Here is a 48,022-nt window from a genome sequence, read left to right on the forward strand (position 1 = left end):
AGGCTATCGTCAGTTTAGGTTTGCTGGCGAACATATGTTTTATAATAATTTGGAGTTACGCGCTAAACTTGGCGATTTAGTAAGTTATGTTTTACCCGGACAAGTTGGCTTACTGGGTTTTTATGATGTAGGCAGGGTGTGGAAAAGAGATGAAGCCTCTACATTATGGCACCATGGCATAGGAGGTGGTGTTTACTTCGCTCCAGCATCACTTACAGTTGTGCGATTTGTGATGGGGCACTCGGCTGATGGCTGGTATCCATATGTATCGCTTAATTTTAGGTACTAAATTTGTGTAACTTATTTATAGCTATAATATCCAAGTATTACGTTTAGCAGACTAACATTGCCTTAACGAGTATGTACCTTTGCAATGAATTAGTAATTAAATAGATAACTATAAAATTTACACTATAGCAAACTTATACAATGAATACCAATGTCATACAGATACATAAAAACGAATGTATACATTGCCAGGTAGAATCATCTCTGTCTTTCCGCCCCCTTGTGGAGTATTTAAAGGGCAGATTGAAAACAGAAAAATCGGTAAAATCTGAGTTTTACAGGTTTTTACTTCAAAAAATTGAAAAAGACGATGTGCTGCTTGACAACATCAGTGCCGAAGATTTATCCCAATATAAAGATACATTAGAATTAATTTTTACAATTCTAACTCCTTTAATGGATAATGAAGATGATTTGTTTTGGGCCTTAAGTACCCCAATTCCAGATCAGATTTTCTTTAGTACCAATGCATTCTATAAATTTTTTAAGGATCATGATCCTAAAAATAAGGTAACAAAAGACAACGAACCTGTTGAGAAAAAACAGCTCAAGTTTATTTACAATGTTATTTTAGGCCGTTTTTACAATTTTACTTCGGTACTGAAAAATGAGATCATTTATGCACACATTAATCAGGAAACAAAACTGACACAATACTATAATATCCAAACAGATACCAAGTTTGTAGATATTATGCATAAAGGCGACTTACCTGAACTTAATTTTGAAGAACTGGGCAAGCATTTTCAAGATGAAACTGAATTGGAGTACCTGGTAGCCCATTTGCCATTACAAAATTTCCATTTCGAAGGATTTAGTATTATTTCAATAACAGATGTAACCTTACAGCATGCCATTGATGGTATCCGTGATGCATTGGTTAACCACAATTATCAAACTGAAGCCTATACGCATGTCATTCATGCTTTAAAAACGCTTAGCGGAAATGGAAAACTCGAATTTGGTTTAATGCCTTTTTTAACGGTTAACAATAAACTCGTTTTTGATAATCAGGAATTTTCTCAAAGTATGCTGATTAATTCGGCAAAATCATCCAATCTCGAAGAGGAGGTTTTTTATTCGCTGGTTGATAAGTATAAAGAAAACCCACGATCAATTTTTGTAAGCGCTATCAATGACGATCAGATTGATAAAGATCCTTTTTTGAGGGTTTTAAAAGCTGCTGGTGTTTGTTCTTATTCTGTACTCCCTGTTTATTATAATACGCAGCTGGCTGGTGTTTTAGAAGTTTATTCGAATGAGGAAGTAGTGGTTGACGATAAACTATTGTCGAGGTTACGTCCAGCAATGCCCTTAATTGGTCAGCTTTTCCAATACAGTATTGAAGAATTTGATGCTAAAATGGATGAAGTGCTGATGGATAAATTTACCGCCTTACAGCCATCAGTACAATGGAAATTTAATGAAGCCGTTTGGCACTTTCTTCAACAAAATAACAGTTACCATAAATTAAAGGAAATCGAAACGATTACCTTTAAGCATATGTATCCGCTTTTTGGCGCAATTGATATCCGTAATTCTACCATAGAGCGGAATAAAGCGTTAAAAGATGATATGGAGGTACAGTTAAATAGTTTAATTGATACCTTAAAAGCTATCCGTAAACATGTTTCTTTAGAACTTACCGATAAACTATTGTTTAATTGTAAAGATTGGATTAAACACATCGGCGACTTTGCTTCATCAAACGAAGAAAACAAACTGAACGAGTTTTTAGAAATAGAAGTTTATCCTTTCCTATCGATTATAAAAGGCAACTATCCGGTAACAGCTGAGTTTGTAGACCGTTATTTCGAAGTGATTGTTCCAGAAACGGGTGCTGGTTTTGCAAACCGCAGGCAACTGGAAGTTTCGATGCAGCTGATCAATACCGAAGTGAGCCAATACCTGGAGAAATCGCAAGCCAATTTACAGGCTTCTTATCCTTGTTATTTTGCCAAGTTCAGAACAGATGGAGTAGAGTACGATATTTACATCGGACAGGAAATTGCCCCAGATAGGCCATTTGATTTGTTGTACCTGAAAAATATCCGCCTATGGCAGTTAACCTCCATGGTCGATATTGCGCGTTTGTCTAAAGGATTAATTGCCGAAATGCCTCGGGCATTAGAAACAACGCAGTTGATCTTTATCCACTCTAATGCGATCGATATCAGCTTTAGGAATGATGAACGCCGTTTTGATGTAGAAGGGGCTTACAATATCCGTTACGAAGTTGTTAAAAAACGTATTGATAAAGTATTGGTTAAAGGTACAACTGAACGTTTAACGCAGCCCCATAAAATTGCGATGGTTTATTTCAATCCTGAAGAAGCCAAAGAATATATGGAGTACATTAAATACATGCAGGTTCAAGGTTATTTAAACGACGATTTAGAGCAACTGGAACTAGATGAACTTCAGGGTGTTTCTGGGTTAAAAGCTTTAAGGGTAGGTGTAAAATACCTGGAAAGTAAGGTAGCTGGCAAAACAGATGCTGCTAAAAAACTTAAACCTAAGGAGATCAAATCCATTGAGAAGGAAATTGCGAAAGTACTACAGCACTAAGCAGTTGTAACTATAAAAAACCTCTGGTATCATACCAGAGGTTTTTTTATGAAGATCCTTCACTGTTATTTCTAAAGAAGTTAATAGCATATCACATTTAAAAACAAAAGGCCTCCTGATCTGATCAGAAAGCCTCATTTCATTTGTGTGTTTTATAATTATTTGATTGCGGCAATTTCTTTTTCAACGGCAACAGTTTCTATAGAACTGATGTTGGTTTTTAAAGCTGCAAATCTATCGATGGTTAACTTTTGCGATTTACCCATTACTAAAGTATGGCTATCAGTAGAACCGCTTAATTTTAAGTCTGCCTGATCAGAAATTACGCTATATAAACCTTCTGAACTGGTATTGATCTCAGCATGGGCATTTCCTTTTAAAAAGATCTGAAGATATTTAGTTATTAGTTTTCCTTCCGTTTTAACAATTGCATTTTCTGAAGCCTCAATTCTGTAAAAATCGTTTACATAAACGGTTAATTTTGTTTTTTCGGTGCTGGTTGAAGTGATTTTTAAATTATCACCATCTTGTATAACTTTTGCCGTTCCGGTGTTATCATCGGTATAAGAAATACCAGAATTACTGCGCTGGATAATGGTTACTTCTACATTTCCTTTAACAGAAATTCTTTTAAAAGCCGATATTTTTAAAATTGCATCAGGCTCTTTTTCCATTGCAGAAACGCTTGCAGTAAATACAGCTGATGATAAAACGATTGCTGTTAATGAAGTTGTGATTAGGGTTTTGATTGAGGTTTTCATAATATTTTTATTTAATAATTAAATGTTAATTAATTGTTATTTAAATGTTTAAGTCTTTTTGTTGTGGTTTTGTTGATAAGACGCAGTGAAATGAAAAACGTTGCAGGCAGTGTTACATTTTTATACAACCGATAGGTAATACTCGACGAACAGGCATTAATTCAAGACGAAAACTTGAAACTTTTACCAAGCATTTGTAAAATATTTTAAGATCTATTATTGGATTAGTCTTTTTCTTTATCTTTAGTGAGAATTTTAGTCTGTTTATTTATGAAGAAAAAGGTTGTACTTGTTCAGGATAATAAAGATATCCTCGATATAATGGACCAGGTATTGGAAGAGGAGGGGTTTGATGTTACGGCATCGTTAACAACCGAACCTATAGATAAAATAGATGAAATTGAACCAGATGTGGTGATTGTGGATGATCACATTAAAGGTGAAAAGAAGGGATCGCAGGTAATTAAAGAACTTAAATCTGACCCTGAAACGGAAGATGTATCGGCTGTATTAACCTCAACCTCAAATAACTTACCTCAACAGGCAGAAGATTGCAAAGCTGATGATTATATTGAAAAACCGTTTGATCTCGATCACATGGTTGAGGTGGTAAAGAAAAATTCCTGATTGAATCCGATGTCTGATGTTAAAGGCTCGGCTTAGGATTATCCATCATCCGATAGCTATCGGATGACAACAATTTCAGAAGATTTATCTCCTTGAAATTTCATGTCATTTATATTGATTTTAATAAAGGTATCTCTCCAAACAGCAATCCTTAGGGCTGGTAAAAGCCTTAATGCCCTTAATTTCTTAATGGTTGGCAATAATACAAACAGTAAATTTCTATTAGTACCCTATTATTCACAGATTCTATTGGTGTTGCCGTCATCGTGCATGCGCGAATCTCAAAGCTTATTGTGCTCTAAATGTTAACATTCGGCTTAAATGTATCTGTTTTGACCATCGCCCCCAGCTCATGTAAAATCGTATATAGCCCAAAATTAGTCCGGTTAACGTAAATAAAATGTTTTACGCCACGTGCCTGTTTAAATTCTGGCATTTTCGAAATCTTTTCACCATAGGCGTACAACTGCTCAAAAAAATCAGGTTTACTAAAATCAAAAGTTTTACTGGTATAGGGTTTGGCAAACAGGCTGATCATCTCTTTGTACGATTTATAATAAAACTCAATCTGCTCTGGAGAATCGTCTGCATGGATCATGTCAAGCTTTCTAAAAGCTTCTATCGTTTTATTTTTATCATTTATTACATCGGTAGAAATTAAGGAGAAAAACGGATAATAAAAATCATCTGGCATCTCTTTAATACAGCCAAAATCAATTACACCTAAATTTTCGTCGGGCGTAATCATAAAATTTCCAGGATGTGGATCGGCATGTACGGCCCTGAGTTCGTGCTGTTGAAAGTTGTAGAAATCCCACAGCGCCTGACCGATTTTATTTCGCAGCGCTTGAGAAGGATTGGTTTGTAAAAACTCTTTTAAATGTAAGCCATCAATCCAATCCATGGTTATGATCCGCTTTCCAGATAATTCGGGATAATATTTCGGAAAAACCACATGAGAGAGGTTTTTACAGGCTTCAGAAAATTCTATTGAACGCCTAACTTCCAGTTCGTAATCTGTTTCTTCGAGCAAACGTTCTTCCACTTCTTTAATATAGATATTCAATTCCCTTTCCGACATGCCCAATAAACGGAAAGCGAAAGGTTTTACCAGTTTCAGATCAGAAGAAATACTGTCGCCCACACCAGGATATTGGATTTTAATGGCGAGTTTTTTCCCATTAAGCATCGCTTGGTGTACCTGGCCAATAGAAGCCGCATTGCTAGAGCTTAAGTTAAAACTATCGAAAATGTTTTCAGGTGTTTTACCGAAATTCTTGGTGAAAGTCCTGACAATTAACGGACCCGAAAGAGGCGGGGCATTGTATTGCGACTGGGTAAATTTATCTACATATGATTTAGGCAGGATATTTTTATCCATGCTCAGCATTTGTGCAATTTTTAAGGCGCTTCCCTTTAATTCGCTCAGCGATTTATAGATGTCGGTGGCATTATCTTCGTTCAGCTGTTCACGGTCCATTTCAGGGTTAAACAGTTTTTTGGAGTAATGTTTAATATAGTTGCCCCCGATCTGAATACCTGTTTTAACAAACTTTGCCGAACGCTCTACTTTGGTAGTTGGAATACTTTTTTGTGTTTTCATCTGGTGTTTAAAACCTCATCTTTTCTGCAAACTTTCCATTTCTGGATAAAAATTTCCCATATTCCAATAAATTATCAATTGGCGAATGCTGAAAAAGATCGAAGGTTACATTGATGCCTTTTTCTATGGCTTCGTCGCTTTTTTCGAAACCTTCACTATCATCATTGATCCAGAAATTAACAATAAAAGCAAACTGAATCCATAAGGCATCTTTGTAACGCTTGCTTAGAAAACGACGTTCGGCAAGTTCTCCACTATCTAATCCCTCATCAATAATTTCTTGTGCAAAGTTCTCGAAAATAGGTTTTACGCCAGCCAGTACATCAGGAGTAGAAAATTTACCCTGGTGATTCTTTAGGCTGTAAATCACAAAACTGCGTTCGTTCTTCAGGTTTTCCAGGTAACTGTAAAAGAAAGAAAGCATTTTTTCCCTGGAAGTATACTGGGGCCAAACTTCCTGCTCTTTGATTTTGTTAATGGTTTCGAAAGTAAGTTCGAACCAGATTGTTTTTTCTATGCTATCAAAAGAAGAGAAAAACTGATAAAAATCAGCCTCGGTAATTTTAAGCTTCTTTACGAAAATGTAAACCGATTTTGGTTTTTCGTTGTTCGTTAAAACATAATCTAAGTATGCTTTTCTAATTTGTTGAGCAGTTGCCATATTAGCTGTTTTTATAAATATAACGTTTAATTTATGGGCTTGTTTTTACTATTGTTTTTTTGTTGATCATGAAATTGTAATAATAGCTTTCAAAATATTTGAATTTGGTTTTTAGGCTATTTTTTTTAGTTTAAATGTTGATAATTTTTTAATATAAAACTAAAATATTTAGTATTTTTGTTATTGATTATTCTTTAACTAAAGCACAGCAATATGATCCAGGTGAACGATTTTTTATACGGCAAAATGGAACTGCCAAGGGTATTTTCTGATCTGTTAAATACTGATGCTTTAAAAAGGTTAGGCGGAATACATCAAAGCGGGGCTATATTTTTGGTCAATCCAGACATCTGCCATTCACGATTGGAGCATGCTATTGGCGTTACCATGTTGATTAGGATGCTTGGTGGTTCAGAACTGGAGCAAATTGCAGGCTTGCTACACGATATTTCACATACCGCTTTTTCTCATGTGGGCGATTATGTTTTCGACAATACAGACGAAGATTATCATGAAAAGGTTTTTGCCGAAGTTTTATGCAAATCGGAAGTGCCTGATGTGCTGTTAAATTATGGATATAATGTTAACCAGATTCTGTATGGTACCTTTGATATTTTAGAGCAACCTTTGCCAGCGCTTTGTGCTGATCGTTTGGATTACACTTTGCGTGATGGTATTCATGGTGGGGTAATTTCTCGTCAGCGTGCCCGCGAATTTTTGACTTCTATTGTTTTGAAAGATGGAAAAATAGCGGTGAATGCAGAAACTGAGGTAGCCTGGATTAATGAAGCTTTCGAGAAGCTGAATAATGATGTGTTTAAATTACCGCTTCATTTATATGCCAATGGCAAAATGGCCGAATTAATTAAAAAATTTCTGAATAAAGGAATATTGGTTGAAAGTGACCTGTTTAAAACAGATACCATGCTGCTAAACAAAATTAGAACATCATATGAAGGGTATGAGGCCATTAAATCGATCAAACAGTTAAAAGGTTTTGCCGAATTTATGCGTTATGGCGCGGTACCTAAAATCAAAACAAGGACATTGAATGCTTTGTTGGTTTAGTTATTGGCAAAGATTCTTGTTTTTGCTATGAAAAATAAGCTGCGGTTTATTCCTCTTGTTCCATTATCCCGAGCTTGTTTCAGAATCTTTCAATGCACAGTCAAACTAAAATGATCAAACAATCTGATTCAAAAGAATTCACGTATATTGTGAAAAATATAAAGATATGTCTGCAATAGAAATTATTTTAATCGGTGTGGTAATCCTGCTTATTTTTGGTGGTAAAAAGTTGCCAGAATTAATGAGGGGGATAGGGAAGAGCGTAAAAGAATTTAAAGACGCCAAGAATGAACCGCCTGTTAAATAATTGCGGCAAATAAAACTTTATGTTAATGGCTTTGTTTTAATTAAAATAAACGCCAATAATGGAAAATAGAAAAGAAGATCTGATCAAATCAAAATCTGATTTTATAGCAGAAAATGCAAAACACCCTAACCAGGGACTGAACGATTGGAACGACCGTTTAGATGAAAATCTGGAGCCTGAAGATCATAACGATAGTGCTGCAGATGAAAAAGCCAAAAATTTCTCTGCAAAATACGGTAGCGGCGATCAGTCCGATCAAGGTAATGATTGAATATTTGTCGTATAGCCACTTTTATAAGGTGGCTTTTTTGTTTTGCCTGATAATATACTTATGGCTCTTAATTCTGTTTTTCGAAAGACAATAAATTTGTATGTGAAACTTTTTTACACAACTCTCTCAGTTTATTACACGAAAGGTGATTTTTCTACTTAAAAATTGTTAAAATTCTAATAATTGATTTTTCTTGTGGTTTGATTAATAGTATATTGCATATCTAATCAAACAAACATGTATAACGTTTTCAAACTAAACCGATAGGTGATGAGCAGGCATTGGTTATTGGTTTTGTTTTTCTTACTTTTTATAAGGTTTTTGTCTTTTGCTCAAAATACATCAAATAAAGGAAAAGATTTTTATGTTCCTTATGCAGGGCATATAGATGGAGATAGGTCAAGGCTAACCTTGTTTTTATCTGCAGACCAAGCTACAGACTATAAAGTTTATATTGGAGGCGTTTTGGTATCTCCGGTCGGCGCCACCATTTCAGCAAATACCTGCATACCATTTGTTATTGATCCAAATGCATACGCCGTATTAATGGGTAGTTCTAATACAATAGAATCCAATAAAGCCATTAACGTAGTTACAACCAAAGCGATATCATTGTATAGCATTATTTCTAATAATGCCCGTACAGGTGGTACTTTAGTGCTGCCAACAAACACACTTGGACAAGAATATTATGCATTTAGCTATGAAAACCATGGAAATCAGCAGGGATTTTCACAATTTACAATTGTAGCAACAGTTGATAATACAGATATAGAAATTACGCCTAAACAAAACGAAAGATACGGAGGAAGAACTGCTAACACGACTTTTACCATTAAATTAAATAAAGGTGACATCTATCAATATCAATCAGTTGGCGATTTAACAGGAAGCCACATTAAAGCCTTAAATTGCAATCCTGTAGCCGTATTTACAGGTAACACCTGGGCAGCATTTTGTAATGAAGGCAATAGCCGTAATCCAAGTGGGGGCGATAACCTATATCAACAGGTTTTTCCGGTTTCTGCTTGGGGGAAAAATTTCGTAACTGCACCATTTTATAATACACTTCATGGTAATACCGATATTATGAGGATAATTGTAGGTGAAGATAATACTGTATTAACCGTTAATGGGAGTACTACAATCGCCAACGGAAGCCCTCTTTCTAATCCTTACAGTAAAGGCGCAGTTGTTACCTTTTTTTCTACTTCAGCAAACGTAATTTCTGGTTCCAAGCCAATTGCTGTGGCACAATACCAAACTTCGCAAACCTGTAATCAAAACAATGGCAGCAATACCAATCAATATCAATTTCCTGGCGATCCTGAAATAACAGTGCTTAATCCTGTAGAACAAACACTAAATAATATTACGGTTTTTTCTGATTTAAGATCGGTGGGAGTTCCTACTCAAATTTTGAAATACTATCTGAATGTAATTATTAAAACCGTGGATATTGCCTCTTTTAGGCTGGATGGGAATCCCGTAAGTAACTTTACGCCCATTGATAATGTATTTAGTTATGCTGTGATTGATGTTACAAATACACAGCCTCAACACAGGTTATCTGCAGCAGGTGGTTTTTCGGCGATTTCGTATGGATATGGACCAGTAGAGTCTTACGCATACTTGGCCGGTGCAAATATTCAGAACTTTACTTTTCAACCCACAAGCGTTGTTACCGGACAACCTATAACCAGTGGCTGCTTGGGCGAAGCCATTAGTTTAACCATCAATTTGCCTTACCAGGCCGTTAAATTAGATTGGGAGATACAGGGAGCTGCAAGTTTTACAGACAATAACCCGGTAGCAACAAGTACCATTACCAGACCAAATGACAATAATACTTATTATACTTATAAGTATCCTAACGAATTAAATTATCCTACTCCGGGTGATTATCAGTTTAAAGTAATTGCTACTAAACCCAATGCTGATAATTGTGGTAACACTGAAGAATTAATTATCGATTTTTCTGTTGATAAGCAGCCTACCGCTGCATTCGAATTACCTGCTACTGGTTGTCAGTCTAGTGGTATTCAATTTACTGATATAAGTGCACCCAATTCAAATTCGAGGAGTATTACACAGTGGTTATGGGATTTTGGTGATGAAAAAACATCTACTGAGCAGAACCCTGTTCATGTTTATGATCGTTCAGGTACTTATAATGTCGTTTTAAGCGTTACAACGGATTCGAAATGTTCAGAAACGTCTTCGGCATTTCCAATTGTGATTAATCCTCAGCCTTTATCCGATTTTGATGTGAAAGGTTTATGTGTAGGCAAACCGATTATTTTAACTGAGAAATCGACAATAGAAAATCCTGGAGTTATTGTAAAGTGGACTTGGGATTTTGGCGATGGAAGCACTCCTGCTAATGAACAGCACCCTGTTCATCAATACAGTGCCACTGGTTCTTATACCATTACGCTAACTACTGAAAGTGATAAAGGATGTGTGAGTGTGGTGAAAAGTAAAATTGTAACTGTAATTGATCCACAATCTGCTGATTTCGAACTTCCTGGTTTTTGTTTGGCTGATGGCGTGGCCAGATTTAAAAATACCTCAAAAAATGCAGACGGAAGTACGACGGGCTTGACTGCTCAGTGGACCTTTACTTTTAATAATGATATAGTAGCAACCTCAACTGATTTTGATGGTTCTTTTACACCTACAGTTACAGGTGAATATATAGCGGCTTTAATTGTTAAAAATGGAGCTGGTTGTGAAATGTCAAAAGCACTCACCTTCACTGTTAACGGTGATGTTAAAACGGCTGATTTTGAGATTATCAATGACCATAGCTGCGTGAGCGAGGATATCATGATTAAAAATAAATCTACCGTATTTACGGGCAAAATCACAAAGATTGAAATTTACAGGGATTTTGGTAAAGAAACTTCCATTTATAAAACAATTCCTTATCCAGATAATAACGAAATTTTTATACTTAACTACGATACTTTTGGAGGCACTGCCGACCGAACCTTTAACATCAGGTTGGTTGCCTATTCTGGAGAAAATTGCTTTAAATATTCAGAAACGCAAACACTTACTTTAAAACCAGTTCCGCAACTGGTGTTTGATGATATGGCCCCAGTTTGCGAGGCAGATGGAACAGTTTTAATTACACAAGCCAAACAGAAGGCTGGTGAAGAAATGAATGGGCCACCAGGTGTATTTAGTGGCGATGGCATAAGGGCTGATGGCACCTTTAATCCTAAAATTGCCGGGCTTGGGCCACATACCATCACTTATACATTTACAGGAGATAATGGTTGTCCTAATTCCATTTCCAATACCATTACAGTGTATAAATCCCCTTTGGCAGATGCGGGGACATTGGTTTATCTTTTAGCGGGTGGGCAGATCGAAATTCCGGCAACTGCCGAGGGAGCCAATTTAAAATACGAATGGTCGCCAGCAATTGGCTTGAACAAAACCAATGTCTTAAACCCAGTTGCTTCTCCAAGTGAGGACACAGAATATACCCTAACGGTTACTACACAGCCAGAAGGTTGCGTAACAACTTCAAAAGTATTGGTTAAGGTATTGCAAGCTATAAACCCACCTAATACCTTTACTCCGAATGGTGATAATGTGAATGATACCTGGATTATTAAATATTTAGAATCTTATCCAAATGCTACTGTCGAAATTTTTAACAGAAATGGGAATAGGGTATTTTTTAGCAATGGATATAAAATTCCTTTTGATGGTAATTACCAAAATGAACCACTTCCGGTAGGTGTTTATTATTATATCATCAACCCTCGTAACGGACGAAAAACAATAACAGGACCGCTCACCATAATCAGATAAATTGAAGAAGCTCATCATCATATTTGCACTTTTGGCAACATTTAAGGTTTTTGCGCAACAAAAGCCACAGTATACCCAATATATTTTTAATCAGTACCTGCTAAATCCGGCGCTCTCCGGAATTGAAAATTACCTCGATTTTAAAGCTGGCTACCGTAAACAATGGTCGGGTATTACCGATGCGCCTCAAACTTCGTTTGTATCGGCACATTGGGCGCTGGGCGATAATCAGTTATGGAGTAATGCGCTAACCGCTTTTCCTGAGCAAACAGGTAAACCGATGGACCGTAATTATATGCAAAACTATATGTCGTCTCCATCTCACCATGGAATGGGGCTAACTGCTGTTTTAGATAAAACTGGTCCGATAAAAAGATTGGATGCGAATGTTACTTATGCTTATCATCTGCAATTGAGCAATGATTTTAATTTATCGGCGGGGGTTGCAGTAGGGGTTTCGAGCATTTCTTTAGATTTAAATGCACTAACCTTTGATACACCAATAGATCCGATTATGAACAGGGCATTAATTAACCAGGTAAAGCCCGATTTGAGTATTGGTTTATGGTTATATGGAGCCAGGATGTTTGCAGGTTTATCTGTACAGCAAATTTTGCCGCAGAAATTAAGTTTCACAGGTGATAACAGCTATAATTTGGGTAAAGAAGCGCCACATTATTTTGCCACTGCAGGATATAAATTTTTCGTTGATGATGAAATTGCTGCAGTGCCATCGGTAATGGTAAAGTATGTTTCGCCCGCACCTGTTTCGGTTGATATAAACATGAAAGTGGCTTTTAAAGATAAAATCTGGTTGGGTGGAAGCTATCGTAAAGATGATTCTTTTGCAGCGATGGCGGGTTTCAATATCGGAAAGATGGTTAATTTAACCTACTCGTATGATTTTACCACTTCGCAACTAAATCAGGTAAGTAATGGTAGTCATGAAATTGTATTGGGTTTATTGTTGAACAATATCTACAAGGTGCCATCGTACATTAAAATGTGGTAGTTTTTAGTGGGCGATAGGCTGAAAACTTATTCATCGTTCTTGTTTGTAATAAGGATGGAGAAAGGCGATTTTATCGCTGTATTCACAGCTTATATTTTGGAGCGCAGTGCCTGTGCAAATCAATAAATGTCCTCCCGTTTTACGCTTTTACGCTTCGCTTCGTCATACCTCCTCGCAGCAGGGTAACGCTGCAACCGGGGCTAAATGGCTGGTGCAGTTTTTCATTTCTGAGCTTGCAGGGTGTACAAAAAATTGTGCTTAAACCTGATTGGAAAGCGGGACTGAAGCTCCAAGCGTAGTGAAATTTCATTTTTCAGTCACAACAATAGAAAATTTCTGTTTCGCAATTGCTAATTTAAGGCTAACTGAAAACTGATAACCGATAATTGCAAACTGATAACTGCCAACTGCTAACTGCCAACTGATCTAAAGTTCTTTCCTAAGCCTTGCTACCGGAATATTCATCTGCTCGCGGTATTTCGCAACCGTTCTTCTGGCAATGTTATAACCTCGTTCTTTTAAAATTTCGGTTAATTTTTCATCTGCTAAGGGTTTGCGTTTATCTTCATTTCCGATACAGTCTTCCAATATTTTTTTTACCTCTTTATTCGAAACTTCTTCACCGTTTTCGGTCTGTATCGCTTCTGAGAAGAAAGATTTTAACAGGAAGGTGCCAAATTCGGTTTGTACATATTTAGAGTTTGCAACCCTCGATACGGTTGAGATATCCATATCGATTTTATCAGCAATATCTTTTAATATCATCGGACGCATTTTCCGCTCGTCGGCCGTTAAAAAATATTCATATTGATAGTGCATAATGGCATTCATGGTTTTTAACAAAGTTTGTTGTCTTTGTTTAATCGCATCTATAAACCATCTGGCAGAATCTAATTTTTGTTTAACAAACTGAACAGCCTCTTTCAGCTTTTTATCTTTGGATGATGCTTTGTCGTAATGCTCAAACATCTCCTGGTAAGATCTGCTTACTTTTAGTTCAGGAGCATTTTTCGAATTTAACGTCAAAATCAATACGCCATCATTATTGCTGATGTGGAAATCAGGAATAATCTGCATTTGTTTGGTTGTAACCTGATTGGCATCACCTGGTTTCGGGTTTAAACGCAAAATTTCGTTTACTACCTCTTTCAGTTCTTCACTATCTAAGCCTAAACTTTTTTCTAATTTATCGTAATGTTTACGTGTAAACTCATCCAGATAGTTTTCTACAACATTCATTGCTTTAACTATAATCGGATTGTTTGGATCTTTTCTTTTTAACTGGATCAATAAACATTCTTTCAGATCTCTTGCACCAATACCAGGAGGATCGAAGCCTTGGATCAGTTTTAACATTTCCAATACATCATCTTCCTCCACCATAACATTCTGAGAAAAAGCAAGATCATCGATCATAGAGCCTAATGGACGGCGTAAATAACCATCATCATCTAAACTGCCGATAATCTGTTTGCCAATAATAAAATCCTGATCGGATAGCGGAATAAGGTCTAATTGCTCTTGCAAGCTTTCAAAAAAAGTACTTTCAATGGCAATTGGTGTTTCTTTTTTCTCCTCATCGTCGTCGCCATTATTGTAGTTGGTGCTGTAATCGTTGGCAGAATCATCCTGTAAATAATCATCTACATTAAATTCATCCATGCTGGTATCTTCTGATGATTGTTCGTAATCTTCAGGTCCGTCATTTAAATCGTCATATTCGCTTTTTGGCTCATCCTGAGTCATTAAACTTGGATCTTCAAGTGCAGGGTTTTCTTCGAGTTCTTCTTTTACACGGGTATCTAAAGCAACGGTTGGCACCTGCAACAGTTTAATAAACTGTATTTGTTGTGGTGATAACTTTTGTAATAATTTTTGTTGTAAGTGTTGCTTTAGCATAGTAAATATAAAAGAATAGGGCAAAAATAAACAATAGATTTCAGATATTCTGCTGATTTGATTTAAATGCTATCGATATGTTTGGTTTTAAAATTATTTCATAAACATTTGTATTAAGTTTAATGTTTGCTACTTTAGTGAATAAATAAACTAAAACTTAAATAAAACATGGGCTTTGTAAAAGAATTTAAAGAATTTGCCATTAAAGGAAATGCTTTCGATTTGGCAGTCGGAGTAATTATAGGTGGCGCTTTTGGTAAAATTGTTACCAGCGTAATCGACGATTTAGTGATGCCTATTGTAGCTGCAATGGTTGGTAAACCAGATTTTAGCAGCATTTATTTTGCAATGGGTAAAGGCGCCGAACTGATTCCGAAGGGCGCTTCACTGGCTGATGCTAAAAAAGCGGCACCTGATGCAGCTATATTTGCTTATGGTAATTTTATTACAGTAGCCATTAATTTCCTATTGTTGGCTTTGATTGTTTTTATAATGGTTAAAGCAATTAATAGAATGAAAAAGAAAGAAGAAGAAGTAGCAGTTGCTGCACCAGTAGTGCCAACAGCGGAAGAAACGCTTCTAACAGAAATCAGAGATTTGTTAAAAACAAAGGCATAACAACCCATATCCGTCCTGATTTTACATCAGGACGGATTTTCATTTTAATAACTTCTTGTTAATGTAGGATCTGTTATTATGATGTAATCGCCAAGATTTTTAAATTTTTCCCAATTGGGATTCGTAAAGCTTTCATCCGAAAATGAAGAAATGTTGAGGATTTTTAATTTTGGATTCGCATGAGCCAGTTTCGCTAAAGTTCCCAGCTTTTCATCGCTGTGGAAACGTCCATTAAGCTGAAAAACCTTAAAGCCTCTATTTGCCTTAATAAACTTATTTATAGACCATGCCATGGTTGCATCCCATAAATTTTGGGTCTGGTAAATCTTCATCGATCCCATACTGTGACCGCCTAAAGTTTCTGTGAATTTTTCATAATATCTACCCTGGGCTGTATCAATAGGTAAGGGGGGCAAAAAATTCAATGATGCTTTCGGGAAATTTTTTAAAACTTTAAGCCCTCCCATGGTAACGGCATTGCTGTAACGCGTAGCCGCATTTGCAGCAATAACTTTTAACTTGTTTTGTTTGGCATATTCTATTAAAGCTTTGTAGTCTTTATAGTTTCCCCAGGCTCTGCCTTCTTTAATAAAGTTCTTTTCTGATATTAATCCAGCTAAGTATTCATCTACTTCAGGTTGTACATCGGTATGGAACATTTCTAAAGATAGCGCAGTTTTTAATGGATATTTTGAATGGAGTTTTTTAAAAAGTTCTGCTTCCAGGTAGTGCCCTATAGAATCGTTGTGGTCTTCGCCAAAGAATAAAACATCTGCCTGGTCCATATCGCTAACAATGTCGTCTATCGATATGGATTTCTGTTTTTTAACATCATAAATTTTGTAATGGCTACTTATTTCCTGTGCAAACAAGCCAGTAGAAATAGTAAGAACAAACATTAATAGGGAAAATTTCATGTTATCAAAATAACAAAATTATTTTCACCGATAAAATAAGGGTGCTTACCGCCTTTTGCCAAGCTTTAGCAAGTCACATCTATTACGATCGGGTGCTTATCAATACTTTTGGGTATTAAATATGAACACAAATGGAAAATTTTAATAATAACGATAACAACCAGCTTAAAAACTCAGGAAGGGTGTGGAGCGGTTTCATCATAGCCATCATCGGATTTGCATTTCTATTGAACAATATGGGGTTAAATATTCCGAGATGGATATTCAGTTGGTCTAATTTTTTGATTGTACTGGGGGTATTTATCGGTCTTCGTCGTAACTTTAAAGGAATAGCCTGGCTGATCTTAATTTTGATTGGCGCCTATAATACCTTAGAAAATATACCTGGGTTAGATCTTGACTTATCTAAATACGCTTTAGGTGTTGGCTTGGTTATAGTAGGCGGCTTTTTAATCTTCAGACCAAAGGATACTCCCGCTTTTGGAAAAAGATGTAAGAATAAGAACAAAGTTGATTTTGATTTTGACGAAGCTACCGATAAAAAGACCGTAAATAATAATGATGTTATTGAAGTAATGGCCGTTTTTGGAGGAAGTAACCAAACTGTTTACTCTAAAAACTTTCAGGGGGGCGATATTACAGCTGTATTCGGCGGAGCAGATATTGTAATGACCCAGGCCGATTTTCCTGAAACAGTATCGCTTGATGTAACAGCAGTTTTTGGAGGAATTAAACTGATTGTACCCCAAAACTGGGCAATAAAATCGAACGTAACGGCATTATTTGGTAGTGTTGAAGATAAAAGATCGCATGTAATGCCGGTGGCAGAGATGAAAAAAACATTGATTTTAGATGGGACAGCATTATTTGGAGGGATCGAAATTAAAAGTTTCTAAAACATTTATTATAAAACATCGCCTATGAAATGGTTTGCAGTAAATTGTATCTATCAGGTAATTTGTGGTGAAGGAAAACATACGCCCCAGTTTAATGAACAAACGCGTTTAATCCAAGCAGACGGGATTGCGCAGGCTTTAGACAAAGCTAAATTGAATGCCATACATTTTAACCCTTCTTTTAATAATTGTAACGGCGATAAAGTAGTATGGAAGTTTATAGGTGTAGGCGGAATATCGGCAATAGAAGAACTTGCAGATGGTGTAGAGGTAAGTTCCAGGATTGTTGAACCCAAATCGGTTACACAATACCTGGAAAAGCTAGCGCACCGCAATAAATCATTAACTAATCAAAACTATTTTGACAACTAGACCTTTATCCGTTCCGCAGATACAGAAAATATCGCTTACCATTGCAATAGTATGGACTATATTGTGTGCTGCTGGACTGCATTATGTAGTTAATTTTTCTTGGTGGGTATCGATAACCGATAGCTTAACCAATAACTTTTTGCTGGCATTGGCCTGCATTGGGATCAGTAATATGCTTGGATATTACCAGCCAAAAAATGAGCGGATACTATATATGCTGATCATTAGCCTTGCGCTTACATTTGTGATTATTTTTGCTTCAAAATATGTGGTGCTCTATATTTTTTCTGATTATAAAGAGTACAAAGATTTTTACAATTTTTCTTTCGCTTTTAGAGGTTTAATTTCTTTTATGTGCTTGGCATGGTGTGCATTAGCTAATATTTTATGGTACAGGTTAGAAGAACAATCAGAAACACACGAAAGATTATCGGCAGCGAAAAGTTTAGCGAAAGAGGCTGAGTTAAATAAGTTAAGGCACCAATTACAACCGCATTTTCTTTTTAATAGTTTAAATTCGGTTTTTGCGCTTACCATGGTTAACCCCAAAGAGGCGGGAGTAATGATTACAAAATTAGCTTCTTTTCTCCGTGGCACCCTAAAACGCGATGATGAATTATGGGTTTCGGTTGAGGAAGAAATGGAGTACATCCAATTGTACCTCGATATTGAAAAGGTGAGGTTTAGCCATAGGTTAAACATTGAGGTTAATGTTGCCGAAGATACCTTAAATCTTTGTTTGCCAGGTACGTTATTGCAGCCCATTGTAGAAAATGCCATTAAATTCGGACTTTATAATACTTCAGCAGGCATTACCATCAAGATAGATGTTACTGTTGAATATAATATTTTACAATTGCGGGTACAAAACCCTTTCGACCCAGAAATGAAGGCCGCTGGAGGAACTGGATTTGGTTTAAGCGCCATTAAACGCAGGTTATATTTGTTATTTGCGAATACACATCTGTTACAAACCGATATTGAGGCAAATAATTTATATATTACCACCCTAAAAATTCCACAAAAAAATGATCAGAACAATACTAATTGATGATGAGCCTTTAGCGAGAGATATTGTAAAATATTACCTTTCAGATCATACAGAAATAGAGATTGTAGCAGAATGTGGTGATGGGTTCGAAGGTTTGAAAGCCATTACCTTGCATAAGCCTGATTTAATTTTTCTGGATATCCAAATGCCTAAAATAAGCGGTTTCGAAATGCTCGAACTGGTTGAAGATAAACCTGCCGTAATTTTTACCACAGCTTTTGATGAATATGCCATTAAAGCTTTTGAGGTGAATGCAGTAGATTATCTGCTTAAACCCATCGATAAATCGCGCTTTGATGCGGCTATTAAAAAACTGCCTAACAAATTAAATCAAACCGAAAATACGGAAGCCGTTTTGGATGCAGCAGCTTTAAGTCCGGCCCAAAATAATAGGGTAGTGGTTAAAAAAGACGGTGTAATTAAGATTATTCCTGTGGCTGATATCAACTATTTAGAGGCCGATGATGATTATGTAAAATTAAGTACCGTTGATGGTGCTTTCTATAAGAACAAAACCATGGCTTATTTCGAACAAACACTCGATGTGAGCCAGTTTATCCGCATACATAGGTCTTACATCATTAATCTGGCTCAGGTAACCAAAATAGAGCTAAAAGAGAAAGATAGCTATGTGGTGTTGTTAAAGTCTGATATCTGGTTGCCTGTAAGTAAAACGGGTTATGTAAAATTGAAGGCCGCTTTGGGCTTGTAAAAAAGTAATATTTTATAACTGGCGTTACCCTGAACTTATTTCAGGGGCTCCTTTGCAAGAAAGATGCTGACCACGAAGTAGCTACAAGGCAATTGAAAATACTATTCCTACTTGTAAAATAAATTCAGAATGACGTTCGCAGGTAATAGTTTATCTCGTCCCATCGCTATGGATCATTGGTAGAGGTGTTTAGTAAAACATATAAATAGATATTTATAAATGGCCACAGGGCCTCTTTTTCAAAAGAATTATTACATTTGCATTTGAATAGAAAAAATAATAATTAATCACTCTTGCATTTGTAGAGAAATCGCTTTATATTTGCACCTCTTAATTTTACAATAGATAATATACAGTCATGAAAAGAACATACCAACCTTCGCAAAGAAAGAGAAGAAACAAACACGGCTTCCGCGAAAGAATGGCAACAGCTAACGGCAGACGAGTATTAGCATCACGTCGTGCTAAAGGAAGAAAAAGATTAACAGTTTCTGACGAACGCAAGCATAAAGCATAATTTTTGATTGCTTTTCCGTTCATTCGGGATCGGCAGATCAAAATCTGCAGTTATCAATCAAAAATATATGTACACATTCAGGAAAGAAGAACGGTTATGCAGCAGGAAATATTTAGACCTGTTGTTTAAGAACGGTTCTTCTTTTTTATTATATCCCTTTCGGATTTCTTATCTTTTTGTTGATGCACCAGTTCATGTACAAGCACAGGTGGTTATCAATGTTCCTAAAAAAAGATATAAACGGGCAGTAGATCGCAATCTGCTTAAGCGTCGCATACGCGAAGCTTATCGCCTAAATAAACAAGATAAATTATATATACCTTTACCTACTGATAGGGGATTGCTTTTGTTTTCCATCCAGTTTGTAGGAAAGGATAAGTATGAATTTGCTTTTATCGAGAAAAAACTGATTGCCAGTTTTAAGCGCTTTCAAAATTTAATCCGACCAAATGAAATTCATCAATAAAATTTTCGGATGGTTTTTTTTAGGTTTAATCAGGGTGTATCAATACGCCATTTCGCCAATGCTGGGTGCAAATTGTAGGTTTACGCCAACTTGTTCGCAGTATGGGATAGAGGCGATTAAAAAGCACGGACCATTTAAAGGTGGCTGGCTGGCGCTGAAACGTATAGGCCGTTGTCACCCCTGGGGCAAACATGGGCATGATCCGGTTCCGTAAGATGTTTATGGGGTCACTAGCCATTAGTTTATTTGTTAATTGACGCTAAGATCCAAGTAAAGGCCCATCGATTACGCTCAGATGACACTACGAGCTGACACATGCTGTGTGGTAATTTGACTCCAAACCTCAAATGCTAAACTGAATTAATTTCAGGCTAAAAACTATATCTTTGCGCAATGGCTAAAATACTTCAAATAGAAACAGCTACTGCAATTTGTTCTGTAGCACTATCTATAAACGGCAAAACATTTTCATTTAAGGAAGAGAAAGGGCAGAACCTGCACGCAGCAAATTTAACTTTGTTTATAGATGAAGTGCTTAAAATTGCAGAACTGAGTTACCGAGAGTTAGATGCTATTGCAGTAAGTAAAGGGCCAGGGTCTTATACCGGATTAAGAATTGGCGTTTCTACAGCTAAGGGCCTCTGTTATGCATTAGATAAGCCTTTAATTGCGATTGAAACCTTAGCAATGATGGCAGCTGGTTATTTGACAGAAAATCCTGGTTATTCAGGTTTAATCTGCCCGATGATCGATGCCCGCAGAATGGAAGTTTATACCACAATTTTCGATTGCTCGTTAAATGTAGTGATGCCAACCGAAGCAAAAATTATTGATGAAACAAGTTTTACAGATTATCTCTCACAACAAACTGTTGCTTTTTTAGGCGATGGGGCAGCTAAGTGTGCTGAAGTTTTAATACATCAAAATGCAAAATTCGATGTGACCAATTTCAATGCTGCAACATACATGTCGCGATTAGCAAACGAAGCTTTCAGCAACAATAAATTTGAAGATGTAGCCTATTTCGAACCTTTTTACCTGAAAGATTTTGTAGTTACCCAATCTAAAAAGCAACAAGCGCAGGGTTAAACCGGTTATCTTCTTTTAAAGATGGAAAACAAACTTTTAAAGAAACTCCCACCTTCGTTATCATTAATGCCTGGTATTACATCTGCAAACTGTGGATGATTAACCACGTTACCGAATTTAATGCCTACACCCATATAAAAAGAAGCACCATTTGGCCCGCTGCCTACAGTAGCATCATTTTTAATCATTCCATAAGTTTGAAAACTGGTAGCCACTAAATTATCTGTACCCATAAACAATTCGAAATTTGGAGTCTGGTATTTCCCTTGCAATCCAACCATAAAAACACCATTTAAGTTATATAAGGGGGTAATACTTCCCGAAAAATCGTTGGCAATAAAAGTGTTTACCAAAGCAATATCGCCGCCTTTATAAAACAAGTTTTTCGAAACAGCCAGGCCCGGTTTGTAAAAGCCGTATCGTTTAGATAGGTAAACATCAAGTTTAGCATTGGTAGGAGCTAAAAACTTTTTGCTCTGCTCCGAAAGGAGGAAAATGTCTTTTATTTCCTGATTGGTATTAGATTGGTTATTTTCTATGTTCTCAATAATTTTCGATTGATCTACCATGGTGCGTTGCGTATTGCTTCGCCACCAGATAAAACCTAGATCTTTTATATTGGCCATTAAGAACAGGCCTTTTTTAGTGGTATAATTGCTCCCAAAGCTTAATGAAAGTCCTGGGTTTTTAAAGTTTGGAATGAAGTTTTTCTTATTTACCTCATCAAAATTGGAGAAATTGCTGGAATAAGTTCCTTTCAAGCCAATTAGCAGGGCATCAGACTCGGGATCTATATATAAATAAGAGTCAGAAACATTTAGTTTGTTATAAAGTATCCCGCTCAGTATACTTGCTTTTAAACCAAATGCGAGCCTTTTATTCCAGTTTTCGCGATAGGTAAAGCTAAATTGATGGTAACTTTGTTCGTAACCTTTGGTATCGAAAATTCCCGTATATTGCTGGTTGGCATTAAACCTTTCGAACGAATCAAAAATAGCCAATGTTTCGTTGGTGTAATCGATATGTGCATCAGACCTGATCTGCCACGAAAACCCCATTTCTTTTTGGTACTTATAAGATTTGAAAAGCCTGAATGCTGCTACATAGATATTACTGTTTTCGAAAAAATGATTCAATTCTCCGGTGCCGATCGGTAAACTTCTTGTATCGAAAACACCTTCCTGTGTTAATCTTCTTATGGCAAACTTAGAGCTTCCCTGATTAATGGCATTTGTTCCAAAATAAGGCAGGAAGAAATTGGAGGAAAATCTTCGTGATGAATCTAGGGTGAAAGATTTTTGAGATGGATTTTCGAATGCATCAAACATGGTTTTAGTGCCAAAAAGCGCATATTGTTGTGCATTTGCAACCCCGAAGCTAGCTATTGCCAGTAACGCAAGTAAAAGTTTCTTCATGTAAAATAGTTTGTTGGGATAGTTTCCTTATTAACGGTTACTTAATGAATCTGGTATTTCTGGTTGTAAATATTTGTTTAAAAGCAAGTTAGTGATGAATTTGTTTTTGTCTGCACTCATTTGGTAACAAAAAGTATCGAAACTTTTTAAACCACTGTCTGCCCGTAAATGTTTATAGAAATTTAGTTGGACATTGTGCCTGAAAATATCTGCAGAATTTTTGGTGTTGATGTAATAACTTACGTTCGAGGTGGTCGAAATCTGGTTCACTGCATCTAAATATTGCGGCGTTTGTATTAAAAGCCTGTTGTTTTTATAATCGTTTAAAAATGACTGTACTGTGCTCGCATTATTGGCTACAATTAAATTATTATCTACAATGGCATAATAGGGCCGCGCAAATTTTTTAAAGGGCTCCCCAAAATAACTGTACAAGATATCGGCCGATTTAAAAAGCTTAATGTCTTCGCTATAATCTGCACTTACATCAAGCAGCAACTGTTTTGTTTTTTCGCCATCTGATAATGAAATTGCCCCTAATTTTTCGCTGGTGCTTAACTGAAAAAGAATAAACTGATTCTTGGTATAAGTGGTAAATATCAAATCTAAATCTGTTCTGTAATCATTCTTTATTCTTTTTATCACTGCACTGGTTTTTGAAAGTATTTTCGTTTGTTCCTGCCAATTATTCAGTTTTTTAAGCCATTTACTGTAATCATCATAAGCATAAAGTGCATAGTTTGCTGTATTATCTGGTAAGATATTTTGTATTGATGTATTTTGTGCAGCAGTGTTTTCGAACAATTTAAGGTAATTGTGCTGATCTTTTAATTCGGTACTTCCGCTGAAAAGAATTTTCTCTTTACTGAAATTGTAATTGAGTACAGCGAAACTGTTTTGTTGGTTAAATAAGGCAATTTCGCCATTAAGGTTACCTGCAACAATATTTTTGAGCAGTAATGGAGCCTGGTTAAAATTGATGTAAATATTGGCCAGTACATTTTTGATCTGGTGGTTGTTCTCTTTAATGTACTCGGTAAAAGGATTCTCAGTTAAACGAACATTGGCATCATTAATGAGTTTTAATGACGTTGAAACCGTTAATACCTGGTTATGGATGCCTAAATAAACCGGTAAACTGTCATTTATCTTCACAGTATAAAGCGCCTTCGAATTTTCGGTGATTACTTTTTTTAGTTTTAACTGTTCGTAGAATTTTTTGATGTCGCTATCAGACTGAATTTGTAAGGTGATTAGGAAGTTGAGGCTTTTATTCGAGTCAGGTAATACGCTAATATAAACCTGCTGATCCTTTAAATACCTGTTGATCAGATTATCGTCGATAATGCTTGCTTTCAGCTGTTTTAAAAGGCTCATTTTATCTTTTCCTAAAACCTGCTGGATAAGTTGCTGCCCTTCAATGATATCGTAAAAACCTTTATCGTTCTGGAAAGAAAATACTAAAGCTGCATTATTAGTTGCCGATTGCAGCGCCAGATCTTTCGCATCATTATCTGTGCCCAATTTCGAAAAATAAAGGTAAGCCATAAAGGCCACGCCTAAAAATAATGCACCTGTTAGAATTACGATTTTTTTCATCTGCTGTGCAACAAATTTAATTTATTACATTGATTAGTGAGAAGTTCTTTATCAATTTATTAATTTAGCGATTGCTACTTGCAAATAATTATGAATAAACGAATAATCCTTACTGCTTCTTTTTTTGGTGCTGTTGCTGTTTTGCTGGGTGCATTTGGTGCACATGGCCTAAAGGCGCTAATTGATGGACCATCATTAGAAATTTGGCAAAAAGGTGTTGATTATCAGTTCTATCATACATTTGCGCTATTATACCTTTCTACCTTTGCCCGCTATCGGAACAAGCTTATTAATATCGCTTATTTCTGCTTCACATTTGGAATTGTCCTTTTTTCAGGATCGTTATATTTATTGGCAACCCGAAGTATATCGCACTTAGGATTTACTGAATTTATTGGCCCAATAACGCCAATTGGCGGGCTTTTATTTGTATTGGGATGGATAATGCTCTTTTTTGCGGCATTTAAAGATAAATAATGAATACTTTCGAAAACGATATTTTTGCAGAAAGAGAAACACTTTTTGTGGAAGTTATTTTGCCGTTATCTTTGGCGAAAAACTATACTTATCGGGTACCTTTTGATTTAAATGACCAGATTGCCATTGGAAAACGGGTGGTGGTGCAATTTGGAAAGCATAAAATTTATACGGCTTTAATTAGCGGAATCAGCACCGTACCACCAACAGTTTATGAGGCAAAATACATTATTGATGTAGTTGATAATGAGCCTGTAATTACCCCCATGCAGCTTAAATTCTGGGCATGGATGACCAATTATTACATGTGCAATGAAGGTGATGTTATGGCGGCGGCCTTGCCTGCAAGTTTAAAGTTGGCCAGCGAAACCATATTGATTCTTCGTGAAGATTACAATGAAGATACTGCGCTTACCGATAAGGAAGAAATCATTATTAATGCACTTAAACAGCAACAGAAACTTACTGTTAATGATGTTTCTAAGCTTCTTGGGCAGAAAACCGTGTATCCGATCATCAATCATTTGCTGGATAAAGAACTGGTGCTGGTGGCAGAAGAGGTCGTGCAGAAATATAAACCTTTGCTTAAGTCGTTCATTATTTTAAATGATTTTTATAGCGATGAAGAAAATCTGAAACAGCTTTTTAATGTTTTGGATCGGGCACCTAAACAATTAGACGCTTTACTGGCTTACCTTAAATTACAAAAATCAAATCTGCCGATTGCTAAAGAGCAGCTTTTGGAAGAAAGTAATTGCGGACCAGCAGCGCTCAAAGCTTTAACCGACAAAGATATTTTTGTGGTGATGAAAAGGCCTGTTAGCCGTTTGGCCGTTCATGATGAAGCATTCAGTGTGAATTTCGAGCTGAACGAAGGTCAGCAGAAAGCATTAAACCAGATTAACCAGCATTTTGAGGAGAAAGAGGTGGTTTTGTTGCATGGTGTTACCGCATCAGGAAAAACACAGGTTTATATCAAGCTGATTGAGAAAATTATACAAGATACAGATGGACAGGTATTGTTCCTGTTGCCAGAAATTGCTTTAACAACCCAGATTGTAGAACGTATTAAACGTTATTTTGGTAATGCAATAGGGGTATACCACTCCAAATTTAACAATAGCGAACGCGTAGAAATCTGGAATAAAGTACGCACAGGTACTTATAAAGTGATTCTTGGTGCCCGCTCAGCTGTTTTTCTTCCATTTCAGGATTTAAAATTAATTGTGGTTGATGAAGAACATGAACCGTCTTACAAGCAATATGATCCGGCACCACGTTACCAGGCGAGAGATGCTGCCATTTATCTTGGTTATCTGCACCAGGCAAAGGTTGTTTTAGGTTCAGCTACGCCATCTTTAGAGAGTTATTATAATGCTTTACAGGGTAAATACGGTCTTGTAGAGATGAAAGAGCGTTTTGGCGGGGTTCAGCTTCCTAATCAGCAGGTGGTAAGTATTTCGGAAGAAACGAAGAAAAAAACAATGAGTTCGTATTTTTCGAGCGTGTTGATCAAAGATATCGATCTGGCACTTTCTAAAAAAGAGCAGATCGTATTGTTTCAGAACAGGAGGGGTTATGCTACCATTCTAATATGTGCAACCTGTGGTTATACCCCTAAATGTGTAAACTGCGATGTAAGTTTAACCTATCATAAAAGCAGCGGTAAATTACATTGTCACTACTGCGGTTATCAGCAGAGCAGTGTAAATATCTGTCCGGCCTGTGGTTCGGTGCATGTAGAGCAAAAAGGATTTGGTACGGAGCGCATTGAAGAAGAACTCAGGTTGCTTTATCCGGAAGTTACCATTGCTCGATTGGATATGGACAGTACAAGAACAAAAAATGGACTGCAACAGATCTTAAACGACTTTCAAGAGAAGAAAACCGATATTTTAATCGGTACACAGATGGTGGCCAAAGGGCTTGATTTTGATAACCTAAACCTGATTGGGGTAATTAATGCCGATACACTTTTAGGTTACCCCGATTTTCGTGCTTACGAAAGGAGTTTCCAGCTGCTGGCACAGGTGGCAGGTAGGGCAGGTAGAAGGGCCGATCAGGGGAATGTCTGTATCCAGACTTACGATGCCGAAAACCGTATTATCAAGCAGGTGGTGAACAACGATTATGAGGGGATGTACAACGACGAAATTGTAGAACGGGAGAAATTTCTTTATCCCCCTTTTTCCAGAATGATATTCCTGTATGTAAAACATAAAGATTCTCATGTTCTAGATCACGCGGCATTCACGCTGGCCAATATCCTTAAAGGAAAATTTGGTAAACGCGTTTTAGGTCCCGAACAACCTCTGGTAAGCCGTGTACGGAATCTTTATATCAAACAGATCATTATCAAGGCTGATAAACATACTGCCATTCAAAAAGTTAAAGATGCATTAAGAGAAACACTGACCCAATTTAATGCCACCAAAGAATTTAAAGGTGTTTTTACTCAAATAGATGTAGATCCGTATTAATTACTAATTTAAGTTTTGATTTAGTGTTACTTACGGTAATGTGGATTTCTTTATCTTGTATCACCGTTAAAAAAAGCTAATTTTGAAGCTCATGGCGTATAAATTTGTTGATAATTACCGGGAACGTGGAGCGAGAAAAAAACTGGTTGAGTTGTTAAAATCTCGTGGAATTGAAGATAAAAATGTGTTAACAGCCATAGGTAAAGTTCCACGGCATTTCTTTTTTGATGAAACTTTTTGGAACCAAGCCTACAAAGATATTGCTTTTCCAATAGGTGATGGGCAAACTATATCCCAGCCTTACACCGTTGCTTACCAAAGTGAGCTGTTGCACATTAAAAAAGGAGATAAGGTACTCGAGATCGGAACAGGCTCAGGCTATCAAACCTGTATTTTAATGGAACTGGGTGCAAATGTTTTTACCATCGAAAGACAGGAAAATATCTACAATAGAACCATTCAGGTTTTACCTGGAATGGGCTATAGGCCTACTTTTTATTGTGGCGATGGCTCGAAAGGAATTGCTGCCCATGCACCGTACGACAAAATAATTGTTACCGCTGGCGCTCCCATGGTTCCGGAGATCTTATTAAAGCAATTAAAAATAGGGGGTATTCTGGTTATTCCCGTGGGAGATGAGAAAACCCAGAAAATGGTTACTGTTATCCGCGTAAGCGAAACAGACTACGAAAAAATTGTGCTGGATACCTTTAGGTTTGTGCCCTTAGTTGGCGACCAAGCATGGTAGGAGTTGAGTCCTCAGCCCGTAATCAATTCGACTTAGGACTAAAGACTCACGACTGTGGACTAAACTACCGTTTCATCGCTCTATCCAACTCCCGCTTGTTATCTCTATCCTTAATGCTATCGCGTTTGTCGAATTCTTTTTTACCCTGGGCCAGTGCAATTTCCATTTTAGCGAAACCTCTTTCGTTAATGAAAATACGCAAAGGAACAATGGTATAGCCTTTTTCTTCGCCTTTAAGTTTTAATTTTCTAATTTCTTTTTTCTGTAATAGTAATGCACGGTCGCGTTTTATATCGTGGTGATAAAAAGAACTGTGGCTATATTCAGAAATATGAAGGTTACGTACGAAAAGGTTACCGCCAATAAACATGCAAAATGCATCAGTCATGTTGGCTTTACCTTGTCTAATTGCTTTTATTTCAGTTCCTAAAAGCGCAATCCCTGCTACGTATTTATCTAAAAGATTGTAGTCGAAATATGCTCTTTTATTCTTTATGTTGATGTCGTTTTTCAAAATTGTAATAAAGTATATGTTGTTGTAATATTCAGCAATGGTATAAAATATACATGCTGGGTTGCAAATATCCTAAAAATTGATGTGATAATTTAGTTTTAATCATATTAAGTTAAGACTTGTAGCAGTCACAGTTTATTTTTATGCAGAGTTCAATATTTTTTAGTGTTTTATAATTTGGAAATGTGCGAACAGTTCTTTTGGCAGCCATAGTCCCGCTTTTTGCTGCAACAAAAGCAGAAAAAGCTTTTGGTTTTCGCGGCAATCGGGTTTATTTAACATAGGCCGGTGCAAGGAAACAAACCTTTCATCAGCTTACAAGCCCCTTGTTCCTTAAACCTGGCAGGAGCGAACACGCAGTGCAACGGAGTAAAGCGTATGGCAGGACAACAGTACCCGTGAAAAACTGACATTCGTTTTCTAATGAAAATATGTTTGAATCGGGAAAGAAGTCAAGTTAAACCGGCAAAACACTTGTAAAACCTGAATCTCTCGCATATAAAAATGTTCATCTGTTTGTAAAAGCTAAGGATATATTATTAAGTTCGTATTTATTCAATTAAGTTTGGACATAAAATACCTAAAATGAAGTTCAGAAACCTATTTTTAATCTTATTATTAGCTCTTACTTTTCAGGTAGAAGCACAGCAACCTACATTGTTGCCGCAGTTTACCTTTTATAAATTGGATGGAAAACCATTTTCAAACAATGATATTAAACAAGGAAAAAAGAACCTCTTTGTATTGTTCGATTGTACCTGTGAGCACTGCCAGCGGGAAAGCAAAATCCTGAATACCAATTACGCCAAGTTTAAGGATGTTAATATTTATATGATTACTATGGATGAAGCTTATATTATTCCACAGTTTTTCAATTCGTATGCCAAAGGTTTAAATGACAAGCCTAATGTAATGGTATTACAGGATAAAAAACGCATATTTATTCCAACCTTTTTGCCAAAGCAATATCCATCCATGTACTTATATTCTTCAACCGGTAAATTGCTGATGTACCAATCGGGAGATGGTGGTGTAAAAAAACTAATGACGGTAATGAATAAATAATCTAATAATATTGAGCTAGGTTAACCTATCTGATAATCAAAACCGGAATATTTACTTTATGCCGTACAGAATCGACGGTGGTACCGAAAATAAGGTCTTTTAAGCCTTTATGGCCATGGGCTCCCATTACCAATAGCTCCATTTCGTTTTTATTGCTGATATCGGCTATAGCCTTACCTGTACTTCCAAAGCCGATAAAAGGTGTAGAATCGTAACCAAGATCTTCAAGATTGGCCCGGTATTTCTCCAGGTTGGCCGCATCGCTCTGTGTTTCATGGTCCATTACGTCTTTACCAAGATAACGGGCTGCAGCAGTTTCTACAACATGGATCAGGTAGTAGTGTGCGCCCTTACCACCTTGAATTAAAGCATGCCGGATGGTGTTTCGATCGTTTTTAGAGAAATCTACTGCAATTCCGATCCGTTTATAACTGACCTTGTCTATTTTGCCAATGTCCAAAGCATCTCCATGGGGCACAAGTTGTTTGGATGCATTCTTTTTCTTTTCTAATAATGGATGGAAGAAAACATAAAGTAATAGTAATACGATAAGGATTAATGCTGGTAATACAATCACATAAATCCACCAATTGTTGGCTTCTTTTGCCCAGCCGCTTATTTCTTCGATTACCAGTTTTACATTTAATGCAATAATGGCAGATGCGCTAGCCCATGCCAATACTTTAACCCAGGGTTTAATTGCAAAATCTTTCATCAGTTTTTTATCTGATGTAAAATGAATTAATGGAATAATAGCGAAACCTAATTGCAAGCTTAATACTACCTGACTTAGCACTAATAAGCCACCTAGTGCATTTTCGCCATAATGTAATATAGTAAAAAACGCAGGAATAATAGCCAGAAGGCGAGTAATTAAACGGCGTAACCAAGGTTGAATCCTTAAGTTAATATGGCCTTCCATAATAATCTGTCCGGCTAAAGTTCCGGTAACGGTAGAGCTTTGTCCGGCGGCAATTAGTGCTATAGCAAATAGGGTTGGGGCTACATTGCCAAAAATGTTCGAAAGTAGTTTATGTGCATCTTGAATTTCGGCTACCTCATGTAATCCATTTTTATAAAAGGCCGCTGCGGCAAGAATCAATATGGCTGCGTTGACAAAAAAAGCAAGGTTTAATGCCACTGTGGTATCAATGAGGTTGAATTTTAAGGCCTCTTTAATTCCTTTGTTGCTACGTTCAATCTTTCTGGTTTGTACTAAAGATGAATGTAAATACAGGTTATGCGGCATTACTGTTGCACCAATAATCCCAATGGCAATATAAAGCGCATCGCCATTTAGTATAGAAGGCTCAAAACCTTTGGCTACTTCTTTAAGTGAGGGTTCTACAATAAACATTTCAACCAGAAAGGAAATCCCGACAATAAAAACCATCGAAACGATAAAGCCTTCCATGGCTCTCATGCCTTTATTAAGTAAAAAGAGCAATAAAATGGTATCGAAGATAGTGATGGAAATACCCCAGATTAGTGGTAATCCAAAAAGCAACTGTAAACCAATGGCCATCCCAATAATTTCAGCAAGGTCGCATGCAATAATTGCCGTTTGCGCCAAGGCAAATAACGGAATATTGGCCCAACGCGGATAAGCTTGTTTAGATGCCTGTGCTAAATCCAGCCCTCTTACTATCCCCAAACGGGCACTTAACGATTGTAACAGTAGCGCGATGAGGTTAGACATTAGTAAAACCCAAATTAATTGGTAACCAAATTTACTACCGCCAGCTAAATCGGTTGCCCAGTTGCCCGGGTCCATGTAGCCAACACTAATTAAATAAGCAGGACCAATGAAAGCTAAAATTCTTCTCCAGCCTTTTCTTTTATCTGTATTTACACTTTGATGTACTTCACTTAACGATTCAGTTTTTGCCATTACTGCTGATTAAAATATGTTTTGCAACTTCTCTACTAATATTAACTTGTTTATCGGATAACAGGATTTCTACTGAACCATCGAAATCGGTCACATCGCTGATCTGTATTTTTTTGCCTAAGGTTAAGCCTAGTTTTTCTAAATGTTTTAAAAATGCCGAGCTATGCTGGGTAACACCAGTAATGGTGCCCTGATCGCCTATTTTTAGTTCGATTAATTTAATAAACTGGGTTTTGGCAAATCTTCCGTTTTTATCTGGAATGGGGTCGCCGTGAGGGTCGGCTTTCGGAAAGCCTAAAAACTCGTCTAGTCTTTCAATCAGCTCAATTGATTTAATATGCTCTAACTCTTCAGCAACATCATGTACCTCATCCCACTTAAAGTTTAATTTGTCTACCAAAAAAACTTCCCATAAGCGATGTTTACGTACAATATCTATCGCTGTATTTTTACCTATTTCGGTTAAGGTAACGCCTTGGTATTTAATATAATCAACTAAGCCTTTGTCTGCTAATTTCTTAATCATGTCGGTAACTGATGCTGGTTTAGTTTGCATTTGCTCTGCAATAGCATTAGTTTGAACGTTTATTGTTTTCTCTGCCAGATGATAAATAGTCTTTAGATAGTTCTCTTCCGTGTAACTTTGCATTTATATTTATCTAATTTTATTTTTAGGTAAATCTAAAAATTATTATTTAAAATATATATGATAAATTATGTTAAAATTTAGAATATAATTTGGTTATGTTTGTATTCTCAAATACCTTTAACACCATATGGCATCTGAATTAGATAAAATTGACTTTAAAATTTTAAGAATTCTTCAAGAGAACGGAAGAATTACCAACTTGCTTTTATCACAGGAAATTGGTTTATCACCTGCACCAACTTTAGAACGTGTGCGCAAGCTTGAAATGGCAGGATATATTAAAAGTTATCATGCGCTGGTAGATGAAGAAAAACTAGGTTTAGGTATAAAAACCTTTATTCAGATTCAACTCGATTTTCATAAAAATAACACTATTCAGATCTTTTTGGATGAAGTAAATCAAATCAAGGAAATCACCGAGTGCCACCACGTTACTGGTCAGGCTGATTTTCTGTTAAAGGTTTATGTGAAAGACATTAAAGCTTACGAACGTTTAATTATGGATAAAATCAGTAAAATTTCTGTAGTGAAAACCTTCCAGACAATGATGATCATGTCTACGACTAAGAAAGAGCCGATTGTGCCGTTGGAGTATTAACCCTAACACCTGAAGAGGCTATTAGGTACGATCATCATCGCGAATTCTGATTTTTCATGGGAATGGGATAATTTTAATTTATAGATGCGTCATGCTGAATTTATTTTATTAGCAGTTTATGTTGTTTTTAAAGGTCTAACAGCTACTTCGTGGTCAGCATCTTTCTTGCTATTAAGACCCTGAAATAAATTCAGAGTGACGTATGGGGGAAGGTTAACCAATTTCGCTATTCAATACTATGCTATCAATAATTCCTGAAATTTGCTGCGCATTTTGATAAACCATAAAATGCGTTCCGTTTTCGATTACAAAATCGGGTTGGGCAGTTCTACTATATAAAATTTTATCCTTTGTGCCATGAATGTGATAAATCCGTTCGGGCCTGGTTTTGTTTTTCCAGTTGAGTATACTGCCAATGGCCCATTTTAGAAAATGTGGGTCTGTGTCTTTTATAATCCTGCCGAGTAGTACTTTTTCGCTGCTCGAGCGTGTGCCGAAATAATAGTTTTGGGTAAGTTTATTTGACGATTTTAAAAGCTTGGCAGGAATAAGTTTTAACAACCCAAGTTTCCCCGCAAAACGGTAAAGCATTGGTAACTGTGCTGCCAACATGGTACTCGAAATGATAATCGTTACTGTAGGTTTTAATATTTTGGCAATTTCTACTGCAACCATCCCACCAAAAGAAACGCCTACCAAGGTAAAAGGTTGGGTTAAGTCTATTGTACTACTTAATCGTTGAGCATATGATGCTAATGATTCATTTTTGTTTGGACTAAGCCAATCTACATGGATGATATTGATTTTTTCATTGAGCTTTAGTTTCGAAAAAATTCTTCTATCGGCACCTAAACCACTAATAAAATAGGTATTCATTATGCTGGTAAATTCCAGTCGATAGGTGTTAGGTTATTTTGTATTAAGAGCTGATTTGCTTTGGAAAAATGTTTAGATCCGAAGAAGCCATTATAGGCAGAAAATGGCGATGGGTGGGCAGCAGTAAGCACATAATGTTTTTTTTGGTCTATTAACGCCGCCTTTTGCTGCGCATATTTACCCCACAACAGAAATACGATATGCTCGCGTTTCTGAGATAAAGCTTTAATAATCTCATCTGTAAAAATTTCCCAGCCACGGTTTTGATGCGAACCTGCTTCTGAAGCACGAACGGTTAGCGTGGCATTTAACAACAAAACGCCTTGTTCTGCCCAGTGCGTTAAGTGGCCATGGTTTGGTGTTTTAAAACCTTCAATATCAGTTTCCAGTTCTTTGTATATATTTTTTAACGAGGGTGGAATTGCTACACCACGTTGTACGGAAAAAGAGAGGCCGTGTGCCTGGCCAATACCGTGATAAGGGTCTTGACCTAAAATGACAACCTTTACCTGATTAAATGGTGTTGTGTTTAACGCATTGAAAATGTCAGCGCCTTTTGGGTAAACCGTAGCACCACTCTGTTTTTCCTCCTGTAAAAAAGACTTAAGGATTTTCATGTAGTCTTTTTCAAATTCTTCTTCTAAAACGGCTAACCAACCTGGTTCTAATGCTGCAGACATAATATTGATGTATGATGTATAATGTAACTCGAGTAAGGTTTGTAAATAAAATTTTAATCAATGGTTTTATAGATCATGGTAATGGCTTAGGCTATCAACCATGAACCATTAGACCATGGACCATGTACCAAAAAACGCTCAAAAAGGTTAAGATTTTTTCTTGTAAATCGCTAATAAATCCCCTTCAAGTGTTGTTTTAGGTCCCTCTATAATCCGCCCCAGTTCTTTTCCTTTTTTATCAAAAACAATAAAAGTTGGTACTCTTACAATATCCAGGCCGTCTATAATGCCGTTTTCAGCTTTTTTATTACCGTCAACCGCAATAATTTCTACGTTTTTCTCTTTAAAGTGCAGGGCGTCTAATATTTTAAAGAAGTTGGGTACGTTTGCTTTGCTGTCGCCACACCAGGTACCTAAAATAACTTTGATTTTTTCGTTCTTAACCAATTTTTTTAATTCGATCAGCGTTGCTGCATCCGGTACATATGCCGCGTAAAGTGGATCGTACATTTCTTTAAATTCAGGAAAAGTGGTAATACCCTCGCGTGTACAGGCATTAATTAATATATCCTTATTGTGAACTTGATCATGTATTTTTTTATTCACTTCTTGTGCAGAAACGTTCATTGCAAGTATAATTAGGGTTATAGATAAGAGGATTTTCATATTTACCAGATGTTTTTTTTGAGCTTTTAAATTTTTAATGAAATTATTGTTTTAAAATCTAATTTCTGCCATTTAAACACGATATTTGCAAAAAAAAATAATTAGGATAAAATTTATGCCAAATATCATCAGATTAATTGCGGGGTTTGCTTTACTGGGTGGCGCAGTAGCTTTATTTATTTTCGGCTTTTGGCCATGGGGTATTGTTGCCATTTTATTGGGAATAATTGTACTGGTAACCTATTTCTTTAATGAGAACATGCTTTTAGCACAATGGTTTCTTAGAAAAGATAACATGCCTAAAGCAAAAATGTTTTTAGACCGGATTACCAATTATGAAACGCAGTTGATTAAAGTTCAACATGGTTATTATAACTTATTGATCGGATTAATTGAAAGTAGAACAGCACCGATGCAGAGTGAGAAGTATTTTAAAAAATCACTTGCATTGGGCATGCAGATGGACCATAATATTGCTTTAGCTAAACTAAGTTTAGCAGGTATTGCAATGGCTAAGCGAAACAAACGTGAGGCAACCATGTATCTTGCCGAAGCTAAAAAAGCAGATAAAAATAAATTATTGGCCGATCAGATTAAACAAATGAAAGATCAGATGGGCATGATGGACAAACAGCAGCAAGTTCGTTATAGATAACATTGATTGCATCATATGTAGAGCCATTTCAGGATTGAGATGGCTTTTTTTGTTTCAGCTCAGTTTGTTTATTGTGAATTGCAGCTTATAAATTACTATTTTTATGGATAATCTAACTTTTAATATTCATGAAAAAAGTATCTTATTTACCCATGCTGGCTTTTTTAGCTATTCTAGGTGCTTGCAATAACAAAAAAGATGCTGAAGAAAGTGAAAGCTTTTCATCAGCCAATCCTTTTTTTAAAGCAAGCGAACTTGCCTTTCAGGCTCCTGCCTTCGACAAAATTAAAAACGGCGATTTTAAACCGGCATTGGAAGAAGGGATGAAACAGCAAATGGATGAAATCCGGAAAATTGCTGAGCAAACTGAGGCACCAAGCTTTGAAAACACCATTTTGGCCATTGAAAAAAGCGGACAATTACTAAGCCGTACAGCTATGGTTTTTAACCTGCTTACTGGAGCCAATACAAACCCTGAATTGCAAAAGGTTAAAGAAGAGGAAGCGCCTAAATTAACGGCAAATTCCGATGCCATTTATCTAAATACCAAACTTTTTAATCGGGTGCAAATCCTTTATAAACAAAAGGATCAGCTGAAACTGGGTGCCGAATCGTTACGTTTACTGGAGTATTATTACCAAAAATTTGAATTGGCAGGAGCAAAGCTATCTGATGCTGACAAAGAGAAGCTTAAAGAACTGAATAAAGAAGAAGCTACCTTGAGTGCAAAATTTACCGCACAGCTACAGGCAGCAGGTAAAGGTTTAAAAAATACTACTCAGCAACCCGAATTGCAGTCAATGACCGATCGTGCCAAAAGAGAAGAACTTTTTAACAAGTCATGGAACAGGGCAGAAAAAGGTGATGCAAATGATACCCGTAAAATCATTTCAAGAATTGCACAGATCCGTTCTGCTCAGGCGGCATTGCTTGGCTTTAAAAATTACGCAGCCTGGAAATTGCAAAATCAGATGGCTAAAACACCCGAAGCAGTAGAAGATTTTTTTAGCAAAGTTATTCCTGCAGCTACCGCGAAGGCAAAAAGTGAAGCGGCAGACATACAGGCCGTAATCGACCGGCAAAAAGGTGGCTTTAAACTGGAGCCTTGGGATTGGGACTTTTATGCCGAGCAGGTGCGTAAGGCAAAATACGATCTGGATGAAAACGAGGTTAAACCCTATTTTGAGCTCAATAAAGTACTTGTTAACGGTGTTTTTTATGCCGCAACACAACTTTATGGTATTACCTTTAAAGAACGCAAAGATTTGCCTGTATACCAGGAAGATGTACGTGTTTTTGATGTAAAGGATAAAGACGGTAAGCAGCTAGGCTTGTTTTATTGTGATTATTATAAACGTGATAATAAAGATGGCGGTGCCTGGATGGATAACCTTGTTCCCCAATCTAAGCTATTTGGCACGATACCAGTAATTTATAATGTCTGCAATTTTGCAAAACCCGAAGCCGGAAAACCTGCGTTAATTAGTTTTGATGACGTTACAACCATGTTCCATGAGTTTGGGCATGGCTTACATGGTTTATTTGCCAATCAGCAATATCCAAGCCTTTCAGGTACCAATGTGGCCCGTGATTATGTTGAATTTCCTTCACAGTTTAATGAACATTGGGCTTCTGATCCAAAAATATTAAAGAATTATGCGCTTCATTATCAAACAGGAGCACAAATGCCGCAAGCTTTATTGGATAAGATTAAAAAGGCGAGTTCGTTTAATCAGGGTTATATTTTTACGGAAGCTTTGGCAGCGGCCGATCTGGATATGCAATGGCATACAATTTCACCAGGTTCACCTTTGCAGGATGTAGATAAGTTTGAAGCCGAGGCTTTAAAGAAAACCAATTTAAATTTATCTTATGTGCCACCGCGTTACCGCTCCAGCTATTTTCTACATATTTGGAGTAATGGTTATGCTGCAGGTTATTACGCTTATAGCTGGACATCTATGCTTGAAAATGATGCCTTTTCATGGTTTCAGGAGAATGGAGGTTTAACCAGGGCAAATGGTCAGCGTTTTAGAGATATGATTCTGTCAAAAGGAAACACGGAAGATCTGGGTAAAATGTTTTTCAATTTCAGGGGACATAATCCTGATATTAAGCCCATGCTTAAAAAACGTGGCTTGTTATAATGTAATATGATAGTACAAGCGTCAGCTAGTCATTGGCGTTTGTACTACTTTTAATACCTTCTCGCCCAATAAATCTCTCTTTTCCTAAAAGAAATTGAATGGCTTTTTTTACGTTCCGGTCAATCGATTCTTCCGTTTTTAAATGATTAATATATCTGATGATTTCGAGCTGAAGATAAGGAGGCTGTTGGTCGAAAATGGCCTTTGCCACAATGTTTTTTGTCAAAGCCTCTAAAAATTTGGGGTGTACAGTAATGGTGCGGTCTTCGTTGTCAAGTTCAATTTCAAAAAGGGCTTTAGCTCCAACCTCTTTTCCTGCCGTTTTTCGCATAGGCGTATTAAGGTATAAACGCCAAGCACCAGCATACTTAACAAGAGTTTGTTTAAACTCATGCCCGTCTATTTTTATTCGTACCGGGATTTTTCCCTTTTCTTTTCCTGCTTGTTCAAAAAGATAGCTTAAATATGCTTCTGGGACAAATACAAAAGGATTGATGCCAATAATTTTAATTTCAGCAGTAAATGACAGGGGGTTCTTATTATCCATTGATTAAAGATATTGTCTTTGATTAAAGCTCCATAATTTTGGTCAATAAATCAAACACCATAATTTCTCTCTTTGCTTTACGCCGCCTGCGCTCCACAAAAACTCAAAACCAAACTCCATTTTTCATTGTAGTTTATATAAAACTTAATACTATGGCAACATCACAAGACGGGAGTACAAATAATACTCAGGAAGAAAATAATATTAAAGATTTAGGTGGTAAAGCAGCTATTGAAAAACTGAGAACACTAGCAGAAAAGTCCGAAAGCTGTTTTTTCTGTACCAATATTAAAACTGGTGTACCTTTATCGGTAAGGCCAATGGCCATTCAGCAAATTGATGACGAGGGAAATATTTGGTTCATGAGCATGAAAGACAGTCATAAAAATGAAGAGATTACAACCGATCCTTTTACACATCTGTTGTTTCAGGCCGGAGCGCACGCAGGTTTTGTAAATATTTATGGAATTTCGGAAATCAGTAGAGATCAGGCTAAAATCGACGAGCTGTGGAGTCCCTTTATCAAAACCTGGTTTCAGGGAGGGAAAGACGACCCAAACATTACCTTAATCAAGGTAATTCCATCGGAAGGATATTATTGGGATACGAAACATGGTACAGCTGTAGCCTTCTTAAAAATGGCAGCATCTGTAATTACAGGGAAAACCATGGACGACTCGGTGGAGGGGAGCCTGGAGATTGATTAGGCTGACCGTCATGCTATATTCGTACAGCATCTATCTAATAGACCCTGACCTGTAGCGAAGCGGAAGCTATACAGTAAAATAAATTCAGGGCGACGTATGGTTATTTATCACCTAAATAATCAAAACCTTCAAAATCTTCTCTTTGAGCCCTTTTGCTTAAGATATCTTCTTCTTCGGCTTGTACTCTTGAGAAGAACAAAGCTTCGGCCTGGATTCTTTTAATTAATTGACGTACGAGCGTTAAATCAAAAGCATCTTTGCTTAATTTAATGCAGTATTCTCTTTCGTTGATTTCTAAACTTGACGTATTCATATCGCAATGATTTTATTTATCGATTGCCGTAAATATAGAAAAGGCTTGCTAAACAATTGTTAGCAAGCCTTTTAAGTTTATGTTATGTTTGTGTTAAAATCAAATTCCTAATCCTCTTTTCAGGCCTCTGATTTAACTATTTATGCTATTTATGCGATAGGAATAAGCCATCATCCGTTTTGGCAACTTTTAAGATTCCCTTACCGGTTAATGCTTTCAGCGTAGTGTCCCATTTTTTATTACTCCAATCGGCCAGTTTTGCTTTCACATCTGTTAGCAGGTATTGTTCGCCTTCCGAAACCAATGCATACAGTTCTGTTTCTTCCGGAGTCATTTCTATTTTCTTTTTCTCTGGGCGCATCTGCGGGAAGAACAAAACTTCCTGGATGGTACTTTGGTTGGTCATTAACATCACCAAACGGTCAATACCAATCCCCAAACCTGAAGTAGGCGGCATGCCATATTCCAATGCACGTACAAAATCATCATCCATGGCCATGGCCTCATCATCTCCACGGGCAGCTAACTTTAACTGATCTTCTAAGCGCTCTTTTTGGTCAATAGGATCGTTTAATTCTGAATAAGCATTTGCAATCTCTTTACCATTAACAAACAGCTCAAAACGCTCTACTAATCCTTCTGCAGTACGGTGCTTTTTAGCAAGCGGTGTCATTTCGATAGGGTAGTCGGTAATGTAGGTTGGTTGGATTAAATTCGCTTCAACTTTAGCGCCGAAAATTTCATCGATCAATTTACCGCGGCCCATGGTATCATCTATTTCGATACCTAAATCTTTACAGGTTTGTGCAATTTCTTCTTCTGTCATTGCCGAAACATCAATTCCTGTATATTTTTGGATCGACTCGTACATGGTTAATTTTTCATACGGTCCTTCAAAATTAATTTCATTGGCACCAACTTTAACTATACTTGCACCAGTTGTGGCAATTGCTACTTTTTCCAAACATTCTTCAACCATTGCCATCATCCAGATATAATCTTTGTAGGCAACATAAATTTCCATTGAAGTAAATTCGGGATTATGTGTACGGTCCATTCCCTCATTACGGAACATTTTTCCAAACTCATATACACCATCGAAGCCTGCAACAATTAATCTTTTTAAATACAGTTCATTTGCAATACGCAAATAAAGCGGCATATCTAAAGTATTGTGATGTGTGGCAAAAGGACGTGCAGCAGCACCACCATGGATAGGCTGCAGGATAGGGGTTTCCACTTCCATCCAGCCCTGGTTATCAAAGTAATTGCGCATGGTGTTAATCACCTTGCTGCGTTTGATGAAAATCTGTTTAAAATCAGGGTTTACTGTTAAATCTACATAACGCATACGGTAACGCAGTTCAGGATTGGTAAATCCATCGTATACGTTTCCTTCATCATCACGTTTAACAATTGGTAGCGGACGTAGTGACTTAGAAAGTACCTTAAATTCGGTAACATGTACAGAAATTTCTCCTGTCTGCGTCGTAAATACGTATCCTTTAACCCCAATGAAATCGCCGATATCTAAAAGTTTTTTAAATACCGTGTTGTATAGGGTTTTATCATCACCAGGGCAAAGTTCATCGCGCTTTAAGTAGATCTGAATTCTGCCGGTAGAATCCTGTAACTCCGTAAAAGAAGCAGCGCCCATAATATTGCGGCTCATAATTCTACCTGCTAATACTACTGTCTTGTATGCTGTCTTATCTACTTCATAATTAGCTAATATATCTGCTGCATAAGTATTTACTTCATAAGCTTCTGCAGGATATGGCTCAATGCCTAATGCACGTAATTGTTTTAGCGACTCACGTCGTAATATTTCTTGTTCAGATAATCCTATACTCATTTCAGGTATTTTTTGCAAAAGTAATAATTTTGCATTTTTTGTTATTGTTAAATTTTAGTGCTTTAATGAAAAAGGAATAATTTGGTTATAAAATTTTTGAATTAATATTAGAAAAAATTCAATTTTCAGTACCCAATTAGCTATCCATTTAAAACAGGTGGTTGCAAAGATAAGAAAGCTATTGTAATTACTAAATGCTTTGTTTGATTTAAAACCGCATTTTAGCATGTTAAAACCGAATGAGATAAAAAATGAAAGACAGAATTTTACCTAGGTATTTATTCCATATCAATTAACGGATCCCAGAATACTTTTTTAAGGTTTTGAACTTTCAGGTTTTTAATTTCAACGCCTTCGCGTTCGAGGAGTTCCTGTCTTTTAGCTGTAGATGATGGATCGCCACTGAGCAATCCATTGCTACTGATTACCCTATAGTAAGGGACAGGAGGCTGAGCTGTTCCGCAAGCGCCAATGGCCCTGGCGACCATTCTAGATAGGTTAGGTGTACCAACGGCTTTGGCAATTGCGCCGTACGAAGTTACCCTACCTTTGGGTATTTCCCGGGTTAAATCCCAAACCTGCTCAAAAAATAAATCGTGTTTCATCGTTTCTGGCAAAAGATACGTAAAGCTATTAAATATATCAGATACTAGTATATAGATGGAATTTTTGCGCAGTATTAAGCCATTTATGGTTCACAAAGATAAACCATTGCAATTTTATGAATAAGCAATATGAATTTAGTGTTTTACAGGTGTTATATTTGTTTAGAGTGATTTACCATTAAAAAAACGATGTCCGATATTAAGCAAATACCACCTTCTAGTTTTGAGTTTTTAAGATTATTGAAAAATAACAATGATCGTGAATGGTTTAATGACCATAAAGCAGTCTATCAGAAAGAACTAACATACATAGAATCTTTTGCACAGCATTTATTAGATCTTATGAATACCCATGATGTAATTGAAACACCATCTGGGAAAAAAAGTTTATACCGGATTTACCGGGATACTCGTTTTTCGAATGATAAAACGCCTTATAAAACGCATTGGAGCGGAAGTTTTAAACGAGCTGGCAAACAAAGAAGAGGTGGCTATTATTTCCACATCGAACCAGGCAATAGTTTTGTGGCAGGTGGCTTTTTCGGGCCTTCTCCTCAAGATTTGAAATTAATAAGGGAAAATATAAGTTTTGATGCTGCACCTTTAAGAGAAATATTAAGTAATAAAACTTTTATCTCTTCTTTCGAGACATTAAAAGGCGAACAATTGAAAACAGCTCCAAAGGGCTTTGATGGGGATCATCAGGATATAGATTTGCTGCGCTATAAACAATTTTTGTTAATCCATCGATTTACTGATCAGGAAGTTTTAAGTAAAGAATTCCTGGAATACTGTAATCAGGAATTTAAAAATATGCGTCCATTCTTTGATTATATGAGCGAAATATTAACAACCGATGCAAATGGAATGGATCTGTAATTGATTTTTACGATTGTTGCAAAAAATTAAAAGGGGGTGTCATTACAAAATTAATATGATACCCCTTTTTTAACTATGATTCAGCTTCTATACCTTCCGCATACATTTCGTTAATCGCTTCGGCATATTTCTTTTCTACAATACGGCGTTTAACTTTCATGGTAGGGGTGATTTCTCCTTCATCTATACTAAAAGGATTGCGCTTGATCTTAAAATTTTTAATGCGCTCAAATTTTGCCAGTTCGTTAGATATTTTCTTGATGTCCTGTTCCATCCATTCAATAATTTCAGGGTTGCGGATAAAAGGATCAGCTTCCTCAAAAAAAGAAGGTTTAAGTTTAAAGGTTTCTTCTAAGGTTTCTCTATTCGGGATAATGATCGCCGTAATAAATTCTCTTTTATCTCCAATTAAAAACAATTGGTCAATTTTAGGGCTTTTCAGGTAAATATTTTCTACCGGGGTAGGATAAACGTTCTTGCCGTACGCATTTACGATCATATTTTTTAAGCGATCGGTGATCTGGAGATTACCTTTATAAAAACGGCCAATGTCTCCGGTGTGGAACCACATATCTTTGTCGATGGCTTCGGCAGTTTCTGCAGGTTTGTTAAAATAACCCTTCATTACGCAATGGCCTCGAACAATTACTTCTCCTTCGGCACATTCAAATTCCTCGTTAAAAGTATTATGTGTTTGGATGCTCAGCATTTCTTTGCTTTCTACCTCTTGTATGCCTACTTCAATACCCGGAATTACGCGGCCAACCGTGCCATATACCTGTCTGTGATACTCTGTAACTGACATTACCGGTGAGGTTTCTGTTAAACCAAAACCTTCTAATATTTTAATGCCCAGATCGCCAAAAAACTCACCCACATTTTTAGGCAGTGCAGCTCCACCCGAAATCATAAATTTTAAGCGGCCACCTGTTTTTTCTTTGATTTTACTAAAAACCAATTTCTCTGCAATCCCTTTTTTTGCCGATAAAATAAGCCCCGGATTTTTGCCAGCCTCTTTTGCTACACGGTATTTGTTGCCTGTTTCCAGCGCCCAGGTAAATATTTTTGCTTTTGCACCTCCGCCCGCAGTTCCTCCTTTTATGGCTTTATCATGTATGCGTTCTAAAAGGCGTGGAACGCAGCTCATCACGGTAGGACGAACTTCTCCCATATTTTTGGCCAATAACTCTAAACTTTGTGCAAAAGCAATTTTACAGCCTTGTGCGCAGCAAACATGGTAAGTGGCCGTACGCTCGAATACGTGCGATAGTGGCAGAAAGGAAAGGAAAGTTTCAGTTTGGTCAATCACAGGGATCTGCTGTAAACAAACCTCCACATTTTTAACAAAGTTATGATGAGTGAGCATTACACCTTTTGGGGTGCCTGTTGTTCCCGAAGTATAAATTAAAGAGGAAACATCCTCTGGTAAAACCAAGCTTCTGCATTGGTCAATATCAGCTCTTTCGGCAGCAGTAATTTGATGTTTAAGTGCCAGTATATCAGAAAAGGCAATAACTTCTACATGTACATCCTCAGGAATTACGACTTTTTCAAAATCTTTAAAAGCAGGAATAATATATTTTAACTGTTTGCAATTGGCTGCTACCTTTAACACTTTACGGTATAGAAAGTTGTTCCCAACAAGAATAGCTTTTATGCCAGAGTCGTTAATAATATAGGCTACCTCCTGTTCAGAAAGTGTTGGGTAAATGGATACATTAATTACACCAATTTGTTGTATTCCTTGATCATAATATACATATTCAGGCGAATTCTCGATCATTAAGCCTAAACGATCGCCTTTTTTTATTCCTTTTTCCAAGAAAAATGCAGAAACGGCATCAGCTCTTTTTAAGGTATCTTCATAAGAAATTTCAGCCCATTCTGCACCCTGTTTATGGATTAAAAAGGTTTCCTGAGGTTTGTGAATATTTTTGACAACATTCCGCAATAAGGTAGGAACAGTTGAAAATTCGTTTATTAATGGCATGCTCGTAATTTGGTCCGCTAATTATAATTAACAATAATAAGGCTTTTTGGTTTAAAAATACAAAAGGGCCCCGAAAATTTCGGGGCCCTTAAATAATATGTTTTATAAGATTTTAAACAGAGAAACTTTCGCCACAACCGCAGCTACGGCTGGCATTTGGATTTATAAAGTTGAAACCTTTTCCGTTTAAACCGTCTGTAAAATCTAATTCCGTTCCAGCTAGGTAAAGAAAAGATTTCATATCCAAAGCAATTTTAATTCCTTTGTCTTCAAAAAACTGATCGCCTTTTTGCTCTTCGTTATCAAAATCCAGATTGTATGATAAACCCGAGCAGCCACCACCTTTTACAGAAACGCGTAAAAAGTAATCAGAACCCATTTCCGAATCCTGCATTAAGTGGTCTATTTTGTCTTTTGCTTTATCTGTTATCGTTATCATAGTATCGAGTATTTATTATCAAGTATTAATACGCTTATCAAGCCGAAATTTACATCTCGACACTTGATCCCCTAATACTTGCTACTGGTATTAATGGTGCGATTTTTCCAATACAATTGCCTCTAAGCCATTTTTAACTCGGTAGTCGTTAATAGCTGATTTAATTGCATCTTCTGCCAAAACTGAGCAGTGAATTTTTACCGGAGGTAAAGCCAATTCTTCAACAATATCCATGTTATCGATAGATAAAGCCTCATCAATTGTTTTTCCTTTTAACCATTCTGTAGCTAAAGAAGAAGAAGCAATAGCCGAACCACAACCAAATGTTTTAAATTTAGCATCAGTGATTACGTTATCTTCTCCTACTTCAATCTGTAAACGCATTACGTCGCCACACTCAGGTGCACCAACTAATCCTGTGCCTACAAATTTGCTGTCTTTATTTAATGTACCTACGTTACGTGGGTTATTGTAATGGTCAATTACTTTTTCTGAATATGCCATGATTTCTATTTCTTAAGTCTCCTTTCGGAGATAATTTTATTTATTAATTATCAGTTACCAATTTTCAATTACCAGTTTGCTTACTCAAAACTACAAACTGCCAACTCCAAACTGATCTAGTGTTCTGCCCACTCAATTTTACTTAAATCAATTCCTTCTTTAAACATTTCCCAAAGTGGAGAAAGTTCTCTTAAGTGATTAACCGCTTTTTGAGTTACTTCAATTGCCTTATCAATTTCTTCTTCAGTAGTAAATCTTCCTAAACCATAACGGATAGAAGAATGTGCTAAATCATCAGATAAACCTAAGCTTTTCAATACATATGATGGCTCTAAAGATGCTGATGTACAGGCTGATCCTGAAGATACCGCCAAATCACTCATTGCCATCATTAAACCTTCACCTTCAACATATTTAAAAGAGATATTAGCTACGTGCGGTAAACGGTGTTGCGTATTACCATTAACGTAACTCTCTTCCATTTTGCTTAAAGTAGACTCTAATTTATCTCGTAAAGCAGCTAAACGAACTGATTCACTTTCCATTTCTAAGCGGCAAAGTTCGCAGGCTTTACCTAAACCAACAATACCAGGAACATTTAAGGTACCAGAACGCATTCCGCGCTCATGGCCACCACCATCCATTTGCGCAGTAACTTTAACCCTTGGGTTTTTACGGCGAACGTAAAGTACACCAACACCTTTCGGTCCGTACATTTTATGTGCAGAGAAAGCCATTAAGTCAATACCATCCGCATTAACATCAACAGGGATTTTACCAACCGCCTGTGTAGCGTCAGTCATAAATAAAGCACCGTGTTTGTGTGCAATTGCTGCAATTTCTTTTACCGGTTGAATTACACCAATTTCGTTGTTACCATACATAATCGAAACTAAAATAGTTTCAGGAGTCATGGCCGCTTCTAATTCAGCTAAATCAATTAAACCGTCTTCTTTAACGCCTAAATAAGTTACACGTGCACCGTTTTTCTCTAGGTGCTTGCAAGTATCTAAAACCGCTTTATGTTCAGTAACCGCAGTAATGATGTGGTTACCTTTTTCTTTGTACATTTCAAATACACCTTTAATAGCCAGGTTATCGGCTTCAGTAGCACCTGATGTAAAAATAATTTCTTTTTCAGTACAGCCGATTAGTTTGGCTACCTGCTCACGGGCATAATCTACACCCTCTTCAGCCACCCAGCCAAACGCATGATTACGACTTGCGGCATTTCCAAATTTCTCTGTAAAGTAAGGTAGCATTGCTTCCAACACCCTCGGATCTAATGGGGTTGTAGCATTATTATCTAAATATATCGGCTGTTTCATCTCTATTCTGTTAATTATAACACAAAGATACGAAAAAACTTATTTAACAATTATAAATAATAGCTATGACCTTATAGAGAAAAGCCGCATTTTTACATTCACATAACCTTATAATCTATGAATAAGATAGAACACATCGGCATCGCGGTAAAAGACCTTAATAGTTCCATAGATATTTATCAGAAACTGCTCAATACCGATTGTTATAAAACAGAGCAGGTTGCATCCGAATTTGTAAATACGGCTTTCTTTAAAACAGGCGAAAACAAGGTCGAGCTGCTTCAGGCTACTGCCCCAGATAGTGCAATTGCTAAATTTATCGAAAAAAAAGGAGAGGGGATTCACCATATCGCTTTCCTGGTTGATGATATTCTCGCCGAAATGGAACGTTTGCATCAGGAAGGTTTTGTACTGCTTAACGATTCTCCAAAAAAGGGCGCAGATAATAAAATGGTGTGTTTTGTGCACCCGAAAGATACCAATGGTGTGTTAATTGAGATCTGCCAGGAGATTAAATGGATTTAAAAAGGATGGAAGAAGTATAATGGATGATGGGTTTCTATGCGTTTGTCCATTCCCCTCTTTTAGAGGGGTGCCTGAAAGGCGGGGTGTCAATTTAAAGATATTTAATTTTGAAAACGAACAGTTCCGTATTCCATAACATCTATAGCCCTGCTAACCGTTATAGTCTCGATGAAACTTGTGAAACAAGCAAGCACACCATAAATAAAAGATAAAAAAAGTGCTTAAATTGGGCGCTGCCGCTATTATCAGTATCTATGTAATAAAGTGATCTTAGTTCAAGTGGTCTTTAGCAAGCCACAATTGTTAAATTTAAACAAAGAAGAGAACTAAGATCATGAC

General features: G+C 36.8%; 48 protein-coding genes (1 of these 48 running past the window's edge). 27 read left to right on the forward strand and 21 right to left on the reverse strand.

Annotated elements, in window-relative coordinates; genetic code table 11:
• Positions 1-289 carry the final stretch of a BamA/TamA family outer membrane protein gene (locus tag HDC90_RS16655; RefSeq protein ID WP_184468352.1) on the forward strand. Its footprint begins 3,314 nt before the window's first position, so only the last 289 of its 3,603 coding nucleotides appear in the window; its start codon lies off the left edge, out of view; the stop codon is at positions 287-289.
• A gap of 242 nt (positions 290-531) precedes the next feature.
• Positions 532-2,856, forward strand: a complete 2,325-nt coding sequence (locus tag HDC90_RS16660; RefSeq protein WP_184468354.1) for a GAF domain-containing protein — start codon at positions 532-534, stop codon at positions 2,854-2,856.
• 158 nt (positions 2,857-3,014) lie between these two features.
• Here the strand turns inward: HDC90_RS16660 and HDC90_RS16665 are convergent, their stop codons facing one another.
• Positions 3,015-3,617, reverse strand: coding sequence for a GIN domain-containing protein (locus tag HDC90_RS16665; protein ID WP_184468356.1), 603 nt, complete (start codon positions 3,615-3,617; stop codon positions 3,015-3,017).
• 270 nt (positions 3,618-3,887) lie between these two features.
• Between HDC90_RS16665 and HDC90_RS16670 the strand changes: the two genes are divergently transcribed.
• Complete coding sequence (locus HDC90_RS16670; protein WP_184468359.1) at positions 3,888-4,244, forward strand: two-component system response regulator; 357 nt, start codon at positions 3,888-3,890, stop codon at positions 4,242-4,244.
• 298 nt (positions 4,245-4,542) lie between these two features.
• Here HDC90_RS16670 and HDC90_RS16675 read toward each other — a convergent pair whose 3' ends face one another.
• Both HDC90_RS16675 and HDC90_RS16680 read right to left on the reverse strand, forming a co-directional pair.
• Complete coding sequence (locus HDC90_RS16675) at positions 4,543-5,847, reverse strand: AarF/ABC1/UbiB kinase family protein (RefSeq protein ID WP_184468361.1); 1,305 nt, start codon at positions 5,845-5,847, stop codon at positions 4,543-4,545.
• A gap of 7 nt (positions 5,848-5,854) precedes the next feature.
• Entirely contained in the window at positions 5,855-6,508 is a 654-nt protein-coding gene (locus HDC90_RS16680; RefSeq protein ID WP_184468363.1) for a TetR family transcriptional regulator C-terminal domain-containing protein, read from the reverse strand.
• A gap of 213 nt (positions 6,509-6,721) precedes the next feature.
• Here HDC90_RS16680 and HDC90_RS16685 point away from each other — a divergent pair, with 213 nt between their 5' ends.
• From HDC90_RS16685 to HDC90_RS16705, 5 genes are all read left to right on the forward strand, one after another.
• Positions 6,722-7,576 carry an HD domain-containing protein gene (locus tag HDC90_RS16685; RefSeq protein ID WP_184468365.1) on the forward strand — a complete coding sequence of 285 codons (855 nt, stop codon included), beginning with the start codon at positions 6,722-6,724 and terminating at the stop codon, positions 7,574-7,576.
• A gap of 166 nt (positions 7,577-7,742) precedes the next feature.
• Positions 7,743-7,883 (forward strand): twin-arginine translocase TatA/TatE family subunit, encoded by a 141-nt coding sequence (locus HDC90_RS16690; RefSeq protein WP_084153034.1) that lies wholly within the window; start codon positions 7,743-7,745, stop codon positions 7,881-7,883.
• A gap of 58 nt (positions 7,884-7,941) precedes the next feature.
• Positions 7,942-8,154: a hypothetical protein gene (locus HDC90_RS16695; RefSeq protein WP_184468367.1), complete on the forward strand. Its 213-nt coding sequence runs from the start codon at positions 7,942-7,944 to the stop codon at positions 8,152-8,154.
• Positions 8,155-8,424: 270 nt separating this feature from the next.
• Complete coding sequence (locus tag HDC90_RS16700; protein ID WP_184468369.1) at positions 8,425-11,982, forward strand: PKD domain-containing protein; 3,558 nt, start codon at positions 8,425-8,427, stop codon at positions 11,980-11,982.
• 1 nt (position 11,983) lies between these two features.
• Positions 11,984-12,994: a type IX secretion system membrane protein PorP/SprF gene (locus tag HDC90_RS16705; RefSeq protein WP_184468379.1), complete on the forward strand. Its 1,011-nt coding sequence runs from the start codon at positions 11,984-11,986 to the stop codon at positions 12,992-12,994.
• Between the two features lie 426 nt (positions 12,995-13,420).
• Here HDC90_RS16705 and rpoN read toward each other — a convergent pair whose 3' ends face one another.
• Positions 13,421-14,893: an RNA polymerase factor sigma-54 gene (gene rpoN / locus HDC90_RS16710; RefSeq protein ID WP_184468381.1), complete on the reverse strand. Its 1,473-nt coding sequence runs from the start codon at positions 14,891-14,893 to the stop codon at positions 13,421-13,423.
• 168 nt (positions 14,894-15,061) lie between these two features.
• Between rpoN and mscL the strand changes: the two genes are divergently transcribed.
• A complete protein-coding gene (mscL, locus tag HDC90_RS16715; RefSeq protein ID WP_184468383.1) occupies positions 15,062-15,511 on the forward strand; it encodes a large conductance mechanosensitive channel protein MscL in 450 nt (149 codons plus the stop codon).
• A 44-nt stretch (positions 15,512-15,555) separates the two neighbouring features.
• Here mscL and HDC90_RS16720 read toward each other — a convergent pair whose 3' ends face one another.
• Positions 15,556-16,428: a ChaN family lipoprotein gene (locus tag HDC90_RS16720; RefSeq protein WP_184468385.1), complete on the reverse strand. Its 873-nt coding sequence runs from the start codon at positions 16,426-16,428 to the stop codon at positions 15,556-15,558.
• Positions 16,429-16,559: 131 nt separating this feature from the next.
• Between HDC90_RS16720 and HDC90_RS16725 the strand changes: the two genes are divergently transcribed.
• The 8 genes from HDC90_RS16725 (at position 16,560) to tsaB (ending at position 21,531) form a co-directional block, all read left to right on the forward strand.
• Positions 16,560-17,324: a LiaF domain-containing protein gene (locus tag HDC90_RS16725; RefSeq protein WP_184468387.1), complete on the forward strand. Its 765-nt coding sequence runs from the start codon at positions 16,560-16,562 to the stop codon at positions 17,322-17,324.
• Between the two features lie 24 nt (positions 17,325-17,348).
• Positions 17,349-17,696, forward strand: a complete 348-nt coding sequence (locus tag HDC90_RS16730) for a DUF4288 domain-containing protein (protein WP_184468389.1) — start codon at positions 17,349-17,351, stop codon at positions 17,694-17,696.
• The gene (locus tag HDC90_RS16735; protein ID WP_221451879.1) at positions 17,686-18,747 is read left to right on the forward strand and encodes a sensor histidine kinase; all 1,062 of its coding nucleotides are present in this window, start codon (positions 17,686-17,688) and stop codon (positions 18,745-18,747) included. The genes HDC90_RS16730 and HDC90_RS16735 overlap by 11 nt, the downstream gene beginning before the upstream one ends.
• Positions 18,725-19,459, forward strand: coding sequence for a LytTR family DNA-binding domain-containing protein (locus HDC90_RS16740; protein WP_184468391.1), 735 nt, complete (start codon positions 18,725-18,727; stop codon positions 19,457-19,459). The genes HDC90_RS16735 and HDC90_RS16740 overlap by 23 nt, the downstream gene beginning before the upstream one ends.
• A 358-nt stretch (positions 19,460-19,817) precedes the next feature.
• Complete coding sequence (gene rpmH, locus HDC90_RS16745; RefSeq protein ID WP_010601723.1) at positions 19,818-19,976, forward strand: 50S ribosomal protein L34; 159 nt, start codon at positions 19,818-19,820, stop codon at positions 19,974-19,976.
• A 67-nt stretch (positions 19,977-20,043) separates the two neighbouring features.
• The gene (locus HDC90_RS16750; protein ID WP_184468393.1) at positions 20,044-20,442 is read left to right on the forward strand and encodes a ribonuclease P protein component; all 399 of its coding nucleotides are present in this window, start codon (positions 20,044-20,046) and stop codon (positions 20,440-20,442) included.
• Complete coding sequence (gene yidD, locus HDC90_RS16755) at positions 20,426-20,656, forward strand: membrane protein insertion efficiency factor YidD (protein ID WP_184468395.1); 231 nt, start codon at positions 20,426-20,428, stop codon at positions 20,654-20,656. Before HDC90_RS16750 ends, yidD begins: the two co-directional genes overlap by 17 nt.
• A gap of 179 nt (positions 20,657-20,835) precedes the next feature.
• On the forward strand, positions 20,836-21,531 hold the full coding sequence (gene tsaB / locus HDC90_RS16760; protein WP_184468397.1) for a tRNA (adenosine(37)-N6)-threonylcarbamoyltransferase complex dimerization subunit type 1 TsaB: 696 nt from the start codon (positions 20,836-20,838) through the stop codon (positions 21,529-21,531).
• 5 nt (positions 21,532-21,536) lie between these two features.
• Here the strand turns inward: tsaB and HDC90_RS16765 are convergent, their stop codons facing one another.
• Together HDC90_RS16765 and HDC90_RS16770 are read right to left on the reverse strand one after the other, a co-directional pair.
• Positions 21,537-22,946, reverse strand: coding sequence for a DUF5723 family protein (locus HDC90_RS16765; protein ID WP_184468399.1), 1,410 nt, complete (start codon positions 22,944-22,946; stop codon positions 21,537-21,539).
• A gap of 30 nt (positions 22,947-22,976) precedes the next feature.
• Entirely contained in the window at positions 22,977-24,545 is a 1,569-nt protein-coding gene (locus tag HDC90_RS16770) for a hypothetical protein (RefSeq protein WP_184468401.1), read from the reverse strand.
• A gap of 90 nt (positions 24,546-24,635) precedes the next feature.
• Between HDC90_RS16770 and HDC90_RS16775 the strand changes: the two genes are divergently transcribed.
• The 3 genes from HDC90_RS16775 (at position 24,636) to HDC90_RS16785 (ending at position 28,250) form a co-directional block, all read left to right on the forward strand.
• The gene (locus HDC90_RS16775; protein WP_184468403.1) at positions 24,636-25,022 is read left to right on the forward strand and encodes a DUF423 domain-containing protein; all 387 of its coding nucleotides are present in this window, start codon (positions 24,636-24,638) and stop codon (positions 25,020-25,022) included.
• Complete coding sequence (gene priA / locus HDC90_RS16780; RefSeq protein ID WP_184468405.1) at positions 25,022-27,502, forward strand: primosomal protein N'; 2,481 nt, start codon at positions 25,022-25,024, stop codon at positions 27,500-27,502. The genes HDC90_RS16775 and priA overlap by 1 nt, the downstream gene beginning before the upstream one ends.
• 91 nt (positions 27,503-27,593) lie before the next feature.
• Positions 27,594-28,250 (forward strand): protein-L-isoaspartate(D-aspartate) O-methyltransferase, encoded by a 657-nt coding sequence (locus HDC90_RS16785; protein ID WP_184468407.1) that lies wholly within the window; start codon positions 27,594-27,596, stop codon positions 28,248-28,250.
• 64 nt (positions 28,251-28,314) lie between these two features.
• On the opposite strand, the gene smpB is transcribed toward HDC90_RS16785, so the two are convergent.
• On the reverse strand, positions 28,315-28,764 hold the full coding sequence (smpB, locus tag HDC90_RS16790) for an SsrA-binding protein (RefSeq protein WP_184468409.1): 450 nt from the start codon (positions 28,762-28,764) through the stop codon (positions 28,315-28,317).
• Positions 28,765-29,349: 585 nt separating this feature from the next.
• Between smpB and HDC90_RS16795 the strand changes: the two genes are divergently transcribed.
• Entirely contained in the window at positions 29,350-29,829 is a 480-nt protein-coding gene (locus tag HDC90_RS16795) for a thioredoxin family protein (RefSeq protein WP_184468411.1), read from the forward strand.
• A gap of 25 nt (positions 29,830-29,854) precedes the next feature.
• On the opposite strand, the gene HDC90_RS16800 is transcribed toward HDC90_RS16795, so the two are convergent.
• A complete protein-coding gene (locus HDC90_RS16800) occupies positions 29,855-31,720 on the reverse strand; it encodes an Nramp family divalent metal transporter (RefSeq protein ID WP_184468413.1) in 1,866 nt (621 codons plus the stop codon).
• The gene (locus HDC90_RS16805; protein ID WP_131031376.1) at positions 31,707-32,369 is read right to left on the reverse strand and encodes a metal-dependent transcriptional regulator; all 663 of its coding nucleotides are present in this window, start codon (positions 32,367-32,369) and stop codon (positions 31,707-31,709) included. The genes HDC90_RS16800 and HDC90_RS16805 overlap by 14 nt, the downstream gene beginning before the upstream one ends.
• Positions 32,370-32,496: 127 nt before the next feature.
• Here HDC90_RS16805 and HDC90_RS16810 point away from each other — a divergent pair, with 127 nt between their 5' ends.
• Positions 32,497-32,967, forward strand: a complete 471-nt coding sequence (locus HDC90_RS16810; RefSeq protein WP_025142637.1) for an Lrp/AsnC family transcriptional regulator — start codon at positions 32,497-32,499, stop codon at positions 32,965-32,967.
• A gap of 213 nt (positions 32,968-33,180) precedes the next feature.
• On the opposite strand, the gene HDC90_RS16815 is transcribed toward HDC90_RS16810, so the two are convergent.
• The 3 genes from HDC90_RS16815 to HDC90_RS16825 all read right to left on the reverse strand — a co-directional run bounded on the left by HDC90_RS16815 (position 33,181) and on the right by HDC90_RS16825 (position 35,189).
• The gene (locus tag HDC90_RS16815; protein WP_184468415.1) at positions 33,181-33,843 is read right to left on the reverse strand and encodes an alpha/beta hydrolase; all 663 of its coding nucleotides are present in this window, start codon (positions 33,841-33,843) and stop codon (positions 33,181-33,183) included.
• Positions 33,843-34,523: a uracil-DNA glycosylase gene (gene ung, locus HDC90_RS16820; RefSeq protein ID WP_184468417.1), complete on the reverse strand. Its 681-nt coding sequence runs from the start codon at positions 34,521-34,523 to the stop codon at positions 33,843-33,845. The genes HDC90_RS16815 and ung overlap by 1 nt, the downstream gene beginning before the upstream one ends.
• A 147-nt stretch (positions 34,524-34,670) precedes the next feature.
• Entirely contained in the window at positions 34,671-35,189 is a 519-nt protein-coding gene (locus HDC90_RS16825; protein WP_184468419.1) for a thioredoxin family protein, read from the reverse strand.
• Between the two features lie 115 nt (positions 35,190-35,304).
• Between HDC90_RS16825 and HDC90_RS16830 the strand changes: the two genes are divergently transcribed.
• Both HDC90_RS16830 and HDC90_RS16835 read left to right on the forward strand, forming a co-directional pair.
• Entirely contained in the window at positions 35,305-35,844 is a 540-nt protein-coding gene (locus HDC90_RS16830; RefSeq protein ID WP_029280631.1) for a DUF2892 domain-containing protein, read from the forward strand.
• Between the two features lie 128 nt (positions 35,845-35,972).
• Positions 35,973-37,991 carry a M3 family metallopeptidase gene (locus HDC90_RS16835; protein WP_184468421.1) on the forward strand — a complete coding sequence of 673 codons (2,019 nt, stop codon included), beginning with the start codon at positions 35,973-35,975 and terminating at the stop codon, positions 37,989-37,991.
• A gap of 25 nt (positions 37,992-38,016) precedes the next feature.
• Here the strand turns inward: HDC90_RS16835 and HDC90_RS16840 are convergent, their stop codons facing one another.
• Positions 38,017-38,538 carry a YdeI/OmpD-associated family protein gene (locus tag HDC90_RS16840; protein ID WP_184468423.1) on the reverse strand — a complete coding sequence of 174 codons (522 nt, stop codon included), beginning with the start codon at positions 38,536-38,538 and terminating at the stop codon, positions 38,017-38,019.
• 152 nt (positions 38,539-38,690) lie between these two features.
• Between HDC90_RS16840 and HDC90_RS16845 the strand changes: the two genes are divergently transcribed.
• On the forward strand, positions 38,691-39,245 hold the full coding sequence (locus tag HDC90_RS16845) for a pyridoxamine 5'-phosphate oxidase family protein (protein ID WP_184468425.1): 555 nt from the start codon (positions 38,691-38,693) through the stop codon (positions 39,243-39,245).
• Positions 39,246-39,345: 100 nt separating this feature from the next.
• Here the strand turns inward: HDC90_RS16845 and HDC90_RS16850 are convergent, their stop codons facing one another.
• The 3 genes from HDC90_RS16850 to HDC90_RS16860 form a co-directional block, all read right to left on the reverse strand.
• The gene (locus tag HDC90_RS16850; RefSeq protein ID WP_184468427.1) at positions 39,346-39,558 is read right to left on the reverse strand and encodes a hypothetical protein; all 213 of its coding nucleotides are present in this window, start codon (positions 39,556-39,558) and stop codon (positions 39,346-39,348) included.
• 145 nt (positions 39,559-39,703) lie between these two features.
• Positions 39,704-41,413, reverse strand: coding sequence for a lysine--tRNA ligase (gene lysS / locus HDC90_RS16855; protein ID WP_184468430.1), 1,710 nt, complete (start codon positions 41,411-41,413; stop codon positions 39,704-39,706).
• Between the two features lie 278 nt (positions 41,414-41,691).
• Positions 41,692-42,018, reverse strand: coding sequence for an MGMT family protein (locus HDC90_RS16860; RefSeq protein ID WP_184468432.1), 327 nt, complete (start codon positions 42,016-42,018; stop codon positions 41,692-41,694).
• Positions 42,019-42,207: 189 nt separating this feature from the next.
• Between HDC90_RS16860 and HDC90_RS16865 the strand changes: the two genes are divergently transcribed.
• A complete protein-coding gene (locus HDC90_RS16865) occupies positions 42,208-42,897 on the forward strand; it encodes a DUF2461 domain-containing protein (RefSeq protein WP_184468434.1) in 690 nt (229 codons plus the stop codon).
• Between the two features lie 73 nt (positions 42,898-42,970).
• On the opposite strand, the gene HDC90_RS16870 is transcribed toward HDC90_RS16865, so the two are convergent.
• From HDC90_RS16870 to HDC90_RS16885, 4 genes are all read right to left on the reverse strand, one after another.
• Positions 42,971-44,887: a long-chain fatty acid--CoA ligase gene (locus HDC90_RS16870; RefSeq protein ID WP_184468436.1), complete on the reverse strand. Its 1,917-nt coding sequence runs from the start codon at positions 44,885-44,887 to the stop codon at positions 42,971-42,973.
• A 112-nt stretch (positions 44,888-44,999) separates the two neighbouring features.
• Positions 45,000-45,326: an iron-sulfur cluster assembly accessory protein gene (locus tag HDC90_RS16875; RefSeq protein ID WP_121284726.1), complete on the reverse strand. Its 327-nt coding sequence runs from the start codon at positions 45,324-45,326 to the stop codon at positions 45,000-45,002.
• Between the two features lie 90 nt (positions 45,327-45,416).
• On the reverse strand, positions 45,417-45,830 hold the full coding sequence (gene iscU, locus HDC90_RS16880) for a Fe-S cluster assembly scaffold IscU (protein WP_025142622.1): 414 nt from the start codon (positions 45,828-45,830) through the stop codon (positions 45,417-45,419).
• A gap of 116 nt (positions 45,831-45,946) precedes the next feature.
• The gene (locus HDC90_RS16885; protein ID WP_184468438.1) at positions 45,947-47,158 is read right to left on the reverse strand and encodes an IscS subfamily cysteine desulfurase; all 1,212 of its coding nucleotides are present in this window, start codon (positions 47,156-47,158) and stop codon (positions 45,947-45,949) included.
• Between the two features lie 117 nt (positions 47,159-47,275).
• Here HDC90_RS16885 and mce point away from each other — a divergent pair, with 117 nt between their 5' ends.
• Positions 47,276-47,683, forward strand: a complete 408-nt coding sequence (gene mce, locus HDC90_RS16890; RefSeq protein WP_184468441.1) for a methylmalonyl-CoA epimerase — start codon at positions 47,276-47,278, stop codon at positions 47,681-47,683.
• The last annotated feature ends 339 nt before the right edge of the window (positions 47,684-48,022 follow it).

Source organism: Pedobacter sp. AK013 (assembly GCF_014205835.1).
Lineage (GTDB): Bacteria > Bacteroidota > Bacteroidia > Sphingobacteriales > Sphingobacteriaceae > Pedobacter.

Coding starts and splice junctions, on each gene's coding strand:
- HDC90_RS16665 (WP_184468356.1), bottom strand. CDS start 3,617: ATGAAAACCTCAATCAAAACCCTAATCACAACTTCATTAACAGCAATC.
- HDC90_RS16670 (WP_184468359.1), top strand. CDS start 3,888: ATGAAGAAAAAGGTTGTACTTGTTCAGGATAATAAAGATATCCTCGAT.
- HDC90_RS16675 (WP_184468361.1), bottom strand. CDS start 5,847: ATGAAAACACAAAAAAGTATTCCAACTACCAAAGTAGAGCGTTCGGCA.
- HDC90_RS16680 (WP_184468363.1), bottom strand. CDS start 6,508: ATGGCAACTGCTCAACAAATTAGAAAAGCATACTTAGATTATGTTTTA.
- HDC90_RS16685 (WP_184468365.1), top strand. CDS start 6,722: ATGATCCAGGTGAACGATTTTTTATACGGCAAAATGGAACTGCCAAGG.
- HDC90_RS16690 (WP_084153034.1), top strand. CDS start 7,743: ATGTCTGCAATAGAAATTATTTTAATCGGTGTGGTAATCCTGCTTATT.
- HDC90_RS16695 (WP_184468367.1), top strand. CDS start 7,942: ATGGAAAATAGAAAAGAAGATCTGATCAAATCAAAATCTGATTTTATA.
- HDC90_RS16700 (WP_184468369.1), top strand. CDS start 8,425: ATGAGCAGGCATTGGTTATTGGTTTTGTTTTTCTTACTTTTTATAAGG.
- rpoN (WP_184468381.1), bottom strand. CDS start 14,893: ATGCTAAAGCAACACTTACAACAAAAATTATTACAAAAGTTATCACCA.
- mscL (WP_184468383.1), top strand. CDS start 15,062: ATGGGCTTTGTAAAAGAATTTAAAGAATTTGCCATTAAAGGAAATGCT.
- HDC90_RS16720 (WP_184468385.1), bottom strand. CDS start 16,428: ATGAAATTTTCCCTATTAATGTTTGTTCTTACTATTTCTACTGGCTTG.
- HDC90_RS16725 (WP_184468387.1), top strand. CDS start 16,560: ATGGAAAATTTTAATAATAACGATAACAACCAGCTTAAAAACTCAGGA.
- HDC90_RS16730 (WP_184468389.1), top strand. CDS start 17,349: ATGAAATGGTTTGCAGTAAATTGTATCTATCAGGTAATTTGTGGTGAA.
- HDC90_RS16740 (WP_184468391.1), top strand. CDS start 18,725: ATGATCAGAACAATACTAATTGATGATGAGCCTTTAGCGAGAGATATT.
- rpmH (WP_010601723.1), top strand. CDS start 19,818: ATGAAAAGAACATACCAACCTTCGCAAAGAAAGAGAAGAAACAAACAC.
- HDC90_RS16750 (WP_184468393.1), top strand. CDS start 20,044: ATGTACACATTCAGGAAAGAAGAACGGTTATGCAGCAGGAAATATTTA.
- yidD (WP_184468395.1), top strand. CDS start 20,426: ATGAAATTCATCAATAAAATTTTCGGATGGTTTTTTTTAGGTTTAATC.
- tsaB (WP_184468397.1), top strand. CDS start 20,836: ATGGCTAAAATACTTCAAATAGAAACAGCTACTGCAATTTGTTCTGTA.
- HDC90_RS16765 (WP_184468399.1), bottom strand. CDS start 22,946: ATGAAGAAACTTTTACTTGCGTTACTGGCAATAGCTAGCTTCGGGGTT.
- HDC90_RS16770 (WP_184468401.1), bottom strand. CDS start 24,545: ATGAAAAAAATCGTAATTCTAACAGGTGCATTATTTTTAGGCGTGGCC.
- HDC90_RS16775 (WP_184468403.1), top strand. CDS start 24,636: ATGAATAAACGAATAATCCTTACTGCTTCTTTTTTTGGTGCTGTTGCT.
- priA (WP_184468405.1), top strand. CDS start 25,022: ATGAATACTTTCGAAAACGATATTTTTGCAGAAAGAGAAACACTTTTT.
- HDC90_RS16785 (WP_184468407.1), top strand. CDS start 27,594: ATGGCGTATAAATTTGTTGATAATTACCGGGAACGTGGAGCGAGAAAA.
- HDC90_RS16795 (WP_184468411.1), top strand. CDS start 29,350: ATGAAGTTCAGAAACCTATTTTTAATCTTATTATTAGCTCTTACTTTT.
- HDC90_RS16800 (WP_184468413.1), bottom strand. CDS start 31,720: ATGGCAAAAACTGAATCGTTAAGTGAAGTACATCAAAGTGTAAATACA.
- HDC90_RS16805 (WP_131031376.1), bottom strand. CDS start 32,369: ATGCAAAGTTACACGGAAGAGAACTATCTAAAGACTATTTATCATCTG.
- HDC90_RS16810 (WP_025142637.1), top strand. CDS start 32,497: ATGGCATCTGAATTAGATAAAATTGACTTTAAAATTTTAAGAATTCTT.
- HDC90_RS16815 (WP_184468415.1), bottom strand. CDS start 33,843: ATGAATACCTATTTTATTAGTGGTTTAGGTGCCGATAGAAGAATTTTT.
- ung (WP_184468417.1), bottom strand. CDS start 34,523: ATGTCTGCAGCATTAGAACCAGGTTGGTTAGCCGTTTTAGAAGAAGAA.
- HDC90_RS16825 (WP_184468419.1), bottom strand. CDS start 35,189: ATGAAAATCCTCTTATCTATAACCCTAATTATACTTGCAATGAACGTT.
- HDC90_RS16830 (WP_029280631.1), top strand. CDS start 35,305: ATGCCAAATATCATCAGATTAATTGCGGGGTTTGCTTTACTGGGTGGC.
- HDC90_RS16835 (WP_184468421.1), top strand. CDS start 35,973: ATGAAAAAAGTATCTTATTTACCCATGCTGGCTTTTTTAGCTATTCTA.
- HDC90_RS16840 (WP_184468423.1), bottom strand. CDS start 38,538: ATGGATAATAAGAACCCCCTGTCATTTACTGCTGAAATTAAAATTATT.
- HDC90_RS16845 (WP_184468425.1), top strand. CDS start 38,691: ATGGCAACATCACAAGACGGGAGTACAAATAATACTCAGGAAGAAAAT.
- HDC90_RS16850 (WP_184468427.1), bottom strand. CDS start 39,558: ATGAATACGTCAAGTTTAGAAATCAACGAAAGAGAATACTGCATTAAA.
- lysS (WP_184468430.1), bottom strand. CDS start 41,413: ATGAGTATAGGATTATCTGAACAAGAAATATTACGACGTGAGTCGCTA.
- HDC90_RS16860 (WP_184468432.1), bottom strand. CDS start 42,018: ATGAAACACGATTTATTTTTTGAGCAGGTTTGGGATTTAACCCGGGAA.
- HDC90_RS16865 (WP_184468434.1), top strand. CDS start 42,208: ATGTCCGATATTAAGCAAATACCACCTTCTAGTTTTGAGTTTTTAAGA.
- HDC90_RS16870 (WP_184468436.1), bottom strand. CDS start 44,887: ATGCCATTAATAAACGAATTTTCAACTGTTCCTACCTTATTGCGGAAT.
- HDC90_RS16875 (WP_121284726.1), bottom strand. CDS start 45,326: ATGATAACGATAACAGATAAAGCAAAAGACAAAATAGACCACTTAATG.
- iscU (WP_025142622.1), bottom strand. CDS start 45,830: ATGGCATATTCAGAAAAAGTAATTGACCATTACAATAACCCACGTAAC.
- HDC90_RS16885 (WP_184468438.1), bottom strand. CDS start 47,158: ATGAAACAGCCGATATATTTAGATAATAATGCTACAACCCCATTAGAT.
- mce (WP_184468441.1), top strand. CDS start 47,276: ATGAATAAGATAGAACACATCGGCATCGCGGTAAAAGACCTTAATAGT.